The 56,662-nt window shown below is 71.7% G+C and carries 50 protein-coding genes, 2 tRNA genes and 3 pseudogenes; 29 read left to right on the top strand and 26 right to left on the bottom strand.

Annotated elements, in window-relative coordinates:
• Positions 1 to 284: 284 nt before the first annotated feature.
• The 3 genes from DLJ47_RS04965 to DLJ47_RS04955 all read left to right on the top strand — a co-directional run bounded on the left by DLJ47_RS04965 (position 285) and on the right by DLJ47_RS04955 (position 3,717).
• A complete protein-coding gene (locus tag DLJ47_RS04965) occupies positions 285 to 1,316 on the top strand; it encodes an ISL3 family transposase (RefSeq protein ID WP_158289779.1) in 1,032 nt (343 codons plus the stop codon).
• A 125-nt stretch (positions 1,317 to 1,441) separates the two neighbouring features.
• Complete coding sequence (locus DLJ47_RS04960; RefSeq protein ID WP_158289778.1) at positions 1,442 to 1,840, top strand: transposase; 399 nt, start codon at positions 1,442 to 1,444, stop codon at positions 1,838 to 1,840.
• A 254-nt stretch (positions 1,841 to 2,094) separates the two neighbouring features.
• Complete coding sequence (locus DLJ47_RS04955) at positions 2,095 to 3,717, top strand: hypothetical protein (protein ID WP_109898912.1); 1,623 nt, start codon at positions 2,095 to 2,097, stop codon at positions 3,715 to 3,717.
• 54 nt (positions 3,718 to 3,771) lie between these two features.
• Here DLJ47_RS04955 and DLJ47_RS04950 read toward each other — a convergent pair whose 3' ends face one another.
• Entirely contained in the window at positions 3,772 to 4,176 is a 405-nt protein-coding gene (locus DLJ47_RS04950) for a DUF7144 family membrane protein (protein ID WP_109898911.1), read from the bottom strand.
• 479 nt (positions 4,177 to 4,655) lie between these two features.
• On the opposite strand from DLJ47_RS04950, the gene DLJ47_RS04945 reads away from it, so the two are divergent.
• From DLJ47_RS04945 to DLJ47_RS04935, 5 genes and pseudogenes are all read left to right on the top strand, one after another.
• The gene (locus DLJ47_RS04945; protein ID WP_109898910.1) at positions 4,656 to 5,612 is read left to right on the top strand and encodes a TerC family protein; all 957 of its coding nucleotides are present in this window, start codon (positions 4,656 to 4,658) and stop codon (positions 5,610 to 5,612) included.
• Positions 5,613 to 5,744: 132 nt separating this feature from the next.
• A pseudogene (locus DLJ47_RS37845) lies at positions 5,745 to 5,864 on the top strand (general stress protein); the annotation flags it as partial.
• 71 nt (positions 5,865 to 5,935) lie between these two features.
• Positions 5,936 to 6,091 carry a hypothetical protein gene (locus tag DLJ47_RS35620; protein WP_158289777.1) on the top strand — a complete coding sequence of 52 codons (156 nt, stop codon included), beginning with the start codon at positions 5,936 to 5,938 and terminating at the stop codon, positions 6,089 to 6,091.
• A 26-nt stretch (positions 6,092 to 6,117) separates the two neighbouring features.
• The gene (locus DLJ47_RS04940; RefSeq protein ID WP_146228027.1) at positions 6,118 to 7,251 is read left to right on the top strand and encodes a baeRF3 domain-containing protein; all 1,134 of its coding nucleotides are present in this window, start codon (positions 6,118 to 6,120) and stop codon (positions 7,249 to 7,251) included.
• Between the two features lie 94 nt (positions 7,252 to 7,345).
• Positions 7,346 to 7,849, top strand: coding sequence for a hypothetical protein (locus tag DLJ47_RS04935; protein WP_109898908.1), 504 nt, complete (start codon positions 7,346 to 7,348; stop codon positions 7,847 to 7,849).
• 561 nt (positions 7,850 to 8,410) lie between these two features.
• On the opposite strand, the pseudogene DLJ47_RS04930 reads toward DLJ47_RS04935, so the two are convergent.
• A pseudogene (locus tag DLJ47_RS04930) lies at positions 8,411 to 9,160 on the bottom strand (IS110 family transposase); the annotation flags it as partial.
• A gap of 196 nt (positions 9,161 to 9,356) precedes the next feature.
• On the opposite strand from DLJ47_RS04930, the pseudogene DLJ47_RS04925 reads away from it, so the two are divergent.
• Positions 9,357 to 10,741 (top strand): annotated as a pseudogene (locus DLJ47_RS04925) (IS701 family transposase).
• 209 nt (positions 10,742 to 10,950) lie between these two features.
• Here the strand turns inward: DLJ47_RS04925 and DLJ47_RS04920 are convergent.
• Positions 10,951 to 12,510 (bottom strand): recombinase family protein, encoded by a 1,560-nt coding sequence (locus DLJ47_RS04920; protein ID WP_109898907.1) that lies wholly within the window; start codon positions 12,508 to 12,510, stop codon positions 10,951 to 10,953.
• Positions 12,511 to 12,562: 52 nt separating this feature from the next.
• Positions 12,563 to 13,015, bottom strand: a complete 453-nt coding sequence (locus DLJ47_RS04915; protein WP_109898906.1) for a SigE family RNA polymerase sigma factor — start codon at positions 13,013 to 13,015, stop codon at positions 12,563 to 12,565.
• 154 nt (positions 13,016 to 13,169) lie between these two features.
• On the opposite strand from DLJ47_RS04915, the gene DLJ47_RS04910 reads away from it, so the two are divergent.
• The 4 genes from DLJ47_RS04910 to DLJ47_RS04895 all read left to right on the top strand — a co-directional run bounded on the left by DLJ47_RS04910 (position 13,170) and on the right by DLJ47_RS04895 (position 16,556).
• Complete coding sequence (locus tag DLJ47_RS04910; RefSeq protein ID WP_109898905.1) at positions 13,170 to 14,921, top strand: proline--tRNA ligase; 1,752 nt, start codon at positions 13,170 to 13,172, stop codon at positions 14,919 to 14,921.
• A 72-nt stretch (positions 14,922 to 14,993) separates the two neighbouring features.
• Positions 14,994 to 15,419: a CBS domain-containing protein gene (locus tag DLJ47_RS04905; RefSeq protein WP_109898904.1), complete on the top strand. Its 426-nt coding sequence runs from the start codon at positions 14,994 to 14,996 to the stop codon at positions 15,417 to 15,419.
• 53 nt (positions 15,420 to 15,472) lie between these two features.
• The gene (locus DLJ47_RS04900) at positions 15,473 to 15,901 is read left to right on the top strand and encodes a SufE family protein (RefSeq protein ID WP_109898903.1); all 429 of its coding nucleotides are present in this window, start codon (positions 15,473 to 15,475) and stop codon (positions 15,899 to 15,901) included.
• 19 nt (positions 15,902 to 15,920) lie between these two features.
• The gene (locus DLJ47_RS04895) at positions 15,921 to 16,556 is read left to right on the top strand and encodes a DsbA family oxidoreductase (RefSeq protein ID WP_109898902.1); all 636 of its coding nucleotides are present in this window, start codon (positions 15,921 to 15,923) and stop codon (positions 16,554 to 16,556) included.
• A gap of 80 nt (positions 16,557 to 16,636) precedes the next feature.
• Here DLJ47_RS04895 and DLJ47_RS04890 read toward each other — a convergent pair whose 3' ends face one another.
• The 5 genes from DLJ47_RS04890 to DLJ47_RS04870 form a co-directional block, all read right to left on the bottom strand.
• A complete protein-coding gene (locus DLJ47_RS04890) occupies positions 16,637 to 17,185 on the bottom strand; it encodes a YbaK/EbsC family protein (RefSeq protein ID WP_109898901.1) in 549 nt (182 codons plus the stop codon).
• A 215-nt stretch (positions 17,186 to 17,400) separates the two neighbouring features.
• Positions 17,401 to 17,595 carry a hypothetical protein gene (locus DLJ47_RS04885; protein ID WP_109898900.1) on the bottom strand — a complete coding sequence of 65 codons (195 nt, stop codon included), beginning with the start codon at positions 17,593 to 17,595 and terminating at the stop codon, positions 17,401 to 17,403.
• Between the two features lie 37 nt (positions 17,596 to 17,632).
• The gene (locus tag DLJ47_RS04880) at positions 17,633 to 18,412 is read right to left on the bottom strand and encodes an SDR family oxidoreductase (RefSeq protein WP_109898899.1); all 780 of its coding nucleotides are present in this window, start codon (positions 18,410 to 18,412) and stop codon (positions 17,633 to 17,635) included.
• Positions 18,413 to 18,501: 89 nt separating this feature from the next.
• Positions 18,502 to 19,146 carry a GAP family protein gene (locus DLJ47_RS04875; RefSeq protein WP_109898918.1) on the bottom strand — a complete coding sequence of 215 codons (645 nt, stop codon included), beginning with the start codon at positions 19,144 to 19,146 and terminating at the stop codon, positions 18,502 to 18,504.
• A 174-nt stretch (positions 19,147 to 19,320) separates the two neighbouring features.
• Complete coding sequence (locus DLJ47_RS04870; protein WP_233257658.1) at positions 19,321 to 20,709, bottom strand: MFS transporter; 1,389 nt, start codon at positions 20,707 to 20,709, stop codon at positions 19,321 to 19,323.
• Between the two features lie 367 nt (positions 20,710 to 21,076).
• Here DLJ47_RS04870 and DLJ47_RS04865 point away from each other — a divergent pair, with 367 nt between their 5' ends.
• Both DLJ47_RS04865 and DLJ47_RS04860 read left to right on the top strand, forming a co-directional pair.
• The gene (locus DLJ47_RS04865; RefSeq protein ID WP_109898898.1) at positions 21,077 to 25,558 is read left to right on the top strand and encodes a cation-translocating P-type ATPase; all 4,482 of its coding nucleotides are present in this window, start codon (positions 21,077 to 21,079) and stop codon (positions 25,556 to 25,558) included.
• Positions 25,559 to 25,679: 121 nt separating this feature from the next.
• Positions 25,680 to 26,516: an MBL fold metallo-hydrolase gene (locus tag DLJ47_RS04860; RefSeq protein ID WP_109898916.1), complete on the top strand. Its 837-nt coding sequence runs from the start codon at positions 25,680 to 25,682 to the stop codon at positions 26,514 to 26,516.
• Positions 26,517 to 26,603: 87 nt separating this feature from the next.
• On the opposite strand, the gene DLJ47_RS04855 is transcribed toward DLJ47_RS04860, so the two are convergent.
• Positions 26,604 to 27,023 carry a CBS domain-containing protein gene (locus DLJ47_RS04855; protein WP_088996712.1) on the bottom strand — a complete coding sequence of 140 codons (420 nt, stop codon included), beginning with the start codon at positions 27,021 to 27,023 and terminating at the stop codon, positions 26,604 to 26,606.
• Between the two features lie 164 nt (positions 27,024 to 27,187).
• Here DLJ47_RS04855 and DLJ47_RS04850 point away from each other — a divergent pair, with 164 nt between their 5' ends.
• The gene (locus DLJ47_RS04850; protein ID WP_109898897.1) at positions 27,188 to 27,517 is read left to right on the top strand and encodes a hypothetical protein; all 330 of its coding nucleotides are present in this window, start codon (positions 27,188 to 27,190) and stop codon (positions 27,515 to 27,517) included.
• A gap of 116 nt (positions 27,518 to 27,633) precedes the next feature.
• Here the strand turns inward: DLJ47_RS04850 and DLJ47_RS04845 are convergent, their stop codons facing one another.
• Positions 27,634 to 28,278 carry a dihydrofolate reductase family protein gene (locus DLJ47_RS04845; RefSeq protein ID WP_109898896.1) on the bottom strand — a complete coding sequence of 215 codons (645 nt, stop codon included), beginning with the start codon at positions 28,276 to 28,278 and terminating at the stop codon, positions 27,634 to 27,636.
• A 278-nt stretch (positions 28,279 to 28,556) separates the two neighbouring features.
• On the opposite strand from DLJ47_RS04845, the gene DLJ47_RS04840 reads away from it, so the two are divergent.
• Both DLJ47_RS04840 and DLJ47_RS04835 read left to right on the top strand, forming a co-directional pair.
• Positions 28,557 to 28,988: an uL11 family ribosomal protein gene (locus tag DLJ47_RS04840; protein ID WP_109898895.1), complete on the top strand. Its 432-nt coding sequence runs from the start codon at positions 28,557 to 28,559 to the stop codon at positions 28,986 to 28,988.
• A gap of 573 nt (positions 28,989 to 29,561) precedes the next feature.
• Positions 29,562 to 30,326, top strand: coding sequence for a hypothetical protein (locus tag DLJ47_RS04835; RefSeq protein WP_109898894.1), 765 nt, complete (start codon positions 29,562 to 29,564; stop codon positions 30,324 to 30,326).
• 1 nt (position 30,327) lies between these two features.
• Here the strand turns inward: DLJ47_RS04835 and DLJ47_RS04830 are convergent, their stop codons facing one another.
• The gene (locus DLJ47_RS04830) at positions 30,328 to 31,992 is read right to left on the bottom strand and encodes a DUF885 domain-containing protein (RefSeq protein ID WP_109898893.1); all 1,665 of its coding nucleotides are present in this window, start codon (positions 31,990 to 31,992) and stop codon (positions 30,328 to 30,330) included.
• 265 nt (positions 31,993 to 32,257) lie between these two features.
• On the opposite strand from DLJ47_RS04830, the gene DLJ47_RS04825 reads away from it, so the two are divergent.
• Positions 32,258 to 32,638: a VOC family protein gene (locus tag DLJ47_RS04825; RefSeq protein WP_073837923.1), complete on the top strand. Its 381-nt coding sequence runs from the start codon at positions 32,258 to 32,260 to the stop codon at positions 32,636 to 32,638.
• Positions 32,639 to 32,778: 140 nt separating this feature from the next.
• Here DLJ47_RS04825 and DLJ47_RS04820 read toward each other — a convergent pair whose 3' ends face one another.
• The 7 genes from DLJ47_RS04820 to gyrB all read right to left on the bottom strand — a co-directional run bounded on the left by DLJ47_RS04820 (position 32,779) and on the right by gyrB (position 40,953).
• Complete coding sequence (locus DLJ47_RS04820; RefSeq protein ID WP_109898892.1) at positions 32,779 to 33,576, bottom strand: hypothetical protein; 798 nt, start codon at positions 33,574 to 33,576, stop codon at positions 32,779 to 32,781.
• A 53-nt stretch (positions 33,577 to 33,629) separates the two neighbouring features.
• Positions 33,630 to 33,705 (bottom strand) — tRNA-Ala (locus DLJ47_RS04815).
• A gap of 49 nt (positions 33,706 to 33,754) precedes the next feature.
• A complete protein-coding gene (locus DLJ47_RS36615; RefSeq protein ID WP_231928447.1) occupies positions 33,755 to 33,883 on the bottom strand; it encodes a DLW-39 family protein in 129 nt (42 codons plus the stop codon).
• A 42-nt stretch (positions 33,884 to 33,925) separates the two neighbouring features.
• A tRNA-Ile gene (locus DLJ47_RS04810) sits at positions 33,926 to 33,999 on the bottom strand.
• A 151-nt stretch (positions 34,000 to 34,150) separates the two neighbouring features.
• The gene (locus tag DLJ47_RS04805) at positions 34,151 to 35,089 is read right to left on the bottom strand and encodes a DUF3566 domain-containing protein (RefSeq protein WP_109898891.1); all 939 of its coding nucleotides are present in this window, start codon (positions 35,087 to 35,089) and stop codon (positions 34,151 to 34,153) included.
• Between the two features lie 4 nt (positions 35,090 to 35,093).
• Complete coding sequence (gene gyrA / locus DLJ47_RS04800) at positions 35,094 to 38,870, bottom strand: intein-containing DNA gyrase subunit A (RefSeq protein WP_109898890.1); 3,777 nt, start codon at positions 38,868 to 38,870, stop codon at positions 35,094 to 35,096.
• 136 nt (positions 38,871 to 39,006) lie between these two features.
• The gene (gyrB, locus tag DLJ47_RS04795) at positions 39,007 to 40,953 is read right to left on the bottom strand and encodes a DNA topoisomerase (ATP-hydrolyzing) subunit B (RefSeq protein WP_109898889.1); all 1,947 of its coding nucleotides are present in this window, start codon (positions 40,951 to 40,953) and stop codon (positions 39,007 to 39,009) included.
• 515 nt (positions 40,954 to 41,468) lie between these two features.
• On the opposite strand from gyrB, the gene DLJ47_RS04790 reads away from it, so the two are divergent.
• Positions 41,469 to 42,023, top strand: a complete 555-nt coding sequence (locus DLJ47_RS04790; RefSeq protein ID WP_088996704.1) for a hypothetical protein — start codon at positions 41,469 to 41,471, stop codon at positions 42,021 to 42,023.
• Here the strand turns inward: DLJ47_RS04790 and DLJ47_RS04785 are convergent.
• Complete coding sequence (locus DLJ47_RS04785) at positions 42,008 to 42,493, bottom strand: MarR family winged helix-turn-helix transcriptional regulator (protein ID WP_109898888.1); 486 nt, start codon at positions 42,491 to 42,493, stop codon at positions 42,008 to 42,010. The two genes, DLJ47_RS04790 and DLJ47_RS04785, sit on opposite strands and share 16 nt — an antisense overlap.
• Before the next feature lie 97 nt (positions 42,494 to 42,590).
• On the opposite strand from DLJ47_RS04785, the gene DLJ47_RS04780 reads away from it, so the two are divergent.
• Entirely contained in the window at positions 42,591 to 42,818 is a 228-nt protein-coding gene (locus DLJ47_RS04780; RefSeq protein WP_109898887.1) for a hypothetical protein, read from the top strand.
• Positions 42,819 to 42,821: 3 nt separating this feature from the next.
• Here the strand turns inward: DLJ47_RS04780 and DLJ47_RS04775 are convergent, their stop codons facing one another.
• The 5 genes from DLJ47_RS04775 to dnaA all read right to left on the bottom strand — a co-directional run bounded on the left by DLJ47_RS04775 (position 42,822) and on the right by dnaA (position 49,431).
• A complete protein-coding gene (locus DLJ47_RS04775; RefSeq protein ID WP_109898886.1) occupies positions 42,822 to 43,394 on the bottom strand; it encodes a DUF721 domain-containing protein in 573 nt (190 codons plus the stop codon).
• Complete coding sequence (gene recF, locus DLJ47_RS04770) at positions 43,384 to 44,517, bottom strand: DNA replication/repair protein RecF (protein ID WP_109898885.1); 1,134 nt, start codon at positions 44,515 to 44,517, stop codon at positions 43,384 to 43,386. Before recF ends, DLJ47_RS04775 begins: the two co-directional genes overlap by 11 nt.
• A gap of 16 nt (positions 44,518 to 44,533) precedes the next feature.
• On the bottom strand, positions 44,534 to 45,406 hold the full coding sequence (gene gnd, locus DLJ47_RS04765) for a phosphogluconate dehydrogenase (NAD(+)-dependent, decarboxylating) (protein ID WP_109898884.1): 873 nt from the start codon (positions 45,404 to 45,406) through the stop codon (positions 44,534 to 44,536).
• Positions 45,407 to 45,455: 49 nt separating this feature from the next.
• The gene (gene dnaN / locus DLJ47_RS04760) at positions 45,456 to 46,589 is read right to left on the bottom strand and encodes a DNA polymerase III subunit beta (RefSeq protein WP_109898883.1); all 1,134 of its coding nucleotides are present in this window, start codon (positions 46,587 to 46,589) and stop codon (positions 45,456 to 45,458) included.
• Between the two features lie 1,033 nt (positions 46,590 to 47,622).
• A complete protein-coding gene (gene dnaA, locus DLJ47_RS04755) occupies positions 47,623 to 49,431 on the bottom strand; it encodes a chromosomal replication initiator protein DnaA (RefSeq protein WP_109898882.1) in 1,809 nt (602 codons plus the stop codon).
• 629 nt (positions 49,432 to 50,060) lie between these two features.
• Between dnaA and rpmH the strand changes: the two genes are divergently transcribed.
• From rpmH to rsmG, 6 genes are all read left to right on the top strand, one after another.
• Positions 50,061 to 50,198: a 50S ribosomal protein L34 gene (gene rpmH, locus DLJ47_RS04750; RefSeq protein ID WP_067300964.1), complete on the top strand. Its 138-nt coding sequence runs from the start codon at positions 50,061 to 50,063 to the stop codon at positions 50,196 to 50,198.
• Positions 50,199 to 50,235: 37 nt separating this feature from the next.
• Positions 50,236 to 50,652 carry a ribonuclease P protein component gene (gene rnpA, locus DLJ47_RS04745; protein WP_109898881.1) on the top strand — a complete coding sequence of 139 codons (417 nt, stop codon included), beginning with the start codon at positions 50,236 to 50,238 and terminating at the stop codon, positions 50,650 to 50,652.
• Between the two features lie 44 nt (positions 50,653 to 50,696).
• A complete protein-coding gene (gene yidD / locus DLJ47_RS04740) occupies positions 50,697 to 50,936 on the top strand; it encodes a membrane protein insertion efficiency factor YidD (protein ID WP_231928446.1) in 240 nt (79 codons plus the stop codon).
• A gap of 3 nt (positions 50,937 to 50,939) precedes the next feature.
• Positions 50,940 to 51,926, top strand: a complete 987-nt coding sequence (gene yidC / locus DLJ47_RS04735; RefSeq protein WP_109898880.1) for a membrane protein insertase YidC — start codon at positions 50,940 to 50,942, stop codon at positions 51,924 to 51,926.
• A gap of 214 nt (positions 51,927 to 52,140) precedes the next feature.
• Positions 52,141 to 52,749, top strand: a complete 609-nt coding sequence (locus DLJ47_RS04730) for a Jag family protein (protein WP_109898879.1) — start codon at positions 52,141 to 52,143, stop codon at positions 52,747 to 52,749.
• A gap of 151 nt (positions 52,750 to 52,900) precedes the next feature.
• Positions 52,901 to 53,614, top strand: coding sequence for a 16S rRNA (guanine(527)-N(7))-methyltransferase RsmG (gene rsmG / locus DLJ47_RS04725; protein ID WP_446723531.1), 714 nt, complete (start codon positions 52,901 to 52,903; stop codon positions 53,612 to 53,614).
• 685 nt (positions 53,615 to 54,299) lie between these two features.
• Here the strand turns inward: rsmG and DLJ47_RS36140 are convergent.
• Positions 54,300 to 54,551, bottom strand: coding sequence for a hypothetical protein (locus tag DLJ47_RS36140; RefSeq protein WP_199235702.1), 252 nt, complete (start codon positions 54,549 to 54,551; stop codon positions 54,300 to 54,302).
• Here DLJ47_RS36140 and DLJ47_RS36135 point away from each other — a divergent pair.
• Both DLJ47_RS36135 and DLJ47_RS04715 read left to right on the top strand, forming a co-directional pair.
• A complete protein-coding gene (locus DLJ47_RS36135; protein WP_274703356.1) occupies positions 54,448 to 55,497 on the top strand; it encodes a ParA family protein in 1,050 nt (349 codons plus the stop codon). The genes DLJ47_RS36140 and DLJ47_RS36135 overlap by 104 nt on opposite strands.
• A 27-nt stretch (positions 55,498 to 55,524) precedes the next feature.
• Positions 55,525 to 56,535: a ParB/RepB/Spo0J family partition protein gene (locus DLJ47_RS04715; RefSeq protein ID WP_109898876.1), complete on the top strand. Its 1,011-nt coding sequence runs from the start codon at positions 55,525 to 55,527 to the stop codon at positions 56,533 to 56,535.
• Positions 56,536 to 56,662: the final 127 nt, after the last annotated feature.

Below are 56,662 nucleotides of genomic sequence, written 5' to 3'. Positions count from 1 at the left end.
TGTGGAGCAGCTACTGCCGCACCTGTCGGTCCGTCGATCGAGGCTGTTGAGCAGCGTGCCGGCGTGATGGTGCTGTCGGGTCGGGCTCGGGCCGCGACTGCGCGGTGCGGCCGTTGCCAGCAGCGGTCGGGCAGGGTTCATGGGCGTTGTCAACGGCCAGCTGGATCTGGCTCTGGCACGAAGTTCGTGAATGGGGGCGACCCGGCGTCCCGGGCGGCGTCCGATGTGGATGATCATGTTTCGCGTGTGACGATTATGGTATTGAGGCTCTGCTGCCTCATCTGGTGGCGTTGACGATCGTGCGAGTCTGCGCCGAGGGGCGATCGGTTCGGCTGGATATTGATGTTGCGGTCGGTGACGGGGGATGCCCGGCATGTGGGTGCAGGTCGGCGCGAGTGCACAGTCGGTACCGGCGGACGCTGGCGGACCCGGCGATCGGTGGCAGGCAGACGTTGCTACGGGTGCGTATCCGGCGGTTCTTTTGCGACAACACCGCCTGTCGCCGGCGGACGTTCGCAGAGCAGGTGCCGGGTCTGACCACACCGTATGCCCGCCGGACCCCGCTGCTGCGCGGCATCCTGGAGAAGATCGCCCTGGCTCTGGGCGACCGGCCGGGTGCACGGATGACGCGCCTGCTGGCCGTCGAGGTGTCCCGCACAACCCTGTTACGGCTGGTCCGGGCGCCGCCGGCGCCCGAGGTCGAAGCGGTCGCGGTGCTCGGCGTCGACGATTTCGCGTTCCGCAAGGGTCGTGACTACGGCAGCATCATCGTTGACATGCACACCGGCAGGCCCGTCGACCTGCTGGCCGACCGCCGCGCCGACAGCTTCGCCGACTGGCTGCGCGCCCACTCGGGGACCGAGGTGGTCTGCCGCGACCGGGCCAGCGGCTACGCCGAAGGCGCCAGGCTGGGCGCGCCGGACGCGATCCAGGTCGCCGACCGGTTCCACCTACTCTATAACCTCACTCAAGCGGTCGACCGGGTCGTCCGCGCCCACCGCAGGTGCCTCAAGGACCGGCCCGAAGCCGAAGCCGTCGCGCAACCGCGCCCGTCAACAAATGGTGAGCAGGGCCGTCGCGCCGAGGTGACCCGGCAACGGTACGCCGAGATCCACGCCCTGCACGTCAAGGGCATCGGCACCACCGCGATCAGCACCACGTTGAACCTCGACGGCATGAGCGTGCGCCGCTACCTCCGCGCGGCGACCGCCGACGAACTACTCACCGAGACCATCCCCGAGCCCGTGAACTCGACGAACACCTCCCTTACCTCGCTGAACGCTGGGAGCAGGGCTGCACCAACGCGGCCCGGCTGACCACGGAACTACGCGACCGCGGCTACCGGGGCAGCCAACGGTCCGTCCGGCGGCTGCTGCACACCTGGCGCGACGGCACGATCAAGCCGGCCGCCATGACGGCGGTCGCACCCAAGCCTCGGGAAGTGACCAGTTGGATCATCCGGCCTGCCGTCGAGCGGACCGAGCGTGAACAGGCTGACCTGGCTCGCATCCTGCAGCGATGTGACAGCCTACGCATCGTCGACCGCCTGGTCAGCGACTTCGCCGGCATGCTGCGCCAACGCCAGGGCCGGCACCTGGACACCTGGATCAACCAGGCCCAGGCCAGCGGAGTCGCACAACTCGCCGGCTTCGCCGCCGGCCTACTCAAGGACTACGAAGCTGTCCGCAACGGGCTCACCCTGCCCTGGAGCAGCGGCGCGGTCGAAGGCAACGTCTGCATACTGAAAGCGATCATGAGGCAGATGTACGGCGAGCGAACTTCGACCTCCTCCTCCGCCGCGTCATCCTCGCCGAGTAACCACCAGGCCCCCAAAGACTGATCACGAACTTCGTGCCAGAGCCAGGTGGCTGGATAGGTCGCGTGGCGGCACGCGGTTGCGTCGACGGTCAGTCGACTGCAGTTGGGGCGAGGTGAGCGAGTACGGTGCAGTCACCGCCGAAGGTATCCGGGCGATTACAGGCTCCAGCGTCGAGGGTCCGGGCGGTTGGGCCGATCCGGGCCCCAACCGACCTGTTCTGAGCGATGCTTCAGAGGGGCCGACTGTTGTGAGTGCGGGAGGCGGGCGTGGCATCGATGGGGGGTCGACTGGCGGCGTTGCTCGCGCTGGCGGCGGTGCCGGCCATGGCGGAGGCCGTGGCGCTGGTGGCCATCGGTTTCAAGGCGGCGGAAGGGTTGGCGCCTCAGGCGACCGCCGTCTGGCCGTATGACTCCTACCACGACCTGCGGTGGCTGTTCGTCTACCACAACTCGTGGCCAATGTTCCTCCTCGGGTTGCTGTCCGCGATAGTGGTCCGGGGCGTGCTCTCCGCCGGGCTGACCGCGCTCGCCTGGCCGGACGACGTGCCTCGCCCCTCGCTGCGCTGGTTGGCTGTGCGCAACATCGAGGTCGCCGCGCTCGCCGCGGTCATCATCTCGCCCTGGGCGGCGATCGCCGTGGCGTTTTCGGCAGTCGCGCTCTCCTGGTACCTGCTCGCCTCTGTGGTGCCGATGCTACTGCTGGCGCCGTTCCTGCAACGGGCTGGCGTGGTCGCCCGTTGGTGGCGAGGGCTGCCCTCGGTCGAACTGCTCGGCTGGTCGCTGCTCAATTTCGTGGTGCTGACCGTGGCCGGAGCGCTGATCGCCAGCCTTCCCGGCTGGGCCGTAGTGGTGGTGGCCGGCCTCGCCGGTGCGGGCAATGGGCTGCTCTGGCAGCGGACGGTCCACGCCGCGTTGCGGCCCCGCCGGCTTCGCTGGGCCCGCGTCCCCGTTGCGCCGCTGGCTGTCGTGGTCGTCATGGCCAGCGCGGTGGCGGCCCAGTCCCTGTTCGGGATCGCCGCCGGTAGGCGGACCGACTGGCATCCGCCCTTCGCCGCCGGACAGATACCTGACCGGGTGCCGCACGCGATCCTTCTCATCGCCGGGCACGACTCGAGCTGGGACGGGCGGCCTCCGGAAAGCTTGAGAGTAGAGCGTTTCTCCTACCGTGGCCTGGATGACCGGCAGCGCCCCCTGCCCTACGGCCCGTCGGCCACCCACCGGTCGCTGGACTCCAGCGCGGCACTGCTCGCGACCCAGGTGGACCTGCTGCACCGGCGGACCGGGCGGCCGATCGCGCTGCTCGGGGAGAGTGAGGGCGCGATGGTGGTGCGCACCTATGTGGAGAAGTGGCCGAACGGGCCAGTCGAGGCGGCGATGATGTTCAGCCCGCTGGTCGGGCCGGGAAGAACTTACTACCCGCCACCCGGGCACTCGGGGTGGGGGGTGGCGGTCGGGTGGCAACTGCGGGGGATCTCCGCGCTGGCCAACCTGCCGAAGGAGGTGAAGAACAGCCCGGACGAGCCGTTCATTCGATCAATGCTGGCCAACGCACCGTTCTACCGCAACCGAACGCTCTGTCCGGTGGCCGGAGTACGCATGATCGCTTTCCTTCCCACCGTGAGCGCCGCCGAGGCCCCACCGGGGGAGTACTCCCGAATCCCGGTTTTCCAGATGCCTGCCCTCCACGGTGGTGTGCTTAGTCAGCGCGTGGTCAAGCACCGGGTCGTCGACTTCCTGACCGGCGATGAGACCACCCGACCACGGGAGGAGTACGGCCTGCTCCAGCGAATGGGTGCGGCGTGGCAGCCGCCCCCGCTGGCGTTGTCGCTGAACCCGATGTGGGCGGCCAACCGGGAGGCTGACCCCGCGTTCACCGGGAGAATCTGCGAGGTGCGCTGACGACATCGTGCGCGAGGAGTCCCTGCGATGCTGACGTGGACGCCGACTGGGTACTCAGCCAGTCCGCGCGTACACGTACAGCAGCCGAAGAGCAACGGCGTTGAGTCCGATCGCCAGGGTCTCCACCCACGGCACGAAGGGAAAGGCGACGAGATCGGCGGCGATCGCGATCGCCGCAGCCACCATGCCGGTGAGCACCGCTCGGCGGTGGCCCGTGACGACGAACAGCGCGGCGAGCACGGTCGCCGCGGCGATGCCCGCGTGCAGCCACGCCCACCCAGTGACATCGATCCGGGAGATGCCCTCTTGGGTGATCACTATGAAGACCTCGCGGGTGCTACCTACGGCACCCGCCAGGTCGAGCAGGCCTGCGCCGGCCAGCAACCCAGCGGCGAGGAGCGGCCCGCGCAAACCTGCGAACGCCGCCTGGACGCCGCCGGTCCCCCGCGGAGTGCTCATGTCTTCATGCTAGGCGGATAGCGGCGGCACCGTGGGGCATTCAGCCACGCGCGCAGTGGAGCGCGCCTCCTCGTCAGCGACGGTGAGGCCTTCGGGGGCGATTGGTGGCAGCCTGTCGACATATCCCGGATGAAACTGATCGGGTTGTGATAAAAGTATCTAATTGCAGCATGAGGGTGATTCGGGCGCGTGTGCCCCCATCGGAGCATTTGGTCTGGCCGCTGTGGTGCATGCCGCGTGGATGAGCATGTGAGTGGTCCGACGGGTTCCCCGTCGCACTTGACATGCGAATCAGGATTCGTGAATAATGATGCTTAGTTCGAGGGGGAGTACCCACCCGACGGACGCGCCGGCCGTCAGTACGGGCCCAGCGGGGTCCCGGCCACGCGGGGCCGCCGACCCAGGCGGCCCGGGGAGACCTTCGCCCCGCACGTCGGCGCACCCGACGCCGGCCCGGTCGAGAGGCAGGGACACTCCCGATGTCCGTTCCGTGGTGGGCCTGGCTGGCCCTGACCGTGGCGATCGCCGTCATGCTGGCGGTCGACCTGTTCCTGCACCGCGACAATCACGTCATCGGTTTCCGTGAGGCCGTGATCTGGTCGGCGGTGTGGATCGCCGCTGGCTTGGCCTTCGGGGTGCTGCTGTGGGTGTGGCAGGGCGACGAGGCGGCCGGCGCCTACTACGCCGGCTACCTCATCGAGAAGGCGCTGTCGGTCGACAACGTCTTCGTCTTCGCGCTGATCTTCACCTATTTCGCGGTCCCGGCCGCGTACCAGCACAAGGTGCTGTTCTGGGGAGTCATCGGCGCGCTGGTGTTCCGCCTCGTGTTCATCTTCGTCGGCGCGGAACTGCTCGAGACGTTCTTCTGGACCGCGTACGTGTTCGGTGTCTTCCTCATCTACACCGGTTGGAAGATGGCCTTCAAGCACGACGCCGAGATGCACCCCGACCGCAACATCATCGTCCGCCTCGTGCGGCGGATCATCCCCACCGACGCCCGCTACCACGGCGACAAATTCTTCACCCGCATGGACGGCAAACGTGCCGCCACCCTGCTGTTCGTCGTCCTGATCGCGGTCGAGGCCACCGACCTGATCTTCGCCATCGACTCCGTCGCCGCGATCCTGGCCATCACCACCAGCACCTTCATCGTCTGGACGGCCAACGCGTTCGCTGTGCTCGGCCTGCGCAGTCTCTACTTCTGCCTGGCCGGCCTGCTGCGCCGCTTCGTGCATCTTCACTACGGCCTGGCGTTCCTGCTCGCCTTCGCCGGCGTCAAGCTCATCCTCTCCGAGACCCCGGTCGGGAAGCTGCCCATCCCGGTCACCTTGGGCGTCATCATCGCCACCCTCGCGGTTTCCATCGGCTGGAGCCTCGCGGCCACCCGCAGCCGGCCCGTGCCCACCGACGACTCGCGCACTCCCCCCCGCCACTGACCGTGGAGCCCAACATGACGCAGCTGCCTGGTCCTGCCGACGCGGACGCCACCGCCCGGTCGCCGTTGCCGCCTATCCCACCTACGCCGCCGCGCAGTAAGCTGTCGATCACCTGCCCGACCAGGGCTTCCGGTGCAGCACGACACCATCGTCGAATCGGACCTGCGGCTGGTCGAAGCTGTCCTGCGCCGGATGACCACCCCGCGCGCCGCGTTCGCCGACGCGGCCAGCGGCGCCTGGCTCGGCGTGCTCATCGCTCTGTTGTCGATTTCACGCCGCAGGCGTGGTGGCTGGTCCTGCCGGCCACCACCGCAGCCGGCGCGGTGTGGGGTGCCGCCGCGGGCGGTCTCGCCCACGTCGCCACCCGTGGCCGTCGCGACGTCACCTCGACCCGCCGCCTCGCCCCTGCCAGCTACGACGTCACCGCAGAGAACGCCGCCCGCCGGCTGCTCATGCAGCTGGCCTGGCGACACCCGTGACGCCACGAGAACCCAAGGAACATGCCATGACATTCCGTGCCCGACCTGTCCGATGCCCGCAGCCCACTACCGTCCCGTCCGCCGGCCAGGTCACCGCCCTGCAGGCCGTGCGCGAGTATCCGGCGATCTCGCTGCTGTTGACCACCACGCCGTCCGCCGTCCTCGCGCATGCCGACGCGCTACGCCTGGATACCCTGGCCGAGCAGGCCGCCTCCCGCGTCCCCGCCGAGCTGCAGCCCGCGGCGGCTCCCGCTGTCCGCCGACTGCACGACCTGGTATGCCGGGCCCGCGGCGGCCCTGCCGGTCACGCGCTGGCCGTCTTCGCCAGCGCCGGCACCGGTGCGCTGATCCGGCTTCCCCTGCCGGTGCGTGACCGGGCCGTCGTTGATCCCACCTTCGCCACCCGCGACCTCGTGCGTGCCCTGCACCGCACTCCACGGCACCTGGTCCTCGCCCTCAACGCGCGACAGGCCCGGCTGTTCAACGGCGTCGCCGACAGCCTGCTGCCCGCCCTCACCCCCGCCTTCCCGCTGCAAGCCGACCGGCCAGCGGGTGACCGCAGCGGGCGGGCCGACCGGACCCGACGGTCGGCAGCCGGCAGCTCGGGGCCGGATGTCGGGTTCCTCCGCCGGGTCGACCAGGTCCTCGGCGCGTACGCACGGCTGCATCCCGCGCCGCTGGTCATCGTCGGCGACGAAAGCGTCACCACCGCGTTCCGGCAGATGTCGGTCAACTGCGCTCGCCTCGCCGGCGTCGTCCGCGGCAACCTCGTCACCAGCGCCCTGCCCGACCTCTCGGCACGGATCCGCCACACCCTCGACGCTTACCTGCACCAGCGGGAAGCCGAAGCGCTCGCCCTCATCGACCGGCGTGCCGGAGCCGACCGGGTCGCCTCCGGCATGCCCGCCGCCTGGCTGGCCGCCCGTACCGGTCGCCCCGAGATGCTCGCCGTCGACGAGACGCTGTTCTACCCCGCCCGCCTCAGCGACGACGGCGACACCCTCACCCCCGCCACCGACGCCGAACACCCCGCCGTCATCGACGACGCCGTCGACGAACTCATCGAACTCGTCCTGCTGCGCGACGGCTGGGTTGCCCTCACCTCCCCCGGCGCTCTCCACCAGCACGGCGGCGTCGCACTGGCCCTCAGACGACGATGACTCCACCGCCGACGCCCGATCGACCTGTGGCGGGGCCAGCGCGCCGTGCCGGCCCCGCCACACCTGTCGACTGCTACCAGGAAGGATCCCGACGATGGCCAGCGTCTCCCCCAGCGACATCCGCATCTACCAGATCGACGGGCGACACCCCGGCCGCGGCCATGTGCTGCTCATCCTGACCGACGGCCCCACCGACCTCGCCGCCGCCGCCGTCGCGGCAGCCCGGGCCCGAGACGCCGGCGTGCTGCTGTACACGGCCGCAGCCGTTGCCAGCCCCGGCTTCAGCATCAACGCGCTGCTGCATCGCGCCCGCGCCCATCGACAGGACGCCGACGCGGCAGGCATCACCGCCCGCGTCGCCCCAGCGCTACGCGCCGCTGGCGTCGGCCACTTCATGAACTCCGCCGCGTTGCGCCTGCCACATGGCTCCCGGCACAGGGGAGACCTGCCCGGCGTCGTAATCAGCAGACTCGCTCGCAACCTCGACGCAGCCCTTGTGATCACCACTCTGCCGATACGGGAACCACTCCACGGACTCGCACCGGCAACATCCGGCGAGGCGGCGCCCGATGCCGGGGGCATGGCGCCCAGCACGTGACGTTGACCCCACCACCGGTCAAACTCGAGGCATCAACCGATCGCCAGTGCACACGCGCCCGCCGCCTCAACAAGGGCGGGTATCCGCGCCGGCACCGGTGGTCGGGGGGCTGTCTCGCTAACGGCACCTCTCTGTGTCATCCATGAAGGAGCGGGGCCGGTCATCCATGAAGGAGCGGGGCCGGTCAAGGCTGGGGTTTGACCTGCTGACGTTGATTTTTCCGGTTCCGGCAATGGGTTTCGGGCAGGCGTGTGTGCGGTGCCGGGTCAACGGCTGGGCCGTAGGCCCACCCCGCAGGGGCTTGGCCTTGACGCCGGCGCCGTGCGCGCCATGCTCGTGATGCCGGAAGGCGTTGTGGGTGGTCGCGTCACCAGGTTCCGACCAGATGTCGGAAGGGCAGGCCGGGTTCGGCTGCCGGTCATCCATTCGCCCCGCGGGGAATCGGGGGGCATGGTGATGTGCGGCCGTGACCGGACGGGGTCAATCAAGCGGGCGGCCTCGCCGTCGGCCGACGGGGGTCAGACACAGAACGAGCTCGCGTCCGGTCACGTCCGAACCTGCTCACGCCGCCGCCCGGTCCGGTGCGAGGGCGCGGATGTGCCCGTCGCGCAGGCCGTAGTAGACGAGGGTGAGCAGCTTGCGGGCCACCGCGACGGTGGCGATGTTGCGTCCGCGTCGCTCGGCGATGGCCGCCCGTCGGGAGACCAGCCAGCCGGCGCGGTGCGGGACGCTGTGGGCGGCCTCGACCGCGGCCCACCGCACCAGGGTGGAGCCTTGTTTGGTGATCCGTCCCCGGTTCACGACAAGGTCGGACTCGCGGTGCCGCGGGGTCAGCCCGGCCCACGAGGTCAGCTGCGCCGGGCCGGGGAACCGGTCGACCTCGCCGATCTCGGCGACGAACACCGCCCCCAGGACCGGGCCGACCCCGGGGATGGCCTGGATCGCGGTGTAGCCGGGGTGCCCGGCGAGTCTGGCCCGGATCGGTCCGGCGACCGCGTCGATCTCGAAATCGACTGCGTCGATCAGCCGGCACAGCGAGGACACCCGACCCCGGTAGGCGCCGTCCAGCGGTGCCCGGGCGAGCAGTTCCCGCCCACCAACGCCGAACAGATCGGACACCGGGATGTGCACGCCCTGTTTGGCCAACACTGCGTGCACGGATGCCTTCAACCCGCTGCGCCAGGCGACCAGCTTGGCCCGATACCGCACCAACTCCCGCAACTCGCGCACCGCCGGCGGGGCCGCATATGCCTCCGGCAGCCTGCCCATGCGCAGCAGATCCGCCAGGTCGGCGGCGTCACCGGCGTCGTTCTTGACCCGCCGGTAGGCGAAACCCCTTCACCCCCAACGGATGCGCCAAATGCGCCCGGGTGTCGGGGTACTCGTTGGAGTGCAGCCCACTACCAGCGCAGACAGGCCAAGTGACGTTGAAGTACTAATAGTGCTTTGTTAGGTCGTTGTGGCGTGTCGCTTGTACGGGGATCGTGGCGGTGTTTGGCTGCGGTGCGTGGATCAGCGGGATCTCGCTCGGGTGCGCGGGCAGTTGGAGGACTTCGCGGCGGGGATCTTCGCGGGGTTGCGGCGCTCGGACCAGCGGGCGACCGGTCTGCGGTATCTGCGTGGGCTGATGCTGGACGGCCGGCGTAAGTCGATGCAGCCGATGGCCGAGCGGCTCGGGGTCGATCACCAACAGTTGCAGCAGTTCCTGACCTCGTCCACCTGGGATGTCGTCGGTGTGCGACGACGGCTGGCGACGGCTGCGGTCGACCTGGTGGCGCCGCAGGTGTGGGTGGTGGACGACACCGGATTTCCCAAGGACGGCAAAGCCTCGGCGTGCGTGGCCCGGCAGTACTCCGGCACGCTCGGCAAGGTCGCCAACTGCCAGATCGCGGTCAGCGTCCACGCGGCGACCGACGCCGCCTCGGCGGTGCTGAACTGGCGACTGTTCGTGCCGGAGTCCTGGGACGACACGTGCGTGCCCGGCCCGGACGGCAAGCCCGCGAACGCGCACGCCCGCAGGCTGCGCCAGCAGCCGGTCACCCTCGACCAGGCCGGGGCGAAGAAACCACACACCCGTGTGCAGCTGCCGCCTGCCGAGCAGATCGACCAGATCCGCCGGCGGCGGGCGGCGTCGAAGGTGCCCGACGCCGAGCGGTACCGGCCGAAGTGGCTGATGGCCCTGGAGATGCTCGACGAACTGGCCGCATGGGGGCTGCGTCCGCCGCTGTTGACCGCCGACGCCGGCTACGGCCAGGTCGCCGAGTTTCGTCAGGGCCTGACCGAACGCGGCATCAGCTACATCGTGGCGACCACCTCGTCCACCACCGCGCAACCCGGCGACGCCCAACCGGTCGAGATCCCCTACGCCGGCGTTGGCAAACACCCCACACCGCGCTACCCCCACCCTGCCCGCAGCCTGAAGGACCTGGCCCTCGCCCACGGCGCCGACGCGACGCGCCTGGGGCGCTGGCGAGCCCGGCTACCCACACCCGACCGCGCCCCGGACCGCCCCGGTGACCTGTCCGGGCACTTCTTCGCGCTGCGGGTACGTCCCGCCGGCCGGGTGATCCAACGCGGACCGCACCGCCGTGAGGACGGTGTCCTACCCGAATGCTGGCTGCTGTGCAGTGGCCTCCCGACCAGGACGAACCCAGCGACTACTAGCTGTCCGACCTGCCCGCCGACACACCACTTGCCGAACTGGTCCGCCTGGCCAAAAGCCGCTGGCGCGTCGAGCACGACTACCGCGAACTCAAGACCGCCCTCGGGCTTGACCACTTCGAAGGCCGCTCCTGGATCGGCTGGCACCGCCACGTCACCCTCGCCACGGCCGCTCAACTGTTCCTCACCCAACTGCGGCTGACCCGCCCAAAAGCAGTGGGGCAGACCTGAGCCTCTACGCCGTCCTGCGGCAACTGCAGTACTTACTCGCAACCTGGCTCGGGTTCTGCCCTCTCTGCCGCCAACTCGTCCCAACCTAACAAAGCACTACTAACTCCTGCGGCCCGCTGCGTCGGTTCCGCTCGGTAGGGCACGTGGCACCTGGCACGCCATGCCATGACGGCGGCGCCGAGACAACAGTCCGACGCCGCCGTGCACGATCAGGCCGCTTGGTCCTGTGGGCCGAACTTCCACCTCCAGTCGAGTCGGTGCCGGCCGAACGCGCGGCGTTCGCCCTTGAACCCGGCGCGGAGGAGTTTGATGTCGGCGACCAGGCGGATGATCTCCCGCTTGACCGGGATGTCGTCGGCGAGTTCCTGCCACGCCTCCACCGCCTGATCCCCGATCCGTCCGCGCAGCACAGCGGGGATCCCGGCGTCGGCGGCGCGTTGCTCGTGCTCCGCGATCTGCGCCAGCAGGCCCTTCTCGGCCCGGGCGTAGGCGATCGCGGTGACCTCGCCCTCCTCACCCAGCTTGCGCCAATCCTCCAACTCCCCGCGCAGCCGTTGCGCCTCCGCCCGCGCGTGCGCCACTTCCTCGTCGCTGGCGCTGGCGGCGGTGAGGATGTCGTAGACGTCGGGGCGCGACAGCCACGCCACCACCGTGCGCTGCACGTACTCGTCGAGGAACTCGGCCTTCACCGCCGTGCACCGCTTGTGCAGGCAGGAGTACACCTGCCCGGTCCAGCCGTGCCGGTTGAGCCGCTGCGACGACAACGGCCCGTCGCACACCCCGCAGCGCACGATGTACGACAGCAGATGCACCGCCCGCGCCGGGCGGGTGGTGGTGCGGGACGGGTCGCCCAGCATCCGCACGACCGACCAGTACGTCTCCTCGCTCACCAGGGCTGGCCAGATGCCGTCGCCGACGATCTCCCCGCGCAGTACCCGCTTGCCGATGTAGGCCGGGTTCATCAGCTGCTTGCGCAGGATCCCCCGCCGCCAGATCCCGCCCTGGGAGGCGGGGATCCCGAGCCGGTTGAGTTCGGCCTCGCGGACGGTGAGGGGCATGCCTTCGGAGATCTTGCGGAAGTTGTCCCGCACCACCTGCGCGTGCGAGTACTCGGTGATGGTGCCGTCGGCGGCCACCGCTGTGCGGACCTCGGTGTCGGGCTCCTGGCGTAGCAGGGCCTTGGTGCGTTGGTCGTAGATCCGCCGGTATCCGTAGGTGATCTTTCCGTGCGGGCGGCCGGCTTCGGCGGCGCCGACGATGCCGCGCAGCACGTTGTCGCGGATGGAGTCGGCCAGCCATTCGGCTTGCACGGCCTGGAAGCCGAGCATCATCCGGTCGTTCTTGTCCCGCAGGTCATACAGCACCCCGCCGACGAGCCAGAAGTACAGGCCGACCTCGTGGCACATGTCGCGGATCTTCACGTACACGGCGAGGTCGCGTTCCTTGCGGGAGATCTCCCAGATCACCAGCACGTCCCCCTTGCCCGCCCGGATCTGCTCGATCAACAGCTCGAAGCTCTCCCGGCCCTTCGTCGCATGCCGGCTCGCCGAGCGGTGGTTGTCGGTGAACGATCCCGCGTCCGTCCAGGACCGCTTCGTGATCTCCGCCAGGTTGAGCACGCCCTGGTCGTGGACGCTCTTGCCCTGCTCCTTCTTGTCCTGACTCGCGCGTTGATACCGCAACGCCCGCACATCCGCGCCACCGGCCAGCAGCGCGTCCTTGCTGTCGAACCGGCCCCGGTTCCTCGACCGGGCCTTCCGCCGTACCATCAGAACCGTCCCCCTAGATCGACGTTCGTGTCGGCAATATCGACCCTAGCTTCTAACGATTCTTGACAGTGCCGACGGTGACGCCGAGCAGCTCGGCGGCCTCGGCTTCGCTGCGGTCCTCGAAGAAGCGCAGGACCAGCACCGCGCGCTGCTTGGCGGAGAGCCTGGCCAGCGCGGCCCGCAGGGTGAGCCGCAGCGTGGTCTGGCTCGCGTGGTCGGAAGCCGAGTCGCCTCCGCGTGGTTCGGGCAGCTCGCCCGTCATCGACTCGGGAACCCGACGGCGTCGCCACCAGGACACTTGCAGGTGATACATGATCTTGCGGGTGTACGCCTCGGCGTTGCCGCTGTCGTGCAGCCGGTTCCACGACCGGTGGGCCCGGGCCAGCGCCGACTGGACGAGGTCTTCGGCGAGGTGCTGGTCCCCGGTCAGCAGGTACGCCGACCGGAGCAGGGCGGGTGTCCGGGTCCGGACGAACGAGTCGAACTCACTCAGTGCAGGGTCCACACGAGCCGATCCTTGGGGTAGTCGTTGACGACTTCCCAGACGTCGTCTCGGGGTCCCCGGGTTGCCGCCCGGGCAGCCGATTGCGGGGTCAGTCTCGACGCCGCCCGCCGCAATGCGGTCGCCGCCCCCGCCGCGCCGGTTCTAAGCTGCGGCAATGCTGCTCCGTATGTCGACCCTGCTGCTCCGGACCCTGCGCGAGGACCCGGCGGACGCGGATGTGCCGAGCCATCGGCTCCTGGTGCGCGCCGGCTACATCCGTCGGGCCGCGCCGGGCGGCTACACCTGGCTGCCGCTGGGCAAGCTGGTGCTGGACCGGGTCACCGAGATCGTCCGTCAGGAGATGGCCGCGATCGGCGACCAGGAGGTGCACTTCCCGGCGCTGCTGCCGGCGGAGCCGTACCGGACCAGCGGCCGGTGGACGGACTACGGCGACGATATCTTCACCCTCGCCGACCGCAAGGGCGCCGACCACCTGCTCGCGCCCACCCACGAGGAGCTGGCCGCGCTGCTCGTGCAGGACCTCTTCTCCTCGTACCGGGACTTCCCGGTGACGATCTTCCAGATCCAGACCAAGTTCCGCGACGAGGCCCGGCCGCGGGCCGGCCTGCTGCGCGGCCGCGAGTTCCTGATGAAGGACGCCTACTCGTTCGACCTGGACGAGGCGGGCCTGCAGGCCGCGTACGACCGGCACCGGGGCGCGTACCGGCGGATCTTCGACCGGCTGGGGCTGGAGCACACCATCGTGCACGCGATGTCCGGGGCGATGGGCGGTTCCGCCTCGGAGGAGTTCCTGGCCGCGGCGCCGGTCGGCGAGGACACCTTCGTCGGCTGCACGGCCTGCGACTACGCCGCGAACACGGAGGCGGTGACCACGCCCGCCGCGCCGGCCGGCGACCCGGACGCGCACCCGCCGGCCGAGGTGCACGACACCCCGGAGACCCCCACCATCGCCACCCTGGTCGAGCTGGCCAACGCCCGTCGGCTCGGCGGCCGCGGCGACTGGACCGCCGCCGACACGCTGAAGAACGTGGTGCTGACCGTCCGCCGGCCGGGTGCGGAGGAGGCCGACCTGCTGGTGGTCGGGCTGCCCGGCGACCGCGAGGTGGACCTGAAGCGGGTCGCCGCCGCGGTCGCACCGGCCTCGGTCGAGGTCTTCGACGGCTGGGACGACCACCCCGAGCTGGTCCGCGGCTACATCGGTCCGCAGCTCATGGCGAAGCTCGGCGTCCGCTACCTGGTCGACCCGCGGGTGGCGCCGGGCTCGGCCTGGCTGACCGGCGCGAACGAGCCGGGCCGGCACGCGGTGCACGTGGTCAGCGGCCGCGACTTCATCCCGGACGGCACCATCGAGGCGGCCGAGGTGCGCCCCGGCGACCCCTGCCCGGCCTGCGCCACCGGCGAGCTGACCATCCGGCGGGGCATCGAGATCGGGCACATCTTCCAGCTCGGCCGCCGCTTCACCGACGCGTTCTCGGTCGACGTGCTCGGCCCGGAGGGCAAGCCGGTCCGGCCCACCATGGGCTGCTACGGCATCGGGGTGTCCCGGGCGGTGGCGGCGATCGCCGAACAGCACCACGACGCGCGGGGACTGGTCTGGCCGGCGGCGGTCGCGCCGTGTGACGTACACCTGGTGGCGGCCGGGAAGGGGCCGCAGCTGGAGGCGGCGCTGGAGCTCGGCGGGCAGCTCGCCGCGGCGGGCCTGCGGGTGCTGGTCGACGACCGGACACACGTCTCGGCCGGGGTGAAGTTCACCGACGCCGAGCTGGTCGGCATCCCACGCGCCGTCGTGGTCGGCCGTCGCCTCGCCGAGGGGTACGTCGAGCTGCGCGACCGGGCCACCGGCGAGCGCACCGAACTGCCGGTGGCGGAGGTGGTGGACCGGCTGCGCGACGAGGTGAGCCGGTAGCCGGCGGGGTGTAGCCGACGTGTCGCTGGGTACCGCAGTTGGATCGGGTGGACGTTGTTTCGGAGGACTCTCATGACCGGTTACCGGGTCGCTGACGTGATGACCAAGCAGGTCGTTTACCTGCCGGCGGAGACCACCCTGGACGAGGCCGCCAAGGTGATGAAGGAGGCGGACATCGGCGACGTGGTGGTCACCGACGGCGCCACCCTCGCCGGCATGCTCACCGACCGCGACATCGTGGTGCGGGCGGTGGCCGAGCGCAGCGACCCGGCCGCCACCACCATCGGCTCGATCATCACCCGGGAGGTGGTGATGATCGAGCAGAACTCCACCGCCGGCGAGGCGGCCGCGCTGATGCGCGAGCGGGGCATCCGCCGGGTGCTGGTCTGCGACAGCGAGCGCAAGCTGGTCGGCATCGTCTCCCTCGGTGACCTGGCCATGCAGCTCGACCCCCAGTCGGCGCTGAGCGAGATCAGCGAGCAGGCGCCGACCGTCTGAGCGGGTGTCCGGCGGCGCGGCGGCGTACGCCGACGACGGCGTAGCCTCGGGGCATGTCATCCATGCCGGCCAGGCTGGCCGAGATCGTCGAGGAGTTCGCCGCCGCGCCAAGGGACGTGGTGCTGGAGATGCTGCTGGAGTACGCCGACGTCATCCCGCCGCTGCCACCCGGCGCGGCCGACCGGGAGGGCATGGAACAGGTCCCGGAGTGCCAGACCGCCTTCTTCCTGCGCGCCCGGGTGACGCCCGAGGGCACCGTGGAGACGCTCTTCGACTGCCCGCCGGAGGCGCCGACCACCTGGGCCTTCGCCGGCATCCTCGCCGAGGGGCTGGCCGGGGCGAAGCCGGACGAGGTGCTCGCCGTGCCGGACGACCTCTACCAGCGGATGGGGCTGGCCCAGGCGATCAGCCCGCTGCGGGTGCGCGGCGGCACGGCCATCCTGGCCCGGCTCAAGCGCCAGGTACGGGAACAGACCAGCTGACCTGGAGGTTGTCCGGATCATGGAGATCGAGATCTACGCGGACGTGGTCTGCCCGTGGTGCTACATCGGCAAGCGCCGGCTGGAGCAGGCGCTGGAGTCGTACGACGGCGAGGTGACCGTCCACTACCGGCCGTTCCAGCTCGACCCGTCGCCGGTGCCCGAGCCGCAGCCCCTGCTCGACGCGCTGGGCGCCAAGTTCGGCGGGCCGGACCGGGCCCGGCAGATGGCCGAGCACGTGACCGGGGTGGCCGCCGGGACCGGCCTCAAGCTGGACTTCGGCCGGGCCGTCGCGGCGAACACCTTCGACGCGCACCGGCTGGTCGCCTGGGCCACCGACCAGGGTCGCGCCGGCGAGCTGGTCGAGGCGCTCTACCGGGCGCACTTCACCGACGGCGTGGACGTCGGCTCCCGGGACGCGCTCGCCGCGCTGGCCGCCGAGGTGGGGCTGGACGCGGCCGAGGCGCGCCGGTTCCTCGACTCGGACGAGCGGGTGGCCGAGCTGACCGCCGACCTGGCGGCCGCCCGGCAGCTCGGGGTGACCAGCGTGCCCACCTTCGTGCTCGCCGGCAAGTACGCGGTGACCGGCGCCCAGGAGCCGGCGACCCTGCTGGCCGCCCTGACCGAGGTGCAGCGGCGCGAGTCGGGCACCGACTGACGCCGCCGTCCCCGGTGGAGCGTCTGGCGCATCGACGCACGTGATGTTTCACGTGCAACGGTATCGACGGCGATGATCGCTCAGGCCGGCCTGGCCAGGTCCTTCACGACCCGTGCGCCGGGCAGCGCACCGAGCGCCGGCCCGGGCAGCGCGATCTTGCTGTGCCGCACGCCGGACCCGATGATCACGTGCGGGGTGGCGATCACCCGGGCGTCGACCAGGATCGGCCACTCCTCGGGCAGGCCGATCGGGGTGATCCCGCCGTACTCCATGCCGGTCAGCTCCACCGCCTCGGCCATCGGCGCGAAGCTCGCCTTGCGGACGTCCAGCGCCCGTCGGGCCACCCCGTTGACGTCGGCCCGGGTGGTGGCGAGCACCACGCAGGCCGCGTAGCGGACCACTCCCTCGCGCTTGCCGGCGATCACCACACAGTTGGCCGACTCGTCCAGCCCCACCTGGTACGCGGCGCAGAACGCGGCGGTGTCGGCGAGGTCGGCGTCGATCGGCGCGACCAGCACGTCCTCGACGTCCACCGGGGCGTCGGCGGGCCACTGCCCGAGCGCGGCGGCGACCGGCGGTGCCAGCAGGTCGAGCCGGGTGCGGGCGGGTTCGGTCTTCAGCGTCCCCATCACGGGTGCGATCCTCGCACCACCCGGCCCGTCCCGCCCACCGGAACGGCGTGCCCGGCCGGCGCCGGCAGTCGGGTCAGCCGCGTCGACGGCCGGCCCGCAAGCCGGGTCGACCACGTCGGCGGGTGCCCGACGCGCGATCCGGGCCCGGTCGGCGACCGCGCGGGAGCGCCGGGCCAGCCCGCGCCGGCGCCGACCGCGGCGGGATGCGCCGGTCAGCTGCCGGTGAGGAAGGCGTTCTCGCGGAGCATGGTGCGGTCCCGCACGGCGGCCAGCTCCTCCGCCCGCTGGGCCTGGACCCGGCGCACCTCCAGATCCTCCAGGGCGTGCCGGACCGCGAGCCGGATGACGCCGTAGAGGAAGACGAAGCCGGCGACGTAGAGGATCACTGTGGTGACGATGGCGAACATGGCGTCACGGTAGGCCGAACGTGAACAGGGAAGGTTCTCATCTTGCCCGGGTTCCCCCGTACGTGTCCGCCAGGTGGTCGGCCCAGGTCCGGGTGCCCTTCGGCGTCGCCTCGGTGACCAGTCCACCCGAGCGCAGGGCCCGGCCGAGCCGGCCCGGGATCCGTACCGGCAGCAGCGGTCGGCGGGACCGCCGGGCGGCCTTCCAGGCGCGTACCGCCGCATCGAAGCGGAGCACCTCGGGGCCGCCGTACTCCTCGACGTCGCGCGACGGGCCGATGGCCAGCCGCTCGACCAACCGGGTGGCGACCTCGTCCGGGTCGACCGGCTGGGCGAGCACCGCCCGGTCGCCGATCACCGGGCCCAGCCGGCTCGACGCGACCAGCATGTCGTCGAGGAACTGCGGGAACTGGGTGGCCCGCAGCACCGACCACGGCACCGGTCCGGCGGCGACCACCCGCTCGGCGGCCAGCTTGTGCCGGTAGTACGGGATCGGCACCCGGTCCACCCCGACGATCGAGACGTAGACCAGATGGCCCACGCCGGCGGCCCCGGCGGCCCGAACCAGCTCGCGGGTGCCGAGCACGTCGATCTGGTGGGTACGCCGGTTCGGCGACGAGGCCAGGTGCAGCACCGCGTCCACGCCGCCTACCGCGGCGGCCACCCCGTGCCCGGTCGCCAGGTCCGCCACCACCCACTCCACCGCCGCGTCGGTACGCGGCCGACGGCTGGTGGCCCGTACCGTGTGCCCGGCGTCGAGCAGGCGGGGCAGCACCGCCCGACCCAGGCGGCCGCCCGCTCCGGTGACCAGCACCCGCATGATGTCCTCCTTCTCCGGCCCCCCGCAGGCCGGGGCGTCCAGGTCGGTGACGGCGCCGGGCGGTCCGGTGTGACCGCCCGTGTGTCAGCTCACCGCACCAGGTCGACCAGCGTCACCACGACGAAGAAGCCGATCACCAACTCGCTGACCACCCAGGAGTTGTGCGCGGTCCAGTCACGGATCCGGGGCAGCACCCTGGCGGCCCGGCCGCCGAGCAGCAGCAACGCCAGCAGGGGCAGGGCCAGCAGGGTCAGCGTGAGCAGCACGAACGGCAGCAGGTGCCACCACGGCAGGTCGTGCCGGGCGGCGCTCGCGCCGACGGTGAGCATGGTGAGGTCGTCCGTGGGCATGGCGAGGAAGAGCAGCACGCCCAGCCGGGCGGCGTAGCCCGGGCCGGCCTGCTGGAGCCTCCCCATCCAGCGCGGTGGGCCGGTGGAGTGCCGCCGGAGGAACACCACCAGCGCCAGCACCACCAGCAGGACCAGCACCACCTGGTCGATCCTGGTCTCGACCCGGCCGTGCCCGCCCTGGCCGGCGTCGGCGACGTTGAGCTTCACCGCCCGGGTGACCAGCCAGCTCAGCGTCACCCCGCCGCCGACCACCAGCCCGGCGCCGGCCAGGTAGCCGAGCGACGCGGCGCGCGGCCGGTCGGCCGCGGCGAGGAAGACCGCCGCGACCAGTTGCGTCCCGGCGACCATCACCACGGCCAGCGGCAGGATGGTCAGGAAGTTCATCTCCCGCCCATCCTGCCCCACCCACCCCCGGTGACCTGCCGATCCGCCGACCACCGGCTGGCCGCCGCCGCACACCTCGGGTGGCCGGGACGCTGACGGTGCGGCCGGCCAGCCGCTGGCACCCCGTGGCCCTCCGCCGGCCGCCCGCAGGTGCCACCGGCGGCGGGGAGGCCCTCAGTGGGCCGCGCGCGGGCCCGGTACCACCCGGCCGGCGAGCAGCAGGCCGAGCAGCGCCAGACCGGACGCCACCGTCAGCGTCCCGGCGTAGTCGCCGGCGGCGGGGGCGGCGCCGGCAGCGAGCACCGCGCCGGTCAGCGCCAGCACGGTCGCGGCGAAGAGCGAGTCGCCCAGTTGCAGTGAGGAGCTGTTGCGGCCCTGCTCGCCCGGGGCCGACAACTCCAGGGTGAGCACCGACAGCGACGGGTAGAGCAGGCCCATGCCGAGCCCGGCCACCGCCCAGCCGAGCACCCCGACCAGGACCGGCACCGCCGGCGCGACGGTCAGCGCGACCACCGCGGTGCCGCCGGCGATGCAGGCCAGCCCGGCCCGGGGCAGGGTGGCCCGGGACCGCGGCGCCGGCAACCGGCCCTGCAACCAGGACCCCACCGACCAGGCCAGCGCGCCCGTGGTGAGGACCAGGCCGGCCGCGGTCGGCGAGAACCCGCGCTCCCGGGAGAGCATCAGCGGGATCACCACCTCCGCGCCGACGAACGCGGCGGAGGCGAGGCCGCGCAGCCCGACCACGGTCGGCAGACCCCGGCCGGCCCGCAGGAACCCGGCCGGCAGCAGCCGGGGCGCGCAGACCAGCAACCCGACCAGCGCCAGGGCGACCAGGGCGACGGCGGAGGTGCCGCGCTGCTGTCCCCCGATGTGCAGCAGTGCGGCGCTCACCCCCGCCCCGCACGCCCAGCCGATCCGGGCCACCGCGCCGGCCGGCCGGGCCGTCCGCGTCGCCGGGCCGACCGCCCGCAGGCCGGGGTGGATCAGCAGCACAGCGGGAACCGCCACCAGCGGCACCGCGAGGAAGACCCACCGCCAGCCGAGGTACTCCACGATCAGCCCGGCCACCGCCGGCCCGACCAGGGACGGTACGACCCACGCGGCGGCGAACGCGGCGAAGATCTTCCGGTGCAGCTCCTCCGGGTACGCCCGCCCGACGATGACGTAGAGCGCCACCGAGAGCAGACCGGAACCGAACCCCTGCACCACCCGCCCGACGACCAGCGCGCCCATCGCCGTGGCGCTGCCCGCGATGACCAGCCCGAGCACGAACCAGACCAGCCCGTGCCACATCGGCGCGCGCGGCCCTCGGCTGTCGCACCAGATGCCGCTGGCCACCATGGCCAGCACCCCGGCCGCGAACGGGCCGCCGAACGCGATCCCGTACAGGGCCAGCCCGTCCAGGCTGCGGGCCACGGTGGGCATGGCGGTGCCGACCGCCAGCGCCTCGAACGCCAGCAGCGAGACCAGGGCGACGCTGCCCACCGTCATGGCCCGTAGCCGGGGCGCGAAGAGGCCCGGGGCCGGGGCGACGGGCCCCGGCGGCGCGGCGGTGGCGGTCACCGCCGGACCGTCGTACGGCGCGGCCAGAGCGGGGTCGGACGGTTGTCGGCACGGGGTGGACGGTGCAGCTCGTCCCGGCGTACCTCGGCCCAGAGCAGTTCGATCAGCATGCGATCAGCCTCCGACCTGAACCCGGATTGAGGTCAAGCGTGACCGCCATCTCGTCAGCCCGCAGGTGATGCCGACCGCGCCGAAGTTCCCCTGCTCGGGGGGCATAACGGACGTCCGGGCGGGAAGCCAGGCCATCGCCGTGGAGCCGCCGTTGGGACCGAGCGGCCACCGGAGCAGACATGGGAGGCGAGATGGCGTACGGCAGGCAGAGCCGCACCGGAGGACCTGGCCGGCGCCTGTCCGGTCGTACGCCTCGATGACCTCACTGGGCCGCGTCGCCGGCCGCCTCCGGCCCCCGGTCGCCCTGCCGCCGGTGGTCGGCGAGGCGACCCGGACCGTCGGGTCGGCCGCGACCCGGCTGGCCCGCCTGGCCGGGTTGACCAACCGCCGGGTCTGGTCCCGCCCCGGCCGGCACCACATCGAGGTGCACGGCGTCTGCCAGGACGGCGGCGACCTGCTGGCCCGCCAGGTGGAGGCGGCACTGGAGCAGGTGCCCGGGGTCGAGTGGGCCCGGGTCAACGCCCCGTCCGGCCGGGTGGTGGTGGCCGTCGGCACGCCGCCGCCGAAGTTGCGGGACCTGATCGCCACGGTGGCCCGCACCGAACGCGCCTGTCCGCACGAGCCGGACCCGGAGATCCCCCCGCCGCACCCGCCCGAGGAGGGTCCCCGCACGCCCCGCACGCTGGGCGCGCTCGCCTCGGACGCGCTCGGCCTGACCATCTCGGCGGCCACCCGGATCCTGCCGTTCACCCCCGTTCCGGGCGAGGTCGCCGGGCTGCTCGGCGCCGTCGACCTGCATCCCAGGCTGCATGCCCTCGCCGACCGGGGGCTGCGTGCCGACCCCCGCGCCGACCTGGTGTTTCCGCTCGTCGAGGCAGTCGTACAGGGCCTCACCGGGGGGTGGGCCGGCATCGTGCTGGACGGCGCGCAGCGGGTGGTGCAGTGGGGTGAGGCACGCGCCCAGCTCGCCGCCTGGGGAAAGGCCGAGCCGCGGCTGACCGGCGACCCGGAGCGGGCGGTGGCCCGGTCACCGGCCGGCGAGCGGGTCACCCCCCAGCCGGACGGGCCGGTCGAGCGGTACATCAACCGGATGCTGATCGCCGGTGCCGCCGCCGCCGCGGCCGCGACGCCGGTCGTCGGCCGCAAACGGGCCGCCGCGCTGGGGCTCGCCACGCTGCCCAAGGCCCCGGGCAGCGGCCGCGAGGGATACGCCGCTCAGCTCGGCCGGATCCTGGCCCGGCACGGCGTGATCGCGATGGACCGCAGCGTGCTGCGAAAACTGGACCGGATCGACACGCTGGTGCTGGACGCCGCGGTGCTCGGCTCGGACCGCGGAGTGCTGGCCGACCTGGCGCCGCTGCCCGGCGCGGACACCGGGCAGGTGGCCAGCCGGGCGTTCGCGCTCTTCGACCCCGCCCACCCGCACCAGCTGCGGCACGCCGACGGCTGGCGGCTCGGCCCGCTGCACCAGCTCGACGCCCGCGATCCCGGGGACACCGCGGAGAGCCGGCGGCTGCGCGACACCGGCGCCGACCTGCTCGGCCTCGCCGACGGCGACAGCCTGGCCGCGGTGCTGCGGGTGGAACCGGAGCCGGCGCCGGGCGTCGACACGCTGCCGGCCGTCGCCCGTCAGGCCGGGCTGCGGCTGGTCGTGGCCGGCGACGACGAGCAGCGGTACGGCTTCGCCGACGCGTACGTGGCCGGCGGGGCCGAGCTGGCCGACTCGGTCCGGGCCCTGCAACGGGACGGGGCGGTGGTGATGCTGGCCTCCGGCGACCGGGCGGCGCTCGGCGCCGCGGACTGCGGGCTGGGCCTGTCCGCACCGGAGGACCTACCGCCCTGGGGCGCGCACCTGCTGGTCGGCGCCGACCTGCGGATCGTCGCCCTGCTCGTCGAGGCGGCCGGGGTGGCCCGCCGGGTGACCGCGCAGAACATCCAGCTGGCCCTGGCCGGCACCGGCCTCGGTGCGCTGAACGCGCTCACCGCCGACACCGAGCGACTGCCCGGCCGTACGCTCGGCGCGGTGAACGGCGCCGCCGCGCTCGCCTTCGCGCACGGCGTCTGGCGGGCCCGCCGGCTGCCCGACCGGACGGACACCCCCGCGCCGACCATCACCGCCTGGCACCTGATGCCCACCGACACCGTGCTGGACCGCCTCGGCAGCGGCCCGGACGGGCTCGGCAGCGGCGAGGCCGAGCGCCGCCGGGTGACCGGGCCGGGTGACCTGCCCGGACGGTCCGGGTTGCTGAGGGCCTTCGTCGACGAGCTGGCCAACCCGCTCACGCCGGTGCTCACCGCCGGCGCGGTGCTCTCCGCGACGTTCGGCTCGCTGGTCGACGCCGCCCTGGTCGGCGGCGTGGTCGGCGGGTCGGCGCTGATCGGCGCGGTACACCAGCGAAACACCGAACGGTCGCTGTCCGAGCTGCTCTCCCGCTCGGCGGTGACCGCCCGGGTACGCCGGGACGGCCAGGAGCGGATGCTGCCGGCCGACGACCTGGTGCCCGGTGACGTGATCATCCTGGAGCCCGGGGACTCCGTTCCGGCCGACTGCCGGGTGCTGGAGTCGGTCGGCCTGGAGACCGACGAGTCGTCGCTGACCGGCGAGTCCCTCCCGGTGGGCAAGACGGACCAACCGGTGGTCGCCGCCGCCGTCGCCGACCGCCGGTCCATGCTCTATGAGGGCACCACCGTCGCCGCCGGGTACGGCACCGCCGTGGTGGTGGCCACCGGCGCCGACACCGAGGCCGGGCGCAGCCTGGCACTGGCCCGGCAGGCGCCCCCGGCCAGCGGGGTGGAGGCCCGGCTGGGCCGGCTGACCCGGGCGGCCGTGCCGCTGGCCGCCGGTTCGGCGGTGGCGGTGGCCGGCGCCGGGCTGCTGCGCGGCGTGCCGCTGGCCGAGACGGCCGCCACCGCCGCGAACCTGGCCGTGGCGTCCGTGCCGGAAGGGCTGCCGTTCCTGGTCAGCGCCGCCCAACTGGCCGCCGCCCGGCGGCTGGCGGAGCACGGGGCGCTGGTCCGCAACCCGCGCACCATCGAGGCGCTCGGCCGGGTCGACGTGCTCTGCTTCGACAAGACCGGCACCCTCACCGAGGGGCAGCTGCTGCTCGCCGGGGTCGGCGACGGCCACCGGTACGCCCCCGTCGACCGGCTCGACGACCGGCTCCGGCCGGCCCTGGCCGCCGGGCTGCGGGCCACCCCGGCCGCTGACGACCCGGACGAGCTGGCGTTGCAGACCGACCGGGCGGTACGCCGCGGCGCCGAGTCCGCCGGCGTGACCGAACAGACCGACGTGCCCCGGTGGCGGCCCACCGGTGGGCTGCCCTTCGAGCCGTCCCGGGGCTACCACGCGACGGTGGGCGAGGACGGGCACCGGCGGCTGCTCAGCGTGAAGGGCGCGCCGGAGACCGTGCTGCCGCGGTGCGCGTACCGGCGGGTGGACGGCCGCGACGAGCCGCTGGACGACGGCGGCCGGGACGACCTGCACCGCCTGCTCGCCGAGCGGGCCGGGGCGGGGCACCGGATCCTCGCCGTCGCGGAGTGCGCCGTGGACGCCCCCGAGATCGGCGACGACGACGTACGCGACCTGGTGTTCGTCGGGTTCCTGGCGCTCGCCGACGGGGTACGGGACAGCGCCGCGCCGGCGGTACGGCGGATCCGTCAGGCCGGCGTGCACACCATCATGATCACCGGTGACCATCCGGCCACCGCCGAGGCGATCGCCGCCACCATCAGCGACGGCGACGAGCAGCAGGTGGTCACCGCTGCCGAACTCGACCAGCTCGACGACGACGCGCTGGCCGAGCGGCTGGCCCGCACCGACGTGGTGGCCCGCTGCACGCCGGCGCACAAGGTCCGGATCATCCAGGCGTTGCAGAGGTGCGGGCGTACCGTCGCGATGACCGGCGACGGCGCCAACGACGCGCCGGCGATCCGGCTCGCCGACGTCGGCATCGCGCTCGGCCAGCGGGGCACCCCGGCCGCCCGGGCCGCCGCCGATCTGGTGGTCACCGACGACCGGCTGGAGACCATCATCGCCACCCTGGTGGAAGGTCGGGCGATGTGGTCGTCGGTACGCCACGCGCTGAGCATCCTGGTCGGCGGGAACCTCGGGGAGATCGCGTTCAGCGTGCTGAGCGCCGCCGCCACCGGCCGGTCCGCGCTCACCGGCCGGCAACTGCTGCTGGTCAACCTGCTCACCGACCTGGCGCCGGCGCTGGCCATCGCGATCCGCCCGCCGGGCGCCGACCACGCCGACGGGCTGCTCCGGGAGGGGCCGGACACGTCGCTCGGCGAGACGCTCACCCGCGAGATCGGGTTGCGCGCCGCGGCCACCACGCTGGGCGCCACCGCCGGCTGGACACTGGCCCGGTACACCGGACGACGCCGGCGGGCCGGCACCGTCGCGCTGGTGTCGCTGGTCGGCACCCAGCTCGGGCAGACGGTGCTGGCCGGCGGCACCAGCCCGGCAGTGCTCGCCTCCACCGCCGCGTCGCTCGGCGTGCTGGTGGGGGTGGTGCAGACTCCCGGCGTCAGCCAGTTCTTCGGCTGCACCCCGCTCGGGCCGGTGGGCTGGACCATCGCCACCGGGTCGGCGCTCGGCGCCACCGTCGCCAACGGCGCGCTCACCCGGCTGGTGGCCCGGCTGCCGCAGACCCATCCGGCCGGGTCCGACGGCTCACCCGGCTCCGCCGCCGCTGATCCGCCGGTCAAGGACGACCGCTCGCCGGAGCCGGGCTGACGAGCATCGGCGGTCACCGCGCATGGGCCCGGTGATCGTGGGTACCGCTGCGGGATGGAGGTGCCGGTCTCCGGGCTCGGCCCGCGCACCGCCCGCCTGGTCACCCACCTGGGAGGTGGACATGGAAGCACAGCCGGAGGTCACGTTCGTCGGTACCGCCACCACCGTGCTACGGATGGGCGGGTTCACCCTGCTGACCGACCCGAACTTCCTGCACCAGGGGCAGCGGGCGTACCTGGGCAAGGGGTTGTGGTCGAAGCGCCGTACCGACCCGGCGCTGCGGATCGCCCAGTTACCGTCGCTGGACGCGGTGGTCCTGTCCCACCTGCACGGTGACCACTTCGACCGGGTGGCCCGTCGGGAGCTGGACCGGGAGCTGCCGATCGTCACCACCCCGGCGGCCGAACGGAGGCTGCGCCGGTGGGGTTTCCGGGCCGCCGAAGGGCTGCCCACCTGGCGCTCGCGGGAGCTGCGCCGCCCCGGCGAGATCCTGCGGCTGACCTCGATGCCCGGCCAGCACGGGCCGGGTGTGCTGGACCGGCTGATGCCCGACGTGATGGGCACCATGATCGACCTGGAGCGCGACGGCTCCCGGCAGTTCCGCCTCTACGTCACCGGTGACACGCTGAACAAGCCGCTGCTCGCCGGCATCCCCGAGCGGTACCCGGACATCGACGCGATGCTGATCCACCTCGGTGGCACCAGGATCGCCGGCATCCTGCTCACCATGGACGCGCGACAGGGCGCCGACCTGGTCGAGCTGGTCCGCCCGAAGCTGACCGTGCCGATCCACTACGACGACTACCCGGTGTTCCGCTCGCCGCTGGGCCACTTCGTGATGGAGGCCCGCCGGCGCGGCTTCGTGCAGCGGGTACGCACCATCGCCCGCGGCGAGACGGTGCCGCTCACCCCGATCACCCCACCCGCCGAACGGATCTCGCCGCCGGCCGGCAGGTGACGGTCCGCCGCCGATCTTCCCGTCCGTACGCCGGACGCCGCCCGCCGGCCGGTGGGCCGGAGGCGGCGTCCGCCGGTTCGGGACCGGTCAGTTGCGCTCGGAGATCGCCTCGATGAGGTCGCCCACCGGGCGCTCCGGCAGCGAGCGGGCCACGTCGGCGACGGCCACGATGCCGACGAGCTCGTGCCCGTCGATCACCGGCAGCCGGCGCACCTTGTACTGCCCCATGGTGCGCAGGATCTCGGCCGCGTCGTCGTCCGCGCCGATGGTCACCGCCTCGCCCTGGGCCAGCTCGCCCGCGGTGACGCTGCCCGGGTCGCGGCCCTCGGCGAGCACCTTCACCACGATGTCGCGGTCGGTCAGCATGCCCTTGAGCCGGTTGTCCTGACCGCAGATCGGCAGCGATCCGACGCCCAGCTGCGCCATCTGCTTGGCTGCGGTCCGGAGGTCGTCCTGCTCACGGACACAGGTCACGTCGTTGGTCATGATGTCGCGTGCGGTCGGCATTGGCATGACACCTCACTTCCGGGGGGTTGTTGCCGTTTCTCCTACCCCGGCCGGTGCCGGCCATGCACGGACCGTCGCCGCCGGCCGCCGCGAGGACCCCACCCATCGGTGGCGATCGTGGTACGGTCCTCGACCCAGCAGCCAGCATGGTTTGGAGGCGTGGCTTGTCCGGCTGGACGGACGACCTGACCATCCCGCTGCCCCCGGGCCGGACGGTCGCGGAGTTGGTGGACGTCGTGCTGACCGCCGCGCTGCGCGGAACGCCGGCCGACCAGATCGACCGGCTGGTCGCCACCGAGTTCGGGCTCTCGCCCGACGACGCGGAGTTCGCTCGCGACCGGACGTACGGCGGCTTGGTCCGGGCCGCCACCCGCAACGTCCTGAACTGCCCCGACGAGGGCAAGGACCCGATGGCGTGGGAGAGCTTCCAGCGCGGCATGCGGGACCCCTCCCTGGTGGCCCGCATCTACCCCGAGTTCGCCCAGCAGCAGTGAGGGCGGTGCGGGGGCCGGCAAGGCTTCCTCAGCGGGTGACGGAACGGATGGAGGCGTGACCCGCCTTGGCGTCTGAGCGGAAACCCACGCGCCCCGGCGGCCGTCGTCGCCGCGCTTCAGTCGTCGCGCCCGACACCGCGATCGGGGGCGCTCATGTCCCCCGTCCCGGGAGTGCCGTCGGCGAGCCCGTAGCGCAGGTACACGGTGCCCTTCGGACCGGCAACCGGCGGTTCGAGGAGCGTGACGTTCGTGGGCACCGCGCCACCGTCGAACACCTTCTTCCCGACGCCGAGCACGATCGGGTGCACCCAGAGGTCGAGACGGTCGAAGAGCTTCTCGCGCAGCAGGGTCTGCACCAGGTTCAGGCTCCCGACGACCTTCACGTGCTCGTGCCGGTCACGGATCTCCCGCACCGCGCCGGCCAGGTCCGGGCCGAGCTGCGTGGACCCGGCCCACGAGAGGTCGGGCCTGCCGCGGGAGGCCACGTACTTCGGGACGCTGTTGAACAGCGTGGCGATCTCGTTGTCCTCGCCGCCCTCCTGGTAGGGCCAGTAGGCGGCGAAGATGTCATACGTCCGCCGGCCGAGCAGGAGAGCGTCCGTGCCCTCGTACGCGGCGGCGACCTGCGCCCCGGAGACCTCGTCCAGCAGCGGGGCCTGCCAGCCGCCGAACGGGAACCCCACCGGGTCCTCGTCGGGGCCGCCGGGGGCCTGCCCGACGAGGTCGAGGGTTGCGAACAGCTCGATGTGGATGCGGCCCATGGCTTACTCCCGATCAGTTGATGTCTCGGTCGGGTGGTAGACCTGCGGGCGCCGGCAGACTCATCGGTGCGACAGCAACCAGCTTCGTATTCGGCGACCGACGGCACCTGGTGGATCGGATGTGACGGTCGCAGCGTCAAGGAGGGTGACCGGGTGTTGCTGGAGATTCCCGTCCGACGGTGGCTGCTCGCGGGCACGGCTCAGTAGTCCCTGGCCGGTCAAGCCGCCCATCGCGCTGATTTGACCCTTCCGTTACGTAAGGTCCTAGCGTCGCCGCCATGGCGAAGCAGATGAAGGTTTCCCGCCGTTTGAAGCTCGAACTCGAGGCGGGCAATGCCGCGATGGTCGAGATCGGCAAGATGCTCGGCCCGACTGGTATCAACACGCGGCAACTCAAGCTCGATTACGACGCGGCGACCGCAGGCCAGCGAGGCGACATCGTGCCTGTCGTCGTAACGATTTTCGAGGACCGCTCCTACGCGCTGGAGTACCGGACCCCACCAACGTCTCATCTGATCCGGCGGATCCTCGGATTGTCGAAGGGATCGGGCCGGCCGGGAACAGAATCGGTGGCGAAGATATCGCGGGAGCAGCTGCGAGAGGTCGCGTTGCGCAAGCTTCCGGACCTCAACACGGATGATGTGGAGGCCGCGATGAAGCAGGTAGCGGGGACCGCGCGATCAATGGGCGTGCTCATCGCCGATGAGTGAGGGCCTCTGGCGCGCCGTCGTGCCACCGTACCGAATGCTTGATCCTGGCCTGGCGTTGGCCGAGGCGGTGCTGGTGAACACGCTGGCGGAGCTGTGTGCGGTGCTTCCCGACGAGGAGAGAGCCAGCAAGCTACTCAACGAGGCGCTACTGCGCGCCGGTTCAACCCCACAGCTGATCGGGCGAGACGGCCAATGGCGGATGGTGGTGGCGGGGCAGAACCCGCAGGCCGCGGCCGCCACCGCCTTGGCCGTACTGGTCGCCGCTCACGGGTGGCGACGACTCAAGCGCTGCGCCCGGTGCGGGCGACCCTTCATCGACCGAACCAATGGCGTCAGTCGCCGCGGCTGCGCCGACCACCCCAGCCGCCCCCGTGGCGGCCCTACCGCCAGGGGCTGAGCTGAGCGCGCGGCCCCCGTACGACGCGGTGAGCATCTGGAACGGACGGGCGATGTGAGCCTTGCTCGGCGTTGCTAACGTCGCGGCGACCTCCGGAAGGGGCGAACGGGGAGGACGACGCGATGGCCAGCAGCGGACGTGCAGCTACCTTGGCGAATCGGCGTGCTCGCGCCCCGATGGTCGTGATCGGCAGCGTCGTCGCGCTGGCCACCCTCATCGCGGCGGCGTACCGGCTGAGTGCCGACCCGCAAGTCGAGCACGGCAAGGTCGTCATCCTCGCGGTGCTGGCTCCGGGAGCCCTTCTGGTGCTGTCCTGGCTCGTCCGCCTGCTTCAGTGGTGGGGTGCCGCTCGTGCTCCCGCGAGGCCCGTCATGGTGACCGCGCACCTGGCGCAGTCTCCGCAGCCGGGAAGTGCGGGGCGGGTCACCGGTGCGGCGCACGCCGTGAGCGCCGCTGGCGGGATCGACACCAGCCCCAAGGGATACGCCGTGTGGCTGACGGTGAGCGGCCGGGACGGCGGTGTTCTGCACCAACGCGTCGTCTGGGAACCGTGGCTGCGCGAGCTGGCCAGGCCGCGTCAGGCCATGGTCCGGCACGGGTTCGGCGTCAGCGTGGTCGACGTGACCGGGTACGGGCGGCTCTGGCCGGCGAGTTTCACGCTGCGCCGTCGCCCCTACGGAGTCAGACTCATTCCGTTCCGCAAGGCCCGGAGGCTGCCGAAGGAGAACAGCCTCTCGCACGGCCGTCTGGCCTACCTTTTCATCCTGCTCCTCATGCCCTGCCTGGGCGGTGCCGCCGCCCAGGGCGCGTGGGCGCTGCTCGGGTGGTGGGTGGCGTACGTCGTCGCCTCGATGACCGCCACCGGAGCCTGGTTCGGCATCATCCCGCCCGGCGTGCTCTCAAGAGCAGCCCGTCGGGGCCGCGCCCCGGCGGCCTCGTGAGCTACCAGCGCGGTCCCTGGCTTTCTTCACCGCAGCGCACGAGTGGTGCGCGGTCACCCTGGAGGGCGGCCGTCAACTGGTCCAAGCCCAGCGAACCCAGCTCCAGCGCCTGACGATGAAATGCGCGCCGGTCGCCGAGGAAGGACGAGCGGCCGGCCAGCCACACGCGCTCGCCCGCCTTGTAGGCCAGCGCCTGCCCCGGCCGGCCCAGGTAACGCCCGAGCTCGGCGGACGCGTACGGCCCCTGGTGACAGCGGTCCCGCAGCAACTCCAGTGCGGCCGCCGGCGTCCACGGTGCTCCGTCACCGGACGGCATCGGCAGTCGCAGGTGCAGGCCGATGTCGAGCACAACCCGTGCCGCCCGTAGGAGCTGCATGAACAGATACCCCAGTCGAGCACCCGGCTGCTCATAGAGCCCGAGCTCGTCCATGAATCGCTCGGCGTACAGTGCCCAGCCCTCCTGACTGCCGGAGAGGCCGCCGAGCAGGTTCAGCCGCTGCCCGAGGCCTCCCCGGCAGACCTCGGAGCCAAGGTGGAGGTGGTGGCCCGGAACGCCCTCGTGATACGCGGTGCTGTAGGCGATCCAGGTGGGGAAACTCGCTGCGTCCTCGGGCACGGACCACCAGACCCGGCCCGGCCGCGTCAGGTCCCGCGACGGCCCGGTGTAGGCAATGCCGGACGACGTGGTCAACCGCGACTCGATGCGCCGCAGCGGGGCGGGAATGTCGAAGTACACGCCGTCCAGCCGCTCGGTGGTGGCCTCCAACAGCTCCTGCAACCACGCGCCGAACGCCTCCCTGCTGTGCAGGGTGCCGGGTGCGTCGGGGCTGGCGAGCCAGGCAAGCACCTCTGGCACGCTCCCGCCCAGGGCCTTCGCCTCCGCGATCAGCTCTGCCTCTGTCGCTCTGAACTCGTCCCAGCCCCAGTCGTACAGTTCGCGCAGGTCGGGCTGGGCCGCGAGGAAGGTGCGCACCCAGAGTGCGTACCGCTGCGGGCCGAACGCTTCCTCCGCACCGACCCGCGGTGCCAGGTCCGCGGTCAGCACCTCGGCGAATTTGCGGTACGCCGCTTGCGCGCCCGTCGCCGCGGCCTGCAACGACGCCCGCTGCGGCCCCTCTCCGTAGCGATCCACCAGGGCGACGTCGCCGTCGATCCAGTTGCGGCAGCGCTGCGTGACGATCTCCACCTGACGCCGCGCCGGCAGATTGCCGCGCTCCGCAGCGAGCAGGAGGCTGCGGGCGTGCCCGTCCAGGGCAGCGGGGATCGCGGCCAGGCGTGCGCCGACACGAGCCCAGCCTTCCTCGAAGGCCGGGCCCCCGGCCCCGCGGCTGGGAACCGCGGCCTCGACGGCCTGGCGGATGAGCTGGAGCGGACCGGTGGCCGCCGCGTGCAGTTCGCGCAGGTCCTCCCCGGCGTCGTGGAAGGCGATCCGCGTGTGCAGCCGTTCGGCGAGGTGGGCGTACAGCGGGGTCGCGACCGGCAGTGCGTCACCCAGGGTCTCCAGCTCGCGCAGGGCGCGGGCTGCGAGGTCGGCGCGGGCCTGGTGGCCCTCCGGGCCGTAGTCGGTAAGCCCGTCGACATCCTGCTCGCCAGCCTCGACGATAGCTGTGCAGGGATCGAGGCCGGCCATGTCGCGCAGGAGCCGATCCGCGAAGTCCTCGATCACGGGGCAATGCTAGGGCGTTGCCCAGCTACCGTGCTGCGGTGGCTGGAACGGATCGCTGTACTCGCGACTGCTGACTGACGACCATCATCCCCGCCGGTCCTCACCTCGCGCCGGCGAGCGGTGCTGGGCTCAGCCCGACGGGCACCTTCGTCCAGCCCCGCTCGCCTCGCCCGGTACGATCGCGAGCTTGTTCTGACTGCAGGGAGCCCATGAGATCCGCGTGCGGCCGCCCCGGCAGTTCCCATGCTGAGAGTAGGTTTCGTCAATGGCATGCCGTATCGGTGAGCTCGTGCTCAAGTGCCGCGACCCCGAGGTGCTGGCGCGGTTCTGGTGCGAGGTCCTGGACTTCATAGTGCTCGATCGCGAAGAGGGGGTCTACATCGAGATAGGCCCGCGCGAAGGGTTCGGCGGCCCGCAGCCGACGATCTTCCTCATCCGCAACGACGAGCCGAAGAACGGGCATGCCCGGCTGCACATCGACGTCAACCCCACCGACCGCGATCAGGACGCCGAGCTCGAGCGCCTCCTGGCCGCCGGAGCCAAACTCGTCGACATCGGTCAGCCTGCGGATGCGTCCTGGCACGTCCTCGCCGATCCAGAAGGCAACGAGTTCTGCCTGCTCAAGCGCCGCCTCGACCCACTCTGACGGCCCTCGCCCAAACGATCGACGCAGCCGCCACCCCGCAGCCGCCGACAAGATCTGGCGACCTCCATCAATAGCTGGGGCCAGGTGGACGCTCGGCCCGCCCCGTGTCGCATGCGTGTTGGTGAGGCGTTGACCACGCTTCAAACATCGTGGCCGTCCGCGGTGAGGGACGAGGGACGCTCGCCTTGGTACGGGATCCAGACGAAGCCCGGGGCGAACGGCTGGAAGCCCTGACCGCGCAGGTCGCGGTGGAGGTCTTCGGCGAGTACCAGGCCCGGGAGGTCTCCGATGGCCAGTTCATCGGCCCAGTCCTGTCGTAGTCCGGCCGGGTCAACGCGTTCCTCGGGATCCCACCCGACCTGAGCGGCGCGGTATCCGGTGAGCTGGGCGAGCAATTGGTAGAGGCCCTCGCCCAGCTCGGTGAGCTCTGCTGCGGTCAGCTGCCGGCGCTCGTGGTGGCGGTCGAAGCCCACTCTCCAGCCGACGCCGACGGGAATGATGGACATCTCCAGGTATGGCTCGCCGTCGTAGCCGCGAACTTTTGTGACCAGCGGTTCGTGCAGAGCGACGTGATGTTGTCCTGTCATCAACGGCGGATGGTTCACGGTGAAATGCTGGGCGACGTCTGCTGCGGCCTGGTTCAACCCGAAGTTGATGACCAGTTCGAACGCGATCGCCATGCTTCCTCCGACGGTAGCCCGGCGCTCAGGGCGCGACCGGTCCCAGCTGCCGAAGGCTTTGACCGGATCGTAGAGCCGGCCGGTCTGTAAGCAGTCGTGGAGCCGGCCGATAGCCGGTTGAACAGGTGGCGCAGCGCGGCCGGCGTGCCGGTCGCCGCGGTCGCGGCGGTGGTCGTGATGAACCCGGGCGGGCAGGTGGTTGATGGTGGCCATGAATGCCCAGACGAACCCGGCCGCGCAGAGCCGGTGGTTCTTCACGCCGATGGTGGCCTGGCCGAGCCGTAGGACCTGCGTGAGCAGGCCGGATGGTGTGGTGGAGCCCAGGGGACTCGAACCCCTAACCCCTGCCTTGCAAAGGCAGTGCTCTGCCAGTTGAGCTAGGGCCCCGGAAGCGGGCGACGCCGCCTGGTGGTGGTGCTGGCTGTGCCGAGCGGGATCAGCGCAGGTCGGGGGCGGTGGTCGCCTCGTGCCAGAGAGCGCGCTCGTCGTTGGAAGCCTTGACCTTCTTGGCCACGACGGCGGCCACACCGACGACGCCGGCCAGAATCAGCAGCTTCTTGAACATGGGGCTACCCCTCGCGCTCGACTGTCGTCGGACGGTGTGCGGTGGGGCTAGCTGGAATCGAACCAGCGACCTCAGAGTTATCAGCTCTGCGCTCTAACCGACTGAGCTATAGCCCCGCGTAGCGACGGCCAAGGTTAACCCATCGGCCCACCCGGCCCCAAATCGGGGCCCCGGCCGGCGGGGCGCCCCCGTCGCCCTGTCGAACGTACCGGAATGCGGGACGCCGGGGCGACCGCTTTCGCGGTGCCCCGGCGTCCAGGTGGTCGTTCAGTCCCGCTCGGCGAGGGTCAGCTCGATCCCGCCGACCAGGTCGGCGCAGACGTTGTAGACGAACGCCCCGAGCGTGGCGAGCGCGGTGAACAGCACGACGTTGACCAGGCCGATCAGCGCCGAGCTGAGGATCACGCCCTTGGCGGTGATCTGGAAGCCGTCGGTGCTCTGCCCACCGCCCGCGCTGACCAGGTCGGTCAGGCTGTCGTTGACGCTCTGGAAGACGCCCATCGCGTCCAGCGCCAGGTAGAGCACCGAGGTGGCCACCACCACCACGATGAAGAGCACCACGGACACGGCGAAGGCGAACTTCATCACGGACCAGGGGTCGATCCGCTTGAGGTTCAGCCGGGCGCGGCGCGGTCCGCGCGACGCGGCCGAGCTGACCGACGTACGCGCGGCGCGTACCGCGTCGCCCACCCGCGCGGCGCCGACGGCGGCCGCGCTGCTAATGCCCGGCGGAAGCCCGCCGCCGTTGGGGCGGCCGCTGGCGCCCGGACGGCTGCCGTCCGGCTGCGGCCGGGTGCCCGGGGTGACCCGCGGCTGGGTGCCGGTGGTCCCGCTGGCGCCGGCGGAGCCGGGGGCCGACTGGCCCGGCCGTACGCCGATCGGCTGGGTGGTCGACGGCCGGTTTGCGGCCGCGGCCGCCGGGGCGGTCGCGGTGGCGGTGGTGGGGGTGGTGCCGCCGGAACTCGGCTTCTCCGCCGCCGCTACCGGTTCGGTCTTGTCGGCCGGTGCCTCGTCGTCGCTCGGCTTGTCCGGCGGCGGCGCCATCCCGGGAGCCCGGGTGAATTTCGGGGCAGGCGCGTCGGCGGGGACCGTGGCCCGGCCCACGGCCGCGCGGCCGGTCGCTGGTGTGCCGCTCTTCGCGGCCTCCTCGTCGACCGGGTTGGCCGAGGTCCCCGTGTTCCCCGACTTCGCCTGTGTCTCCGTCATTCAACTAGTCCTGTTCGTCAGGCTCGTCGGCATTGCGAGCAATCGCCACGATAGTCACGCCGTCCGGGAGGTCCATCAACTTGACCCCCATTGTGTTCCGGTCACGCGTACGGCGTACAGGCTTCACCGGAGTCCGGATGACACCACCGTTGCTGGTGATGGCGAACAGCTCGTCGTCCGGGTCGATCACCACCGCGCCGACCAGACCACCGCGTCGTTCGGTGATCTTCGCAGTCAGCACGCCCTTACCTCCCCGGCCCTGCACGGGGTATTCCTCGATCGGGGTACGTTTCGCGTATCCACCGTTCGTAGCCACCAGGACGTCCATCCCCGGCCGGACCACCTCCATGGCCAGCAGGACGTCGTCCTCGGCGAAGCGCATGCCGATCACGCCCGAGGTGGCCCGGCCCATCGGCCGCAGCGCCTCGTCGGTGGCGTTGAACCGGATCGCCTGCGCGTTCTTGGAGACCAGGAGCAGGTCGTCCTCGGACGCGACCAGGGCAGCACCGACCAGCTCGTCCTCATCGCGCAGGTTGATCGCGATGATGCCGCCGGATCGGTTGGAGTCGAACTCCTCTAGCCGCGTCTTCTTCACCAGGCCGTTCTTCGTGGCCAGTACCAGGTAGGGGGCCACCTGGTAGTTCGGGATCTCGATGATCTGTGCGATCTGCTCGTCCGGTTGGAAGGCGAGCAGGTTGGCCACGTGCTGGCCCTTGGCCACCCTAGTGGCTTCCGGGAGTTCGTAGGCCTTGGCCCGGTAGACCCGGCCCTTGTTGGTGAAGAACAGGATCCAGTCGTGCGTCGAACAGACGAAGAAGTGGCTGACGATGTCGTCCTGGCGCAGGGTCGCGCCGCTGACGCCCTTGCCGCCGCGCCGCTGCGAGCGGTAGAGGTCGACCTTCGTCCGCTTGGCGTAGCCGGTCCGGGTGATCGTGACGACCACGTCCTCGCGGGCGATGAGGTCCTCCATCGAGACCTCGCCCTCGAACGGCACGATCTTGGTGCGCCGGTCGTCACCCCACTTGGCGACGATCTCGCCGAGCTCCTCCGAGACGATCTTCCGCTGCCGCTCCGGCTTGGCGAGGATGTCCTTGAGGTCGGCGATCTCCAGCTCCAGCTTGGCCAGGTCGTCGAGGATCCGCTGCCGCTCCAGTGCGGCGAGCCGGCGCAGCTGCATGTCCAGGATCGCGGTCGCCTGGATCTCGTCGATCTCCAGCAGCCGGATCAGGCCCTGCCGGGCGTCCTCGACCGTGGGCGAGCGCCGGATCAGGGCGATCACCTCGTCGAGGGCGTCCAGCGCCTTGGACAAACCGCGCAGGATGTGCGCCCGCTCCTCCGCCTTGCGCAGCCGGAACGCCGTCCGCCGGCGGATGACCTCCACCTGGTGCTCGACGTAGTAGCGGATGAACTGGGCCAGGTTGAGCGTGCGCGGCACGCCGTCGACCAGCGCCAGCATGTTGGCGCCGAAGGTCTCCTGGAGCTGGGTGTGCTTGTAGAGGTTGTTCAGCACCACCTTGGCGACCGCGTCGCGCTTCAGCACGAGCACGATCCGCATGCCGGTACGCCCGGAGGACTCGTCCCGGATGTCGGCGATGCCGCCGAGCTTGCCCTCCTTGATCAGCTCGGCGATCCGCTCGGCCAGGTTGTCCGGGTTGACCTGGTAGGGCAACTCGCTGACCACCAGCGCCGGGCGACCGCGCTTGTCCTCCTCGACCTCCACCACGGCGCGCATCCGGATCGAGCCGCGCCCGGTCCGGTACGCGTCCTGGATGCCGGCCTGGCCGACGATCAGGCCGTGGGTGGGGAAGTCCGGCCCCTTGACAATCTCCAGCAGCGCCTCGAGTGTGGTGGCCTCGTCGGCCTCCGGGTGCTCCAGGCACCACTGCACGGCCGCGCCGATCTCCCGCAGGTTGTGCGGCGGGATCTTGGTGGCCATGCCGACCGCGATCCCCTCGGAGCCGTTGACCAGCAGGTTCGGGATCCGGGACGGCAGGATGGTGGGCTCCTTGGCCCGGCCGTCGTAGTTGTCCTGCAGGTCGACGGTGTCCTCGTCGATGTCCCGCAGCATCTCCATGGCCAGCGGGTCGAGCTTGCACTCGGTGTTGTGGCTGACGAAGCCGTCGGAGACGAACGAGTGGTCGTCGGTGTCCACCCGGATGCTGTAGACCGGCTGGACTCCGGCGTCCACGACGCTGGCGACCTCCGCGTAGTAGAAGCGGCCGTCGACCAGCGGCTCGACCACGTCGAGCACCTCGGCGTTGGTGATCCGGGCGGCGATCTCGTCGCCGTCCCGCTCCCAGCGCTCGATCCGGTCCGCGTTGTGCCGCCGCAGCCAGTCCCGCTCGGTCCAGCGATCGGCACCGTGCTCGCGGATGAAGTCACCCACCAGCGGCACATGGTCGCTGGAGAGCGCGGTGCTGGTCGCCGGGACCGAAGCCAGCTCGGACTCCAGCTTGGCCTGCTTGCGGCCGAGGAACCCGACCTGGGCGGCGAAGATCCGGGCGTCGCGGCGGTTCGTCACCACGACCTTGATCTCGCCGTTGTCGTACCGGCATTGCTTGCTGACCACGCCGAACTCCAGCAGCAACTGCTGGACCTCGCGGGCGAGCCGCTCGCTACGCGTCGAGTACGAGACCTGGATGGTGTTGCGCGGCAGCAGCGACGACGACCCGTCGCCCTCGAAGAGCGCCTGAAGGAAGGCCCGCTTGACCGCCGCCGGCCCCTGCCAGACGAACTCGGGCACGAACTTGTCGGCGCTACGCGCCCCGACCAGCTCGCCGAGGATGGACCCCGTGAAGTCGGAAGTCCAGCCACGCAGCTTGTGCAGGGTCTTGCCGGTGATGGTTGTCTCGGTGCCGACCCAGCGTCGACCACCGACAGCAAGGTCGTAGGCAGCTAGGACCCGGACGAAGAACTCCCGATCGCAATTGTCAAAGCCGACCCGATCTGCGGATGTCCAACCCTCGCTGACATAAGCACCCGCGAGGACGGCGGCTTCGACGTGCTCCAGCATCGGGTAGCCGATCTCGTCCGGCACAACACGCTGGAGGACCACGCGATCACCGGGGGAGATCTCGGCCAGCAGCTTCCACAGCAGCGTGGGCACGCCACCCACGCTCGTCAGGCAGAGCACCGGGTGGTTGTGGGTGCCGGTCAGCTCGTACCCCTCGCGGGTGCGCAGCTTCAGCGTCGGGTGCTCGCCGGAGTGGAAGAACTTCGAGGCGCGGACCAGGTCGCCGTTGCGGTCGCGGACCTTGAGATCGATGTCCGCCTCGCTGCTCGGCACCGCATCGGACACGATCTCGCCGATCCGGACCGAGCCTTCGGCGGTACGGATCCGCGCTTCCCCGGTCACGCAGTAGCGCATCGCCGCAGCTGGATCGTTTCCGGGCGAGCCGAAGTTGCCGTTGCCGTCGACCAGCGGGTAGCGCAGCGACCAGGGCTGCGCCATCCGGACCAGCGCGTCGTAGATGGCCGAGTCGCCATGCGGGTGGAACTGGCCCATCACGTCGCCGACGACCCGGGAGCACTTCACGTAGCCGCGGTCCGGCCGGTAGCCGGAGTCGAACATGGCGTAGAGGATCTTGCGGTGGACCGGCTTGAGCCCGTCCCGGACGTCCGGCAGCGCCCGCCCGACGATGACGCTCATCGCGTAGTCGAGGTAGGAGCGCTGCATCTCCACCTCGAGCCCGACCGGTTCGATCCGGTCGTGCGCGACGACGGCCGCGATGGTCTCGGGGACCTCGGGCTCGTTCGGTGTGGACTCGGGGGAATCGGTCACTGTTTACCCTTATCAGACTCAGAGTCGTTTTCGTGCTGTGGATAACCGCTGTGGAAACCGGCCAAGCTGTGGATAACTCTGTGGATCGGCGGGTCGACCGGTGGATGTCCGGCCGGCCCGCCGATACCGATGCCCCTCAGATGTCCAGGAACCGGACGTCCTTGGCGTTGCGCTGGATGAACGAGCGGCGCGCCTCGACGTCCTCGCCCATCAACACGCTGAACAACTCGTCTGCGGTTGCCGCGTCGTCGAGCGTGACCTGACGAAGCGTACGGGTCGCCGGGTTCATCGTGGTTTCCCACAGCTCCGGGTAGTTCATCTCGCCCAGACCCTTGAACCGCTGGATGTCGTCCGGCTTGGCGTTCGGCTTCTTCTGCTGGCGCAGCGCGATCAGCCCGTCGCGCTCCCGGTCGGAGTACGCGTACTGCGCGTCGTCGCCCTTCTTGTTCCACTTGATCTTGTAGAGCGGCGGGGCGGCCAGGTAGACGTGCCCCAACTCCACCAGCGGACGCATGAAGCGAAAGAGCAGGGTGAGCAGCAGCGTCTGGATGTGCTGGCCGTCGACGTCGGCGTCGGCCATCAGCACGATCTTGTGGTAGCGCAGCTTCTCGATGTCGAAGTCGTCGTGGATGCCGGTGCCCAGCGCGGTGATCAGCGCCTGGACCTCGTTGTTCTTCAGCACCCGGTCGATCCGGGCCTTCTCCACGTTGAGGATCTTGCCGCGGATCGGCAGGATCGCCTGGGTCCGCGGGTCGCGCCCCTGCTTGGCCGAGCCGCCGGCCGAGTCGCCCTCGACGATGAACACCTCGGACTCGCGCGGGTCGGTGGACTGGCAGTCGGCCAGCTTGCCCGGCATCGAGCCGGACTCCAGCAGCGACTTGCGCCGGGCCAGCTTGCGCGCCTGCTGCGCGGCGATCCGGGCCCGGGCGGCCTGGGACGCCTTCTGGATGATGATCTTTGCCTCGGCCGGGTTGCGGTCGAACCAGTCGACCAGCCACTCGTTGCAGACCCGCTGCACGAAGCTCTTCACCGGGGTGTTGCCCAGCTTGGTCTTGGTCTGGCCCTCGAACTGCGGGTTGGCCAGCTTCACCGAGATGATCGCGGCCAGGCCCTCCCGGATGTCCTCACCGGAGAGCTTCTCGTCGCCCTTGAGCAGCTTCTTCTCGGCGCCGTAGCGGTTGACGACGCTGGTCAGCGCGGCGCGGAAGCCCTCCTCGTGGGTGCCGCCCTCGTGCGTGTTGATCGTGTTGGCGAAGGTGTAGACCGACTCGCCGTACGACTCGTTCCACTGCATGGCGATCTCGACCGACATGCCCTCCTCCTCGGCGCCGAACTCGACCACCGTCTTGTGGATCGGGTTCTTCGAGGCATTCAGGTGCCGGACGAAGTCGGCGATACCGCCCTTGTAGAGGAAGGTGACCTCGCGCGGCTTGCCCTCCTCGCCCTCCGGGACCCGCTCGTCGAGCAGGTGGATGGTGAGGCCACGGTTGAGGAAGGCCATCTCCTGCAGCCGGCGGTAGATCGTCTGGAAGTCGAAGTCGACCGTCTCGAACACCGCCGGGTCGGGCCAGAAGGCGACCGCCGAGCCGGTGCGGTTGGTCGTCTCGCCCTTCTCCAGCGGGGTCGGCTTGGAGTTGGTGTACTGCTGACGCCAGACGAAACCCGACTTGTGGATCTCCACCGCCATCTTCGTGGAGAGGGCGTTCACCACCGAGACGCCGACGCCGTGCAGACCGCCGGAGACCGCGTACGCCTTGCCGTCGAACTTGCCGCCCGCGTGCAGCACGGTCAGCGCCACCTCGACACCCGGCTTCTTCAGCTTCGGGTGCAGGTCGACCGGGAAGCCCCGGCCGTTGTCGGTGACCCGGACCCCGCCGTCGGCGAGCAGCACCACGTCGATGGTGTCGCAGTGCCCGGCCAGCGCCTCGTCCACCGCGTTGTCGACGACCTCCCACACGAGGTGGTGCAGACCGCGCTCGCCGGTCGACCCGATGTACATACCGGGCCGCTTGCGGACCGCCTCCAGACCCTCGAGAACGGTGATCGACTCTGCGCCGTACTCCTGCTTGTCCTGCGCTGCCACCCTCGGCCACTTTCTCGCGCCGTCCGCACCTGGCGGCGCGTCGGGCGCGGGTTCGGCGGACAGGACGCGACGTCGGCACGCGGACCGACACCGGGCATGATTCCGGGGTACGGGTCGAACGCGCCGGTCGCCGCGGTTGCCCGCGGATCGCGATCGGCTCGACCCGACGTGGACGATGATCGCGGGCCGTGTCGGGCCCGTGTCTCGTCGCTCCCCACCGGGTCTTCGTCTCAGCCTCAATCTTACTGTGCGCGGCCGACTAAACCACCACTCGGCACCCCCGCAGGACGGCTGAGAATGCCGTAGCCGGCCGAATCGCGCTGTCTGCGACTCCCCCTACACGCCTGCCCCGGATCTCCGGCGGCGCCGCCCGACGGCCGGGGTGGACCGATCTCGCGGATCGGCCCGCCGTGTCGTAGGTTGACGGCGCCCGGGCACCGGCCTTGATCTTTCCCGGCCGGAACCGGACGATCGACCCGATCGACCCGACTCGTGCTGCTAAGAGGTGACGCCAGATGGGGCTGGACAACGTCGCGGTGCACTGGCCGCGGACCGGCCGCTTCTACGACCCGGTCGCGCCGGCCGAGTTCGTGGACTTCGGCGAGATCGTCGACATGCCGCGGATCTCCGCGCCGACCGCCGCGCTGGCGGAGTTGATCGCCAAGACGGGCACCGTCCGGGCGACCGCGTACACCGAGCTGGTGGACCTGCTGCTCGGCCTGGAGGGTGTGCTCTACGCCACAGACGCCGCGGCCGAGGACGAGGACCCGGTGATCGACCCGGACGGCTGCGCCTGGATCGCCGGTGGCATCGAGCGGTTCGTCGCCGGCCACCGCGAGCTGGGCGAGGCGGTGACCTTCGACTCGGTCAGCCAGGTGCTGCGCTCGCTGCTCGCCGACGGCCGCCTGGCCGAGCAGCAGCTGCGCTGGCTGGACAGCCGGCTCGACGCGCTGCGCGACGAGAGCGGCGCGCCGCCGCAGTGGACCTTCACCTGTGCCGAGCTGAGCGTGCTGGCCGCCTTCTACCGCCGCTGCGCCGACCGCGGCTTCGCCGTCTACGCCGACGCCTGACCGGGGCCGTCGTCGCCGGCCGTCACGGCCCGGTTCGCGGCGGCGATCACCTCGGTCAGGACGCCGTGCAGGTGCCGCAGGTCGGCCAGGGGCAGCCCGAGCCGCGCCACGATCGCCGGCGGGATCTGCTCGGCCCGCGCCCGGAGGGCCTGACCGCTGGCGGTGAGCGTGACCGCCAGGCTGCGCTCGTCCGACGCGTCCCGCTCGCGCCGCACGTAGCCGGCCGCCTCCAGGCGCTTGAGCAGCGGTGACAGCGTGCCGGGGTCGAGCTGGAGCAGCCGGCTCAGCTCCCGGACCGACAGCGGCGCGTACTGCCACAGGGCCAGCATGACCAGGTACTGCGGGTGGGTCAGCCCCATCGGCTCCAGCAGCGGGCGGTAGACCGCCACCACTCCCCGCGCCGCGACGGAGAGGGCGAAGCACACCTGCTCCTCCAGCGCCAGGGGATCCCCGTCGAGCTGGTCGGGCACGGCTGGACCTCCTCGTCGTCCTTGCGAGCGTACCAACGATTGGTGTACCAATTATTAGCGCACCAACCGTCACTGCCGACGCAGGAGAGGCCAGGCGATGAGCGACGAGCAGCCGACCCCCAGGAACCCCGGTGAGGGCGGGCGCCTGATGTCCTGGGTCTTCCGCCGCCTCGCGGGCCCGCCCGAGGTGCAGGGCGCGGTGCAGGGCGGCTCGAACCAGGCCCGGGAGGCGTGGAAGCAGGACCTGGAGCGCCGCAAGCAGTGGAGCCGCGAGCAGCGGGAACGCAAGCGCGCCGAGCGGGAGGCCCGGCGCGCCGGCGGCTGACCGTCAGCCGTAGGTGTCCCGCGGACCGCGGCCGCGGACCCGGCGCGGCCCGCGCGACCAGGACGGCGCCGCCGGGCCGTGGATGTGCAGCTTACGCACCACGTTGTGGCCCACCTCGCGGGCGATCTGCTGCAACAGCGACCCGGCGAGCAGGCGCAACTGGGTGGCCCAGGCGGTCGACCGTGCCTCGACGGTCAGCTCGCCGTCCTCCAGCTTGACCGGGCGGCTGTGCTGGGCGACCTCCGGCCCGACCACCCGCTCCCAGGCGCCGAAGACCGTCGCCTCGGCGGCCGGCTGCTGCCAGCCGCGCGCCTTCACCAGCCGGTCGAGCACCGCGCCGAGCGGCTGCGGGTCGCGCGGGTCCGGCCCCGGGCCGGAGTAGCCGCGCAGCCGCCGCTGCTGGCCGCCCTCGCCGCTGCCGCCCCCACCCGCGGTACGCCGACGGGTCTTCGCCGCCGCCTCCCGCCGGGCCCGGGCCGCGTCCAGCACTGCACGGGCCAGCTCGGGGCCGGACGCGCCGCCCTCGGCCGGCGGTGCCTGCTCCGGGCCGGATCCCGGCGGCGTCTCATCCGACACGGCGCACCGTCCCCTCGCCCACCTCGTACCGGGTGCCGCGCAGGGTCGCCGGCACGTCGTCGTCCACCGCGCAGGTGACCAGCAGCTGGCTGGCCCCGCCGACCAGCTCCGCCAGCCGTTCCCGCCGGCCCGCGTCCAGCTCGGCGAAGACGTCGTCGAGCACCAGCACCGGCTCGATTCCGTCCGAGCGGAGCAGGTCGTAGCCGGCCAGCCGCAGGGCCAGCGCGTACGACCAGGACTCGCCGTGGCTGGCGTACCCGCGGGCGGGCAGCGGGCCGAGGGTCAGGGTGAGGTCGTCCCGGTGCGGGCCGACCAGCGTGGTGCCCCGCTCGATCTCCGCCGACCGGGACTCGTCGAGCGCCACGGTCAGCGCCTCCGCCAGCACCGCCCGGTCGGTGGTCGGCTCGGCCAGCTCCACCGACGGCCGGTACGCGATGCCAGCCGCGCCCCGACCGGCGGCCACCGCGTCGTACGCCTTGGTCACGTGCGGGGCCAGCGCGGCGACCAGCTCGAGCCGACCGGCGAGCAGCTCGGCGCCGTGCCGGGCCAGGTGGGTGTCCCAGACCGCCAGGGTGGACAGGTCCCCGCCCCGCGAGCCGCCCGTCTTGCGGGCCAGGTACGCGGTGCGCAGCAGCGCGTTGCGCTGCTTGACCACCCGGTCGTAGTCGGCGCGCACCCCGGCGTACCGGGGCTGCCGGCTGACCAGCAGGTCGTCGAGGTAGCGGCGGCGCTCGGCCGGGTCGCCCCGGACGAGCTCCAGGTCCTCCGGGGCGAAGAGCACCAGCCGCAGCGCGCCGAGCACGTCCCGGGCCCGGCGAGCCGGTGACCGGCCGAGCCGGGCCCGGTTCGCCTTGCCCGGCACGATCTCCAACTCGACCAGCAGCTCGCGCCCCTCGTGCACCACGGCGCAGCGGATCACCGCCGAGCCGGCGCCCATCCGGACGAGGGGGGCGTCCGTGGCGACCCGGTGGGAGTCCAGGGTCGCCACGTAGCCGAGCGCCTCGACCAGGTTGGTCTTGCCGACGCCGTTCGGCCCGACCAGGACGTTCGCCCCCGGTTCGAGGTCGACGCCGACCCGCTCGTACGAGCGGAAGTCGACCAGTTCGAGCCGGCGGACGTACACAGGCTGTGGATACCGCTCAGCGCTTGCGGACGGCGTGCCCGCCGAACTGCTGGCGCAGCGCGGCGACCGCCTTCATGGCCGGCGAGTCGTCCTGCCGGGACGCGAACCGGGCGAAGAGCGAGGCGGTGATGACGTTCAGCGGCACGGCGAGCCGGACCGCCTCGTCCACCGTCCAGCGACCCTCGCCGGTGTCCTCGGTGTAGCCGCTCAGCTCGGCCAGCTCCGGGTCCTCGTCGAGGGCCCGGTCGAGCAGGTCGAGCAGCCAGGACCGCACCACGGTGCCCTCGCGCCAGGACTTGAACACCCCGGGCACGTTGGTCACCAGCTCGGAGGCGGCGAGCAGCTCGTAGCCCTCGGCGTAGGCGTGCATCAGGCCGTACTCGATGCCGTTGTGCACCATCTTGGCGTAGTGCCCGGCGCCGACCGGCCCGGCGTGCACGAAGCCGAACTCGCCCGCCGGCTTGAGCGCCTCGAAGATCGGCATGAGCCGCTCGACGTGCTCCTGGGCGCCACCGACCATCAGCGCGTAGCCGTTCTGCCGGCCCCAGACCCCGCCGGAGACGCCGACGTCGATGTAGCCGATGCCGCGGTCGTTGAGCCGCTCGGCCCGGGGCGCGTCGTCGCTGAACCGCGAGTTGCCGCCGTCGATGATGATGTCGCCCTCGCCGAGCACGTCGGCGAGTTCGTCGATGGTCACGTCGGTGACCCCCGCCGGGACCATCACCCAGACCGCGCGCGGCGACTCCAGCTTCTCGGCCAGCGCCGCCAGGGAAGCGACGTCGCTCAGCTCCGCGTTGTGGTCGAAACCGACCACCTCGTGGCCGGCGGCACGCAACCGCTCGCGCATGTTGCCGCCCATCCGGCCGAGTCCTACCAGGCCGAGCTGCATCTGCTCCTACCTCCGTCGTGCGTTCTCTGGGGTCTGCTCCGGGGTGCGATCAGCGGGACACGCGGATCGGCATGATGAGGTACCGGTACCCAGGGATGACCTCGCCATCCTCGCCCGCCGGCGAAATCACCGCGGGCTTGAACGCGTCGACGAACGAGAGCACGGCGTACTGGGCCCCGAGGTTGGCGAGGCCGTCGATCAGGTACTGCGGGTTGAAGCCGATGGTCAGCGGCTCACCGGTGAAGGTGGCCTCCATGGCCTCGCTGGCCCGGGCCTCCTCGGTGCCGCCGGCCTCGACCACCAGGCCGTCGGCGCTGAAGCTGAGCAGCACCGGGGTGGTCCGCTCGGCGACCAGCGCGACCCGCTTGACCACCTCGACCAGGGCGCTGACCGGCACCCGGGCCTCGGCGTTGTGGCTGGCCGGGAAGAGCGAACGCACCGGCGGGTAGTTGGCGCCGTCGAGCAGCCGGCTGGTGGTGCGGCGGGTGCCGCCGGAGAAGCCGATCATGCCCTCGCCGGCGCCGCCCTGGGACAGCGCCATGGTGACCTCGCCGCCGAGCGGGCCGAGCGCCTTGGCGGTGTCGTGCAGCGTGCGGGCCGGCACCAGCGCGTTGATGCTGATCTCGGCGTCGTCCGGGTTCCACTGCATCTCGCGCAGCGCGAGCCGGTAGCGGTCGGTGGCGAGCATGGCCAGCGTGCTGCCGGAGAGCTCGATCCGGACGCCGGTCATCATCGGCAGCGTCTCGTCCCGACCGGCGGCGACCGCCACCTGGGCGACGGCGGCGGCGAACGCGGCCGCGTCGACGGTGCCGGCGCTCTCCGGCATCTCGGGCAGCGACGGGTAGTCCTCCACCGGCATGGTGGGCAGGGTGAACCGGGCGCTGCCGCAGACCAGCTCGAGGTGCGCGCCGACCGCGGCGATGTCCACCGGCTTGGCCGGCAACGCCTTGGTGATCTCGGCGAGCAGCCGGCCGGAGACCAGCGCGGCCCCGTCGGCGTCCCCCTGCACCTCGACGGTGACCTGGCTGGAGACCTCGTAGTCGAACCCGGAGACCTGCAGGTTGCCGTCGGTCACCCGGAGCATCACGCCGGCCAGCACCGGTACGGACGGCCGGTTGGGCAGGCTCTTCGCGGTCCAGGCCACGGCCTCGGCGAGCGCGTCGCGCTCCACTCGGAACTTCATCAATGCCTCCGCGTCGACGTCAGCGACAACTCTCTCATGCCGACCGCTGCCTGCCGACCCGCCTGACGGTGCGGGTACCCATCGCACCTTAGGGCGCGTGGGCATCGGCTGTGCGCCCGACCCCGTGGATTCCGGTGCCGGCCCGGCCGCCCTCGGCGGTCTCCGGCCCGATCCACAGAAAGTCCAACGGTGATGATTGGTTTTTGTTCTTTCAGAAGAGATAACTCATCGTCTTCATCGCACCTGTGCAAACTGTGGAGAACCGGCGTCCGCGCAGGTCAGACAGGTTATCCACCGGTGGTTTCGCTGTGGAGAACCAGGGGTACAACCCGTGTTCTGGTCCACAGGCCGTCCGGTCCACCGGGTTGTCCACGGTTGTCCACCGGTTGTCCACCGGTTGTCCACCGGTAATCCACCGACTTTCTCCCCAGGGCTGTGGACCGGCGGAGACGGCTCGACCGGCGTCATCCCCAGAACCTTCAACAGCCCGCCCACAGGCCGACCGTCCGCTGGGGACAACGGGGCCGTTGTCCCCAGGCGTCCACAGCGTCGTCCCCAGGGTTTCTCCACAGGCTGTGGGTAACCGGCTCCGGACGGAGCGTGGTTGTCCACCGACGGTGGACAACGAGCTGTGGACAACGAGGCGGAGCGGTGGATGGTCACGGCTTCGATGCTGTGGTCTCAACCTCGTCGAGGGTCAAGACCCGGGCGCCGTGGATCGTCCGGCGGCCGGGTGGATGACCCGGCGTGGCGCCCCTCGGAGCGCTGAAGCCCGCGGGCGCGGCGGTCTGTCGGTTCGGAGCGCGCGAGCGGCCCGGCCACCTCCGGCGCGCCAACCCGCCGGCCTACCCGTCGTGGTCGCCCCGTGGGCCGACGCGCCCTGGGGGGCCGTGAGGGCCGCCGTGCCGTGGTCGCGCCGGGCACGGGAACGCCCGGCCAGCATCCTGGCCGGGCGCGGGTCACGTCTCGGGCGTAGGCAACGACGACTTCGGTTCGGCGCGTCTGACGCCGCGCTGCGACCCGAAGCCGTCGCTCAGGTGTTCTGCTTGATCCGGTTGGTCAGCTCGGCGATCTGGTTGTAGAGCGAGCGGCGCTCGGCCATCTGCTGGCGGATCTTGCGGTCGGCGTGCATCACCGTGGTGTGGTCGCGGCCGCCGAAGGCCTGCCCGATCCGGGGCAGCGAGAGGTCGGTCAGCTCCCGACACAGGTACATGGCCACCTGGCGGGCGTTGACCAGCACCCGGGAGCGGGAGTGGCCGCGCAGGTCCTCCAGGCTCACCCCGAAGTAGTCGGCGGTGGAGACCATGATCTGGTCAGCGGTGATCTCCGGCCCGGCGCCGTCCGGGATGAAGTCCCGCAGCACCTCCTCGGCCAGCGACAGCTCGACCGTGGAGCGGGTCAGGCTGGCAAACGCGGTCACCCGGATCAGCGCCCCCTCCAGCTCGCGGATCGAGTTCGACACCCGGGAGGCGATGAACTCCAGCACGTCCGGCGGGGCGTACAGGCGCTCCTGCGCGGCCTTCTTCTGCAGGATCGCGATCCGGGTCTCCAGGTCCGGCGGCTGGATGTCGGCGAGCAGGCCCCACTCGAACCGGGTCCGCAGCCGGTCCTCCAGCGTCGCCAGCTGCTTCGGCGACCGGTCGGAGGTGATCACGATCTGCTTGTTGGCGTTGTGCAGGGTGTTGAAGGTGTGGAAGAACTCCTCCTGGGTGCGCTCGCGGTTCTCCAGGAACTGGATGTCGTCGATCAACAGGATGTCGACGTCGCGGTAGCGCCGCTGGAACGCGCTGGTCTTGTCGTCCCGGAGCGAGTTGATGAAGTCGTTGGTGAACTCCTCGGTCGAGACGTACCGCACCGACCGGGCGTTGCCGAGGGTGGTGGCGTAGTGGCCGATGGCGTGCAGCAGGTGCGTCTTGCCGAGCCCGGAGCTGCCGTAGATGAACAGCGGGTTGTACGCCTTCGCCGGTGACTCCGCCACGGCGACCGCGGCGGCGTGGGCGAACCGGTTGGACGAGCCGATGACGAACGTCTCGAACATGTACTTCGGGTTGAGCCGGTTGCCGCCGCTGTCGGCGGGCAGCCGCCGCTCGTCCCGGACACCGGGCCGGTGGTCAGCCCGTCCGGGGCCGCTGTCCGGGCCGCCGTCGCGGGGCAGTGCGCGGATCACGTGCTGGTCCCGGGGGGAGCCCGCGTCCTGCGGGTAACGCGGCTCGTAGGGGCGGGCGTCCGGGCCGGGCGGGTCGAGCCGGGCCGCCTGCTCGTCGAAGCCGCGCCCGGTGGGCGTACGCCGGACCGGGCGGTCGGGCCGCGGCGGTTCGGCGAAGGCCGTGCTGAACAGCGCCTCCTGGCCGCCCGGTCCGGCCGGACCCGGCCGGTCGTCGGCTGGCTGCGCGGGCGCCGGGTCGAGCCGCCGCTCGGGGTGCGCCTGTTCGGGGATGAGCGGAGGCTGTTGCCGGGCGTCGGCCGGGTCGTCGTTCCGCGGCTCGGGGCCGGCGAATCCCGCCGGCCCGCCCTCGTGGTCGACCGCGCCGGGCTCCGGGCCGGAGCGGTACACGGTGCCGGCCGGCCGGCCCGCGCCGTCCTCGGCCACCCGTACGGTGACCGCCACCTGGATCGGCCGGCCCAGCCGGCGGGTGAGCGCCTCGGTGATCGCCGGCCGCAGCCGCGACTCGATCACGTCCCGGGTGAATGCGTCCGGCACGGAGAGCAGCGCGGTGTCCTCGACGATCGCCCGCAGCCGGGTCAGCCGCAGGTACGCCCGCTGCTGCGCGGAGATGATCTCGTCGGCCAGCTCGTCGGTCGTCGCCATCCAGACCGCGGCGAGGTCGGTCGTACCGGTCACCGTCGTGCCACCCCCTCGCCTCTGCCGCCCCCGGACGTCGCCGTCGCCCCGGCCGGTCTTCCGGGCCCGCCGCCGTTGAGCGGGTGCCCCCAGCACCCACCCGGACGGCCGACCGGGCGTCGTCCACAAGTTATCCACAGCCTGTGTACCGACCGATTGTGGCCGCCCACCGGACGCGGGTCTGACCTGCCCCCTGCCTGAACGGGCGCTGAAGCGGGTTCACCGTGCCGAACGATTCACTACCGAATCCGGTCTTGCCTGCCGGCGACACCGGGGACCCCGACGCTGACCGCAATCGGGCACGGTAACAGCGTTGTCCACGCGCCATCAACCGGCGACGCGCAGCCGGCCTTGTCAACATCAGCGAAAACCGCCGCTTCGGTCGCCGGCCCGGCCCGGTGTCCGCCCTGGTGGTGGTATTTGACGGTCATTGCACCCCTGCGTACGCTGGAGCGGCTGCTCTGTCGCCCTCTGCTAGGGTGATGGGTGCTTGCTGTCCGCCGTTGCGCCCCGCACCACCGAGGGTCCCGCCGGGCAGCACCGATCGGGGCCACCGCCGAGGTGGCCTGGACCACCACACGACCCCGGCGGTCCCCTCGCCCGGGGCGTACGACAACGGAGAGCCTGACGTGAGCAAGCGCACCTACCAGCCGAACAACCGCCGGCGCGCGAAGACCCACGGCTTCCGGCTGCGCATGCGCACCCGGGCCGGCCGCGCCATCCTGTCGACCCGTCGCGCCAAGGGCCGCACCCGCCTGTCGGCCTGAGGCCGACCGGGTCAGGTCCGGGGGGACGTGGGCAGTCGTGCTGGCGGCCGCACAGCGACTGCGGCGTAGCGCCGACTTCGCCGCAGCGGTACGCGGTGGCCGGCGTGCCGGCCGCGGCGCGGTAGTCGTCCACCTCACCCTGCCGACCGGGGCCGAACCCACGGCACAGACCTCGCCGAAGCCGGCGCGGGACGCCGGTGCGGAGCAGACCTCCGCACCGACCCGCGCCGGCTTCGTCGTGTCCAAGGCGGTCGGCCCGGCCGTGGTCCGCAACCGGGTCCGCCGCCGGCTGCGGCATCTGGTCCGCGAGCGGCTGGCCGACCTCCCACCCGGCAGCACCCTGGTCGTACGGGCGCTGCCCGCCGCGGCCGACGCGTCCTACCCGAGGCTCGGCGCCGACCTGGACGCCGCCATCGCGGCCGCCCGTTCGCCCCGTGGGCGGCGGTCCCGGTGAGCACCGGACCGGCCGTCCCCCGGCCGAGCACCACCGGTGCCCGTGTGCTGACCGGGCCCATCATCGCGTACCGTCGGTGGATAAGCCCGGCTCTGCCGGCCCGCTGTCGGTTCTATCCGTCGTGCAGTGCGTACGCCCTCGAGGCGGTGGCCCGGCATGGCGCGCTCCGGGGAGCCGGCCTCACGGTCCGGCGGTTGCTGCGCTGCCACCCATTCCACCCAGGTGGACACGACCCGGTGCCGGAGCCGGGCGGTCGCCGACGTGCCGATGTGACTGGAGCCTGAGAATTGAGTCTCGACTGGATCTACTACGCGATTTCGTGGATCCTGCTGGCCTGGCATTCGGCCTGGGACGCCATCGGCGTGCCGGACGGCGCGGTGATCGGCACGAACTGGGCCTGGATCCTCGCCATCGTCTTCCTGGTGGTCACCGTCCGGGTGATCCTGTTCCCGATCTTCGTCAAGCAGATCAAGTCGCAGCGGGCGATGCAGGCGCTCCAGCCCCAGGTGAAGGCGCTGCAGGAGAAGCACAAGGGTGACCGGGAGACGCTCCAGAAGGAGATGATGGAGCTCTACCGGAAGGAAAAGGCCAACCCGCTGATGGGCTGCCTTCCGATGTTCCTCCAGATTCCGGTCTTCCTCGGCCTCTTCCACGTGCTCCGCCGGCTCGACCCGGCCAACGGCGGCAAGACCCTCTACGGCTGGACGGTCGGCCAGTTCGAGAGCGCCTCGCAGGCGAAGCTCTTCACCGCGCCGATCGCCGGCAAGTTCGGCTCAACCGCCGAGGAGCTGGCCCGCCTCGGCGCCAACGGCACCACCGTCAAGGTCATCGCCGGCATCCTGGTCCTGGTCATGATGGGCACCACCTACCTGACCAGCCGCCAGATGATCCTCAAGACCGGCTGGGCGGAGGACCCGCAGCAGCGGATGATCCAGCGGCTGATGCTCTACGGCATCCCGCTGTCGCTCCTGGTCTCCGGCGCGATCTTCCCGATCGGTGTGATCATCTACTGGGTCACCAACAACCTGTTCACCCTTGGTCAGCAGCAGTGGGTGCTCCGCAAGTTCCCGCCGCCGGCGAACGTCAGCACCACCAAGCCGGGCACCTCGCCCCGCAGCCCGGTGCAGCCGGCCAAGTCGGGTGGCCTGCTCGGCCGTGGCAAGCCGGCCGCCCAGGTGCCGGCGAAGCCCGCCGCGCCGAAGGTCGCCGCCCCGAAGCCCGGCGCCAAGCCGGTGAACCCGAAGAAGGGCCGCCCCGCCAAGCGGAAGGGCTGACCCGTCCGGGCCGCCGTCCGGGAGACCGGCGGCGGCCCGTTCCGCACCGCGCAGCCGCCGTACGGCCGGCGCCGGAGCGGAACGGCCGCGCGCGACGCGGCCACGGGCGAGACTGCCCCTACAGACGTGCCCGCGGGCACCGGCGAAGCTCCAGCCGGCCCCCGGGAAACCAGCGGACCCGACGGTCCGGCCGAGCGATAACGGAGATGAGACCGTGACGGACACCAGCATCCCCCGCGCCGACGAGTCACTGGACGAGGAGGGCGTCGCCCCCGCCGCGGCGGAGGACGACACCGAGGCGGAGGACGACACCGAGGCGGAGGAGACCGAGGAGGGCCCGCGGGAGAAGAAGGCCGCGGGCGAGAGCGAGCTGTTCCGGCAGAGCGAGATCGCCGCCGACTACGTCGAGGGCCTGCTCGACATCCTCGACTACGACGGCGACATCGACGAGCTTGTATCGGGTGGTCGGCCGGTGGTCGAGGTCGTCGGCGGCCGGCTGCAGAACCTGGTCGGGCAGCGTGGCGCCACCCTGGAGGCGCTGCAGGAACTGGCCCGGCTGGCCGTCTTCCGGCAGACCGGGTCGCCGAGCCGGCTGCTGCTCGACGTCGGCGGCTACCGGGCCAACCGCCGCAAGGAGCTGGCCGCCGTCGCCAAGAACGCCGTCGAGAAGGTCAAGGAGTACGGCGAGCCGGTCCGCCTGGAGCCGATGTCCGCGTTCGAGCGCAAGTGCGTGCACGACGTGGTCAACGCGATGAGCGGGGTGGAGAGCGAGTCCGAGGGTGTCGAGCCGAACCGGCGCATCGTCGTCCGGCCGGCGGACTGACCGCGTGACGAACGACGACACCACGGCCGGAGCCGTGGCCGGCCCGGGTGGTACGCCGCCCGGGCCGTCGGCTGTCCGCCCCGGTGGTACGCCGCCCGGGCCGTCGGCTGGCCGCCCGGCTGGCACGCCGTCGCCGTCGCCGGCCGACGCGGTGCTGCCGCCGGAACTGGCCGGCGCGGCCCGCACCCTCTTCGGCGACCGGCTCGACCTGGCCGCCGCGTACGCCGAACTGCTGGCCACCGACGGCGTGGTGCGCGGCCTGATCGGGCCGCGCGAGGCGCCGCGGATCTGGGACCGGCACCTGCTCAATTGCGCGGCCGTGGCGGAGCGGATCCCCGACGGCGCGGCCGTGCTCGACGTCGGCTCGGGTGCCGGACTGCCCGGCCTGGTGCTGGCCATCGCGCGCCCCGACCTGACCGTGACGCTGATCGAACCGCTCGCCCGGCGGACCTCCTTCCTGGTGGAGGCGGTGCAGGGGCTCGGGCTGGCGAAGACGGTGCGGGTGTTCCGCGGCCGGGCCGAGGAGGCTGCTGCCGGGGGTGCCAGTGCCGAGCCGCTGCGCGGCGACGTGGTCACTGCCCGGGCGGTCGCCCCATTGGACCGGCTGGCGGCCTGGTGCCTGCCACTCGCGGTGCGCGGTGGACGGTTGGTGGCCCTCAAGGGCGCGTCGGCCGCCGAGGAGATCGCCGAGCACGCGGCGGCGGTGGCGCGGCTCGGCGGTGGCGAGCCGACCGTGCACCGGTGCGGTGAGGGCGTGCTCGACGCGCCGACCACCGTGGTGGAGATCGTGCGCGAACGGATGGTGGAGCCGGCCCGGCGACCGGCCACCAAGAAGTCCCGCGGCGGCCGGTCACGCCGCCGCTGACCGGGTAGAGGTGGCATCCCCCCCCGGACCGCGCCTCCGTTGGTACGGATTCTTCCGGTAATCAGATGGATTGACCCGGTTTTGGGCCCGGGCCGTCGCAGGCTGTCCTAGTCCTGGACATGCTGCGTCAGGGGCTTGTGCGCCGGCCCGCGCTGCTGACGGCCCGGCGATGAGTCTCAGCCGGTGGTGGACCGGGACCACTGGGTCCCTCGGCGACCGCGTACCGCTGCCTGGCGGGCTGAAGACGGTGCAGTGGCAGGTTGCCACCGGCTGACTGCTTTCGTCGGCGCCTTGGCGACCGCGACGGGTGATGCCGGTCACTGGACCGCTTGTGGTGACCCCTGAGCTGCCGCTCAACTGGCTGCTACCGGCTTTCCGGCCGGCTCCTGGGTCGTTGAACCGGGCGGGTGGAGGGTGCGGGTTGTGAACCCGACGTGGACCCGCCGCGCCCGTGAGCCGTAGGCTGGCCGCGCGTCGATAGTGTGGAGCGGGCGGCAACGGACGTCACCGGGTCCCGACCGCTCCCGCCGGGCCGGACGCAGTGCGAGGACGCGTACGGCCGGGGTATGACGGGGTGCGGACCGACCATCCGAAGCGGGCAGGGATGACAGGTGCATGACGACGGCAGGTACGACGATCCACGCGTGACGGGCTCGACGGGCGCTCCTGTTTCACGTGAAACCGACTACCAGAGTTGGCCGCCCTCCGGGGCGTCGGCCCAGGGCCCGTCCAACCGGCCGCCGGACTTCGAGTCCGTGGACCCGTCGACGGCGGGGGTGGGACAGGGCGGTTCGGTCCCGCCGACCCAGCCGGGCGGCGCGGGTGGCCGGGTCATCCCGATCCGGCGTAACGCGGCGGCCCGGTTCGAGCCACCGGTGCCCCAGCAGCCGACGCCGGAAGCGGTGCCGGACTCCGCCGCGGTGCCGGTCTCCGACACGACAGCCGCCTTCGGAAGTGCCGCTGTCGAGCCTGCGTACGTTTCACGTGAAACACCGACGCGCGAAGAGGATGACCCACCGTTGGCTATGGAGGCGATGCGGGCCGTGCAGATCCTGAATCCCAGTGGCGAGGTGACGATGCCTCGGCCGGAGCGGACCCGGGTCATGTGCGTCGCGAACCAGAAGGGCGGCGTGGGTAAGACCACGACCACGGTGAACCTGGCGGTGGCGCTCGCCCTGCACGGCAACCGGGTGCTGGTGGTCGACCTCGACCCGCAGGGCAACGCCTCGACCGGGCTGAACGTGCCCCATCACACCGGCGTGCCGGACGTCTACGACTGCCTCATCAACAGCGTGCCGCTGGAGGAGGTCGCCCAGGAGGTCGAGGGCATCCCCAACCTGTGGTGCGTACCGGCCACCATCGACCTGGCGGGTGCCGAGATCGAACTCGTCTCGGTGGTCGCTCGCGAGTCGCGGCTGACCCGCGCCATCACGGCGTACCCGGGGCACTTCGACTACGTCTTCATCGACTGCCCGCCGTCGCTCGGCCTGCTCACGGTCAACGCTCTGGTCGCGGCGCAGGAGGTGCTCATCCCGATCCAGTGCGAGTACTACGCGCTGGAGGGCCTCAACCAGCTGATCCAGAACATCAACCTGGTTCGCCAGCACCTCAACCCGCGACTGGAGGTGTCCACCATCCTGCTCACCATGTACGACCGGCGTACCCGGCTGGCCGACGCGGTGGAGCAGGACGTGCGGAACCACTTCGGCGACAAGGTGCTCCAGGCGGTCATCCCGCGTAACGTCCGCGTCTCCGAGGCGCCCAGCTACGGCCAGTCGGTGATGACCTACGATCCCGGTTCGCGGGGGGCGACGAGCTACTTCGAAGCCGCCCAGGAGATCGCCGAGCGGGGCGTCAAGGAGCCGGTGAGCCGGAATGCGTAGTGCGGACGAGGCGCTGGGAGGCGTGGCATGAAGAACCGTCCTCGGGGCGGGCTGGGTCGAGGCCTGGGGGCACTGATCCCCACCGGACCGGCGCCGACCGCCGGTGCCGTGGCGGGCGCCCCCGACAGCACCGTTGCCGCCGCGGCCGTACCGGCCGGTGCGCCGGCAGCGGTCGACGCACCCGCACCCGCACCCGCGCCAGCGACCCTCAGCCCAGTGCCGGGCGCCCGGTTCGCCGAGATCCCGGTCGACGCCATCGTGCCGAACCCGAAGCAGCCCCGGCAGGTCTTCGACGAGGAGGCGCTGGAGGAGCTGAAGACCTCGATCCGCGAGGTCGGTTTCCTCCAGCCGATCGTGGTGCGCCAGCTCGACGACGAGAAGTACGAGCTGGTGATGGGCGAGCGGCGGTGGCGCGCCGCGCAGGCGGTGGGCAGGGACAGCATCCCGGCGATCGTCCGGGACACCCGCGACGACGCGATGCTCCGGGACGCGCTGCTGGAGAACATCCACCGGGCCAACCTGAACCCGCTCGAAGAGGCGGCCGCCTACCAGCAGCTGCTCGAGGAGTTCGGCGCCACCCACGAGGAACTGGCCCGCCGGATCGGCCGGAGCCGGCCGCAGATCTCCAACACCATCCGGTTGCTCAACCTGCCCGCGCAGGTGCAGCGGCGGGTCGCCGCCGGCGTGCTCTCCGCCGGGCACGCCCGGGCGCTGCTGAGCCTGGAAGAAGCGGAAGCGCAGGAGCAGTTGGCCCTCCGGATCGTCGCGGAGGGCCTCTCCGTACGGGCGACCGAGGAGATCGTGGCACTGGCCCTGAGCGACGGCTCGACCAAGAAGGAGTCCGCCCGCCGGCGACCCAAGCCGCACGCGCCGGCGCTCACCGATCTGGCTGACCGCCTCTCGGACCGCTTCGACACCCGGGTGAAGGTCGACATCGGCCGGAGCAAGGGCAAGATCACGATCGAGTTCGCGACGGTTGACGACCTGGAGCGGATCGTCGGCATCATCGGGGTCGAGCGGGAGGAACCCGAAACCTGACCCACAGGTACGCCGAGCGGCCGCGAGCACCCCCACGGTGCCGCGGCCGTTTTCGTGCTCGTGCTCCCCATGCGGATGCTGCCCTCGGCCCAGTGCTTCGAGTCGCCGGATCGGGCGGGTCGGCGGG

Origin of the sequence: Micromonospora sp. S4605 (genome assembly GCF_003176715.1) — a bacterium.
Classification (GTDB): domain Bacteria; phylum Actinomycetota; class Actinomycetes; order Mycobacteriales; family Micromonosporaceae; genus Micromonospora; species Micromonospora echinaurantiaca.
This window is presented reverse-complemented; position numbering and strand designations above follow the sequence as displayed.

Coding starts and splice junctions, on each gene's coding strand:
- DLJ47_RS04880 (WP_109898899.1), bottom strand. CDS start 18,412: ATGCGGGTGCTGGTCACCGGAGCGGGCGGCCGCCTGGGTCGGGCGGTG.
- DLJ47_RS04840 (WP_109898895.1), top strand. CDS start 28,557: ATGGCGAAGCAGATGAAGGTTTCCCGCCGTTTGAAGCTCGAACTCGAG.
- DLJ47_RS04940 (WP_146228027.1), top strand. CDS start 6,118: ATGACATTCCGTGCCCGACCTGTCCGATGCCCGCAGCCCACTACCGTC.
- DLJ47_RS04890 (WP_109898901.1), bottom strand. CDS start 17,185: ATGGGGACGCTGAAGACCGAACCCGCCCGCACCCGGCTCGACCTGCTG.
- DLJ47_RS04935 (WP_109898908.1), top strand. CDS start 7,346: ATGGCCAGCGTCTCCCCCAGCGACATCCGCATCTACCAGATCGACGGG.
- DLJ47_RS04955 (WP_109898912.1), top strand. CDS start 2,095: ATGGGGGGTCGACTGGCGGCGTTGCTCGCGCTGGCGGCGGTGCCGGCC.
- DLJ47_RS04865 (WP_109898898.1), top strand. CDS start 21,077: ATGACCTCACTGGGCCGCGTCGCCGGCCGCCTCCGGCCCCCGGTCGCC.
- DLJ47_RS04780 (WP_109898887.1), top strand. CDS start 42,591: ATGAGCGACGAGCAGCCGACCCCCAGGAACCCCGGTGAGGGCGGGCGC.
- DLJ47_RS04875 (WP_109898918.1), bottom strand. CDS start 19,146: ATGAACTTCCTGACCATCCTGCCGCTGGCCGTGGTGATGGTCGCCGGG.
- DLJ47_RS04945 (WP_109898910.1), top strand. CDS start 4,656: ATGTCCGTTCCGTGGTGGGCCTGGCTGGCCCTGACCGTGGCGATCGCC.
- DLJ47_RS04715 (WP_109898876.1), top strand. CDS start 55,525: ATGAAGAACCGTCCTCGGGGCGGGCTGGGTCGAGGCCTGGGGGCACTG.
- DLJ47_RS04835 (WP_109898894.1), top strand. CDS start 29,562: ATGGTCGTGATCGGCAGCGTCGTCGCGCTGGCCACCCTCATCGCGGCG.
- DLJ47_RS04790 (WP_088996704.1), top strand. CDS start 41,469: ATGGGGCTGGACAACGTCGCGGTGCACTGGCCGCGGACCGGCCGCTTC.
- dnaN (WP_109898883.1), bottom strand. CDS start 46,589: ATGAAGTTCCGAGTGGAGCGCGACGCGCTCGCCGAGGCCGTGGCCTGG.
- DLJ47_RS04855 (WP_088996712.1), bottom strand. CDS start 27,023: ATGCCGACCGCACGCGACATCATGACCAACGACGTGACCTGTGTCCGT.
- DLJ47_RS04900 (WP_109898903.1), top strand. CDS start 15,473: ATGTCATCCATGCCGGCCAGGCTGGCCGAGATCGTCGAGGAGTTCGCC.
- DLJ47_RS04805 (WP_109898891.1), bottom strand. CDS start 35,089: ATGACGGAGACACAGGCGAAGTCGGGGAACACGGGGACCTCGGCCAAC.
- DLJ47_RS36615 (WP_231928447.1), bottom strand. CDS start 33,883: ATGTTCAAGAAGCTGCTGATTCTGGCCGGCGTCGTCGGTGTGGCCGCC.
- DLJ47_RS04885 (WP_109898900.1), bottom strand. CDS start 17,595: ATGTTCGCCATCGTCACCACAGTGATCCTCTACGTCGCCGGCTTCGTC.
- DLJ47_RS04895 (WP_109898902.1), top strand. CDS start 15,921: ATGGAGATCGAGATCTACGCGGACGTGGTCTGCCCGTGGTGCTACATC.
- DLJ47_RS04950 (WP_109898911.1), bottom strand. CDS start 4,176: ATGAGCACTCCGCGGGGGACCGGCGGCGTCCAGGCGGCGTTCGCAGGT.
- DLJ47_RS04825 (WP_073837923.1), top strand. CDS start 32,258: ATGGCATGCCGTATCGGTGAGCTCGTGCTCAAGTGCCGCGACCCCGAG.
- DLJ47_RS04920 (WP_109898907.1), bottom strand. CDS start 12,510: ATGGTACGGCGGAAGGCCCGGTCGAGGAACCGGGGCCGGTTCGACAGC.
- DLJ47_RS04910 (WP_109898905.1), top strand. CDS start 13,170: ATGCTGCTCCGTATGTCGACCCTGCTGCTCCGGACCCTGCGCGAGGAC.
- gnd (WP_109898884.1), bottom strand. CDS start 45,406: ATGCAGCTCGGCCTGGTAGGACTCGGCCGGATGGGCGGCAACATGCGC.
- DLJ47_RS04845 (WP_109898896.1), bottom strand. CDS start 28,278: ATGGGCCGCATCCACATCGAGCTGTTCGCAACCCTCGACCTCGTCGGG.
- DLJ47_RS04905 (WP_109898904.1), top strand. CDS start 14,994: ATGACCGGTTACCGGGTCGCTGACGTGATGACCAAGCAGGTCGTTTAC.
- DLJ47_RS04860 (WP_109898916.1), top strand. CDS start 25,680: ATGGAAGCACAGCCGGAGGTCACGTTCGTCGGTACCGCCACCACCGTG.